Below are 57,671 nucleotides of genomic sequence, written 5' to 3' on the forward strand. Positions count from 1 at the left end.
CCGGCCCGCCGGTGTTCAGGCTCACGACCTCCTTCATCGTCCCCGGCTCGTTGCCGTGGCACGCCTTGAAGCATGCCCCCACCGTGACGATCTTCGCGCCGCCCATCTTGGTGCGCACCGGGGCGTCCTTCACCCCTTCGGTGGAGTTCGCCACCACCGGATAGGGCACCGGGATGGGGCTCGGGGCCGCCGGCGTGGTGCATACGCTGACGGCACATGGGGTCATCGTGTGACCAGACTTCTCCGTGATGCAATCCATCATGACCGCAGTGACACTCATCGCCTCGCCTCCCGGTCCGTCATTGCTTCCCCAGCACCACCGCGACCCGTTCTCCACCGTCGTTCCCGACCATCGTCAGCGCGATCGGCGAGGGCGCGTACCCGTGCTTCCATGCCGTCGCGGCCATCGCCACGAAGAGCGGCGTCGCAGCCGCCCCGAGATAGCCGATCCGCTGCGCAGGAGACTCGATGAGGTACGGCTTCCCGAGCACCTTCTGCGCGCGCACGAACACGCTCTGCCATTCGCACTGTCGCCGCATCTCGCCGGTCAGATCCGTTAAGATCCAGCCGGCAGTGCGCCCATCCGCCATGAGCGGCTCTGTCGCCTGTCGGACCGCGGCCGTCAACCCGAGCGCCTCGTACGCCGGTTCGTCATTGTCTGGCCGCGCGCGCTCGCGACCCGTTCCCACGCCGATGACATGCGCAAGAGGTGTGAGCTTCAGACGGGCTACATCCGCCGTGCGCATCAGCACGAAGAACGCGGCCGCCTCGCCAGGGATGCGGGCGTCGAGGTTGTCGCGCGAGAACAGTCGTCCGCTCGCGTCCAGCGCGGTGATGGATTGAGGGGAGTAGTCGCTGTGGACGCCCCCGATGACGACGGCGTTCGCACGGCGCGTCTCCAGCGCCCGGATCGCCGGCGGCAGGAACGCTCCTGGGCCGGCCTCTCCACGTGCCTGGACCGTCACGTGCGCCGCCGGCATGACACGCTTCACCAGCGCCTCGAGCAGCGCGATGGCCAGCGGGCCCTCGGGGCATTCTTCGTCGAGCGCGACGTGGACCTCCGCCGCAACGTCGCGGATCGGCGCCACGGCCTCCTCGAGAGGCGCCCGCGCCAGCGCGGCGAGCCGCTCGGCGCCAACGAGCCGCCCGTCCAGGGTCGGCACGAACGCCATCGTGATCGCCTCGCCCGCCGCGTTGACGAGGGGCGCCTCCGCCATGGCCGGGAAGCCCGCTCGGAGGAGGAACCCCGTCTGTCGGGCGTTCAGACCCACCGCGGTCTTCGCGCCGACCCTCGCCACCGTGATGGCGCTCACGCGACCTCCTCCTCGGTCACGACGATCTTCGCGTCCTTCATCCGGCGCGGCGGTCGGAACGCGGCGCGCCAAACGAGCTCCACCACGACGTCGGCGCTCTCGGGCACACCCAGCGTGTCGAGCACGACGGTATCGAGGTAGGCCGTCAGCGTCTGCGGCTCTCGCCCCGCGGCGAGCAGGCTCGCGACGATCCGGATTTTCGGCAAGCGAAAGGCCAGCGTGCCGCCGCCGGGGGTGAGGTTCAGGAGCGCCACGTCCTCCCCTCCGGCGAGGGGCGGGACCGCGGTGAGCCCCGGCGATGCACAGAGATTCGCCCGGTCGTCGTGATCGAGGGGCAGGAGCGGCGCGCGCTCCTCGAGCCAGCGTGCGTCATGCGTCCCGAGGAAGCGGCGCCTCGGCTCCCAGTGCCGCCCGATCGCCCCGAGCCCGGCCGGAGGCGGTCGCGTCAGCGCCGAGCCGATCGGGTGCAGCGGATCCTCGATGAGCGGGGCGGGCCTGTGCGTCACCGAGGACGGGTCCCGTGCGATCCCCATTCCAACCGGATTTCGTGGCTCCTCGACGGGCCGTGCGGGATCGCTCACGTCGATCCCTCCCCAGGCGTAGTCGTACCGCACCTCGACGCCCGTCGTGGGGCGAGGCGCGGACAGCCCCGCTCCGTTGGCCTCCCAGACACGGAGGCCGAACACCCTTATCGTCTTCTCCAGCCGCCCGACGCGCACCCCGGCATCGAACGACGGCACCGCCTTCCCGCCCGGAGCGTGGGCTGTAGCGACCACGATCACGTCGGTTCCGGGCTTGGTGATGCAGAGGTCCGATGGGAACTTGATGCTGCTCTTCTCGGGCTCGCCCCACGGCACGTCCGCTCCGCGAATCCCACGCCGCTTGGCCCGCGGCGAGCGCTCGAGCTCACTCTCCCCGCGTACCCCGGTGAACGTCGCCTTGACGATCAGGACCAGGCGCTCGCCGTCCTTTGCCAGGAGCAGAACCGGCCTGGCGACGAACTCGGTCTTGTTACTGAGATTGGGAGCGTCCATGGCCGACTCTACGCCTCGGAGACCGATTTCGTCAGCGTGACGGTCGGCGCGGTGATGGTGACCGCCGCCGCCTTGATGGCGATGCCGCCGCCGTCGATGACCACCTCGCTCTCTCCGCACTTGAGCACGATGGCGCTCGAGGCCTCCACCTTGTGGAACGCGCCGACGAACATGGCCTTGCCGGTTGCCAGCACGGTGCTCGATCCGCCGATCTTCTCGAGGATCGCTCCGCCCACCATCGTCGACCGGCTGCCTCCGACGTTCTCCGTCTCCGGACCCTTGCTGAGCACGACGAGGCCCACGGCCTTCTCGGTCTTGTCGGCGAGGCACGACTCGGCCCGGGTCCCGCCGACCAGCTCGACGCGCGCCGCGCCGATCTCCTGGGTGCGGGCTCCCTTGATGGTGGTGTGGATCCCCGCCGCGGCGATGGTCGCCTTGAGGCTCCCGATCTCCTCGCCGTGAGTGGATGAGCAGACATTGATGGCGTGGCCGGGCCCGGTGGCGCTATCGCTTGCAGAGTTGCCGGCCACGGCCCCGTCGGGGCCTGCCGTGTTCGCCTGGGATGTCCCGCCGCCGCCGGCGCCCTCGAGCCCCAGCGCCTCGCCCAGCTCGGCTTTGCCCCGGTCGAGGGCGCCGCGGACCAGCGAGTTGAGCCCGACCTGGAGGTTCGCCGTCTGGCCCGCCGACAGCCCGCCGCCTGCGCCGGCGAGCGACGCCCCGAACGCGGCCGGGGTCGGCAACCGCGACGCCGCGCTGAGCGCGCCCGACGCGGCGCCGAGGTTGCCCCTGCTGACCGCATCCATGGATGCGCCGATCTGGCCGGCCGTGCCCTGCAGGCCGCCGACGGTGCCCATCAGCTGGCTGACCTTCGATGAGACGGCCTGATCCAGCTGCTGGAGCGCTCTCGCCGCCTCGGCCTTGGCCGCCGCGACGACGGCCTGCTCGGCGAGCGAGAGCAGCGCCTGGATGGGGTCACCGTCCATCTCCATCTGGTTGCCGCCGACGGACGTCTCGCTCGCGCCCGCCGACGTGAGCCCGTACACGGCGTTGACCTCGACCGTGCGGTTGCCGCCGACCGACACGTCCTGCGCGGTGACCACGGTGTTCTTGTAGCCGTTCGTGACCTTGATGGTCTGGTCGCCGCCGACCGTGAGCTCCGCGTTGACCTTGACGTTCTTGGTCTCATGGGCGCCCGTCGACTTCGTCTTGTTGTTCCCGGTCGCGATCGTCGTGTCCTTCTGCGCCTGGATCTTGATCTCCTCGCTCCCGGCCTTGTCCTCCATGCGGATCTCGCTCGCGCCGCGGCCGCCCGGCGACGAGGCCGTCTTGATCGCCGTTCGTGTCTTGCCCTCGGGCAGAGCATACGGCGGCATGAAGCGCCCGTTGAACACGCGACCCGTCACGATGGGCCGGTCGGGGTTGCCCTCGAGGAACTCCACGATGACCTCCCAGTCGACGCGCGGCAGCACCATCGATCCGCTCGTCTGCGGCTGTGCGACGCGGATCCAGCACGACGCGCTGTCATCCTGCTTGCCGTACCGATCCCAGTGGAACCGGACCTTGCAGCGACCGTGCGCGTCGGTGTGGATCTCCTCGGCGGGCGAGCCTGGCGGGGCGACGACCTGCGCGGTCTGCGGGCCGTCGATGCGCGGCGTCGGGGTGCGCTGTGGGGTGCGGTACTTCACCGCCTTCGGGATCACCGTGGCGAGCACCCGGTACGCGCCCAGGGTGAGCTCGTGCACGGTGCCGGTGATGAAGTAGGCGCCGTCGAGACCGTTCGGCGTCTCGCTCAGCTCGATCCAGCGGCCCGGGGCGAGGCGCAGGCAGCCGGCCTCGAGCTCGATCGACACCCGCCCGGCCTGCAGGGCTTGGAGGCGGACCTCGGCGAGCCGCGTCCCCTCGCTCGCCTTCGTGTACAGGCCGGGGTAATCATAGCTCTCGAGATCGGCGTCCCTGTCGGCGGTCGCCGTGACGGTGAGATCGACGTTGGGCTTTTTGAAGTCGTAGTCGCGGAGCGTGACCTTTCCCGTTGCCGTGCGGTGCCGCTGGGTGATGACGCCGACCGCGTCCTCGCTCCCCTCCAGGCCTGCGCCGTAGCGGTAGGAGAGCCGCCGGTCGCCCTGGAGCGGATCGCTCATGGTGCTGTCGTCCTCGAACACGATGAGCTCGCCGTCGTTGTTCGTGTCCGAGAAGAAGTAGATGCCCTCTCCCTCGAGGAGCCGCGAGACGAAGGCGAGCGCGCACTCGTTGTACTGGACGCAATACTCCCGCTTCGGGTAGCTCGCCACGAGATGCCACGACTGGCGCTCGTTGCCGATGCCGTGGTCCCGCAGGACGGCGGAGACGATCTCCTTCACGTCCATGCTCTGGAAGATGCGGCAGTCTACCTGCCGCTCCAGGAGCCCGAGCATCGACGTCACGCGCAGGCGATAGACGAGCTCGGAGCGGACCCCGTCCTCGGGTGACGCGACCATCACGACGCTCATCACCACCCCCGAGAAATCGTGCTCGACCTCGTCGCGGCCGAACACGAGGCGCGCCGGCGACCCGAGGAGATCGTCCGGCTCCGCATAGACGGCCGAGCGCACCTCGATCTCGGCCACGGTGATCTGCCCGAGGTGGCGCTCGAGGCGGAAGCCGACCACGTGCGGCGACGCGAGCGGGCCGGCCTGAAAGAGGACGCTGAGCGACCGGTTCTCCATGGTCAGTTGTCCGTCACGAGGAGGGCCATCTCGTCGCACTCGCCGTCGAGCGTGATCTTGGCGCCCGCGATCGACACGGACGCCGGCGTCAGCGTGATCGTCGAGGCGCCCATGACGACGCTGAGGAGCTGGTCCGCATGAAAAACGACGTTGGTCGCCTTGATGAGCTGCGCTCCGCCCGCCACTTCGAGGAAGTCGCCCTCGGCGGTGTCGGCGCGGTCGCCGCCGATCTTGGTGAGCACCGCGCCCGCGACCTTCTGCTTGAGGCCGGTCCCGACCTCCACCGCCCGCCCGCCTCCGCTGAGGATCACCTTCGCCGCGCCCACCGTCTCCGTCCTGCTCTCCTTCACCGTGACCGTGCGGCCCGACGCCGTGAGCTCGATCAGCGCCGCGCCGACCTTGTCGTCCATCGTCGCCAGGCCGTTCTCGTCGGCCGATCCGGCGACGAGATCCACCTGCATGCCCCCGATGGTGAGCGTCGACGCTCCGGTGACCGTGCGCTTGTGGTCGCCGCCCGCCTTGAGATCACGGTTGCCGCCGATCGAGAGCGAGTGGCTGCCCACGTCGTCGGCCATGAAGGTCGAGACATGGATCGTCTGGTCCGCGCCGACCGAGATCGCCTGATCCGCGCCGATGCTGGCCGACATGCTGTCGGTCACAGACAGCGCATGGTTTGCGCCGATTGATCGGGTCTCGTTGTTGCCGACGGTCTCCGTCGCGTTGTTCCCCGCGGAGACGGCGGCGTCCTTCGAGGCGTTGATGAACATCTCCTCCGAACCCGCCTTGTCGTCCATCCGGATCTCGTTGCTCGACCCGCCTCCCGGCGTGGTCGCCGTCTGGAATGCCGTGCGCGTCTTGTTTTGCGGGAGCGGGTAGGGGGGCGGCGTCTTGCCGTTGTACAAGCGTCCGAAGACGAACGGCAGATCGGGATCGCCGTCGGTGAAGTTGAGGTAGACCTCCCAGCCGACGCGCGGCGTCAGCATGCCTCCCCCGAGCGGGATCTGGCAGGTGCGGATCCAGAGGCTCGACGAATCGTCGGGCTTGCCGAGGCGGTCCCACGGGAAGAGCACCTTCACGCGGCCATGCGCGTCGGTGTGGATCTCCTTGCCCGCCGGCCCCGTCGTCACCGCGATCTGGGCTCCGGGCGCGGCCACCGCGCGCGGCACGCGCGGCGGCCGGTACCTCGTGGCGGCGGGGATTGCGGAGAAGGAGAGGCGCACCCTCTCGCCGACCTCGCCCTGTCGCTGGTGCGCATTGCTCCGCAGGTCCAAGGCCATGTCCACGCCGAGCACCGTGTACTCACGGTTGAGCGGCGCGTAGGGGTGGTCCTCCAGCTCGAACTTGCGGCCGGGGTGGAGCCGCAGGGTGTTCGTCGACGCGGAGACGGTCTCCCGGCGGGCGCGGAGCGATTGGAGGAGTACCTCGGCGAGGTGGTCGCCCGCGGCAGGGGCCTTGAAGCGTCCGGGGTAATGATAGACCTCCAGCGCCCGCTCGGCGTCGTTTTCGCCATCCGTGCTGGCGTCGAGCTTGACGCGAGGATGCTCGAAATCGTAGTCGCGCAGGTGCACCTTGCCCGGCGCGGCCGACGTCTCGCAGGAAATGGCACCGATCGCATCCTCCGGCGCATTTAGGCCATCGCCGGGGCGATGGGGAATCGCCTTGCCGCCGTCGATGTCGCCGAGATCCGTGTCGAAGAGCACGACCACATCGGCCCCGGAGATCGAGTCGACCGCGAACGCGATCCCCTCCTCGGACAGGAGGCGTCGAATGAACTCGAAGTCGGTCTCGCGGTACTGCGCCGTATAGGTGCGCGCCGGGTAGCTGCCCGCGAGCTGCCACCGCTGGGCGTCCTCGGGGATGCCGGCGCCCTCAAGGACCTTCTTCACGATCTCCGGCGCCGGCATGTCCTGGAATATGCGGCAGTCCGTGCGCTGGGTGAGGCGGAAGATCCGTGGCCGCGCGATGACGCGTACCCCGGTCTCCTCGTCGCCTCGGGACGTGGTGCTCTCGGCCTCGACCACGTAGCCGACCAGCTTCCGCTCTTGCTCCCCGCCCGGGCGGGACAGCGTGAGCACCAGCGTGTTTCCCACGAGCGCCGCCGGATCCGGCCCACCCGCGTGGTCGGTGATCTCGCAGTGCACCACGCCGACGTCGTCGAGCGGCTCGTGCGCCTCGATCCACAGGACGTGGTACCCCGCGCCGTCGACGGTGAGCTCGTGCTCGAGATCGATCAGACTTGCCATCGCCCCGCTCCGCTCAACCGATCTTGAGGTTCGATGCCAGCTTGACGATCGCGCCCGCCTCGATCGCGATCTTCGAGCCTTTGAGGACCACCGGACCGCCGTTGAGGCTCACCGAGCTGCCGCCGGCGTTGAATTTGCCGACGCCGCCGCCGAGGACGATCCTCGGCGCTTGCACCACGAAATCTCCGCCGATTTTCCGCAGGTGCACGCCGCCGATGAGCTGCTTCACCCCCTTCGCGGACGTCGACAGCGCGGGCACGACGTGGAGCTCGGCCGCGGTCGAGGTCTGGTCCTTGGTCGTGGCGACGCTCTCGACGGCGACGCCCCTCACGAGCTGTACGGTCACCGCCCCGACCTTCTCGTCGTATGTCGCCAGCATGTTGTCATCGATCGACGCGAGCGAGATGTTGACCTGCACCGCGCCGACGTCGCGCTTGAAGGCTCCAGTGATGTTCTGGCGGACGCCGCACGAGATGGTGATCTGGTTGCCGCCAACGCTGTAGTCCCGGGTGCCGCCGACCTTTTCGACGTAATCGCACTTTGCGTGCGTCTGCTCGTCGCCCCCGACCGTGACGCTCTGCGCGCCCGTCACCTTGACCTGGAGCGCATTGCCGACGTCGATCGACTGGTTCGCCGACACCGAGGTCGTTTCGTTCGCGCCGACGGTCACATTGTAGTTGCCGCCGACGCTGTGATCTTCATTCACAGCGACGGTCTCGTTCTTGTCGTTGCCGGACGAGATATTGAGGTCCTTTTGCGACGAGATCGACACACCTTGCTTGCCGGCGGTGTCGCTCATCTTGAGCTCGTTGTGTCCGGCGCCGCCCGGTGTCGCCATGCTCTTCAGCGAGGAATCGGCCGCGGCGCCGGGCTGGGCGTAGGGCGGGGGGGTCTCGGCGTTGTAGGCACGGCCGAGGACGATCGGGCGATCGGGGTCGCCGTCGAGGAACGCGACCGAGACCTCCCAGCCCACGCGCGGCAGCACCATCGAGCCGCCGAGACCGAGCTGCGAGACGCGCAACCAGCAACTCGACGTGTCGTCCTGTTTGCCGGAGCGATCCCAGAGGAAGCGCACCTTGACGCGCCCGTACTTGTCGACGTGGATCGACTGGGGCTCGTTCGAGGGGCCCGTCACGACGGCCGTCTGGATGCCGCGGATCCTGGGCTTCTTCGCCCGCTGGGGCGCCGCGAAGGGCGCGCCCTTGGGGATGGCGGCGAACTCGTTCTCGCACGCGTCCTCGCCGCTGCGACCTCGTGATCGCAGCTCCACCGCGACGAACTCGCCGTTCAGGAACGGCTCGTTGGCCCCCTCGACCGTCATCGGCGCGCCGCAGAGGAGGCCGGCCGCACGGCTCCTCCCGCGGCAGACGTCCACGTCACCGCGCAGCGAGCTGATGCGTCCCCGCGACCGGCGCGACCCCTCGGCACTCGAGGTGAAGCCGCCCGGGTACTGGAAGTGGCGGATGGGCCACGTACCTGGTGCGGGGGTTGTCGCCGTGGGGGGGAAGGCGGGCTTCTCGAAGTCGTAGTCGCGCAGCTCCACCTCGGTAGCGCGCAGCGTCTTCTCGCGGCGGAATTCGAGGAGGGGCTGCGTCCCCGCGACGCCGCCCTGGCGCGGCGCGAGCACGACGGGCGGGGCGCTCTCTTCCTTCGCGAAGGCTCCCGGGTCGTCGCAGAAGACGAGCTTGTGGCCGTCGGGCGAGTGGAGAAAGAAGTAGAAGATGCCTTCGTCCTCAAGAATCCGATGGACGAAGTTCATCTCCGTCTCGCAGTACTGGCAGAGAAACTCGCGCGGGGCGTAGGTCTGCTGGAGCCGCCATTCCACGTCCGTGTCGACGCCGGCCTCGGCCAGGATGGTCTTGACGACGTCGACCGGGGTCTTGTCCTGGAAGATGCGCGAGCCCTCGCGGTGCTCGAGCGCGGCCAAGGTGGGGCGAAGTCGCATGTGGAAGAAGAACTCGCCGCCTCGGTACGCGAGGAAGCCGACGCGATCCGGGAGGCCGTCGTAATATCGGACGCCACCGTGTCCGTCCCCGACCTCGAGCACCATCCGGCGCTGGAGGCACTCGTCGATGCGGAACGACGCGTCGCTGGTCGCGAGCTCAACGTGGACCGCGTACGGCAGCGACACCGCCTCGTGCGCCTCGTAGGACTGAACCCGGACGTCGCCGGGCAGGCCTCTGCCCGCAAGGAGCACGTGGCTGAGCGTGCCATCGACCATGCAACCCCTCCACGCGTTGTAAGCGTCTGTATGTACCCCTACTCGTAAGCGCTGGCAATACTGCTCGCGCACGTTCTTGGTGCCGGTACCCGCGCATGTCCTCGCGAGGCGTCCGTGGATGACGGGCCGTTGTCACTGGCGCGACGCCGGTTGCCACCTCGGCGCCCATGGCTGTTGCCGCCGCCGAAGCGACCGGCAGCCTGGACGTAACCCGACTCAGGTGAGGCGAACCGTACGTAAGATGGCGGCCGCATCCGGCTTTCGGTCGAGCGGCAGGGGCGGACACCGCCATCGGGATCGCCGTTGAGCAGCTCCCGGGCCTCCTCCAGATGTCCTCCCAGGCGTCCCGGGCGCTCGAGCGATCATACGACGGCCTCGGGATCGGGCTTTCGCTTGTCCCAGGCTGGTCGAACTGCACGGCGGGCGTGTCACGGCGAGGCGCGACGGCCCAGGCAGGGGAGCAAGTCCTCGGTCCGGCTGCAGGGGCGGAGGAGCAGATGGTCTCGTCGCACTGACCGGCTGGGGCAGCAGGAGGACAAGCAACGGGCGACGGAGGCGGGCTTCAACGTCCACCGGACGAAGCCCGTGAACCCGGGGGCCCTCAGGACGTTGCTGGCCGGTCTGGATGAGCAGCGTCGGGGGTCAGGGCACGCCGACCCGCGGGGCGAGCAGCGACGACGATGACGTGGCGCCCGCCGGCCACGAGGACATGATGCCAATCGGCGGGGGCGCACCGGCGGGGGCGACGTTCACTGGCGGTCGCGCGAGGTCAGACGGATGTGCTACGCGCCTTCTGTTAGTCCTCCAGCGCTGGCGCCAAACCTAGCTCGTTCAGCAGCTGGAGGGCGCGCGCTCGGTCCGGCCACGCGTCCGCCTCGAGCAGCCGTTGACACGCCCCGGCCATGCGGCGCCGCAGCTCTCGGTGCATCCGCCGGTCGCGGAGCGCTCGCGCAACCAGGACCCGAGCTCTTCGCTCCAGCGCTGGTGCTCTGCTCCGCGCAGCCTCCACGAGTAGCGCCGGCAGGGCCCGGCAGGCATCCTCGAAGCCCTCGCCTTCCACGGACGAGGCCAAAGTATCCACGAGCGACTCGACAAAGTGCCGGCCTTCAGTTGCCCCGCTCTCCTCGGGTGAAGCTGGGCTGAAGACGAGGCGCAACAGCTGCTGGCCCTCCGGGGTGTCGACGTGTTCCCCGAGCCATCGCAGCGCCGCCAGGAAGACAGTGCGGAAGTCTTCGTCATGCAGATCGCGGCCAAGCAGTGTCAAGCGACAGTAACTTCGGCTCTCCCGCGATCTTGCTGAAGGAGAGGACCAGACTCGTCCGGTGCCGCTGCTTGCAAAGCGCGGGCAGGACGCACGCTCGCTGAGCTCGCCGTGGTCTTCCCCCGTTGGATGTCGGCCCGGTAGCGCGCGCGATCCGTCCTACGCCGCGAGGAGCAAGCGCTGGCGGAGGAGAGCCACGCTGGCGCGGCCGTACATCTGGCGTTTGAGCATCTTCAGCTTCGTGACCTGGCCTTCGGTCTGCCCGTTGCTCCACGCCTCGGTCAGGGCGGCCTTCACCGCGCGCTCGTCGCGGCGAAGACCGGCGGCGAAATCGCGAAACTCCGCCAACGAGCTCGCCGCGGCCTGCTCCAACCAGGGCACGAGCGCGCCGGCGTCCCGAGTGCGAACGACCCGGGCGAAGTCTTGCGCGAGGCGTTGGCCTGCGGCGATCGCGGGACAGTGCTCGCGCAGATGATGGAGGTACCGACGTTGGTCAGGGGTCGGCGCGTCGGTGCGCTCGGCGGCATCTCCCCTCGCTTCGACCGAGTCCTTCAGCAGCCACCAGCGCAGCTCGCGGGGTGATGGTGGCCGCATTGCCTTCGAGGCCGCGACGCCACCGGACGGCCGGCGCGCCCGATCGCGCGGATCGTCACCACGGCGCCACGAAGCGACGTGACGCTGGACGGTCCGCAAGGTGCCACGGAAGCCCCGCGTTGCGAGCTCGTGAAAGAGCATGACCGCGTCTCGAAAGCCCTCGTTCCACCTCGTGCGCAGGAAGCTATCGTGTTCGGTCCAGGTGCCGATCTTGGTCCGCCGTTTTGCGCGCTCCGGACACCGATCCGCGCGGAGGTACTTGCGCACGGTCTGCCGCGAAAGCCCAATCCGCTGGCTCGTCGCGTTGATCGAGAAGCCTTGAGCATGGAGAGCATGCACCTGTTCATAGAGCCTCTGCCGCTTCGTCCGCGATGTCGCGGCGCGCGGTGGCGCTGCGGGAGAGCTCGACGCGCCCGTATCATCGGCCAGTTCGTGAACGACGGCCGCCCCGTCCGCGTGCGGCGGTGGTGCCGATGCGGAGGCCGAGGCCGACATCGGCGCGGAGGCAAGCGTCGCGGCCCGCTCGAGGGCGCCGCGATGGCGCTGGAGCAGCCGCTCGAGGACCTCGCCGAGGTTCTTGAGCAGGTGCCAACGATCCGCCACCTGCACGGCGCGCGGCGCGCCCTCATGGATGCCTTGCGCGTACGTCTCGGCGCGGTCCCGCGCGACGAGCGCGATTCCGCGGCGCTCCTTCAGCCAGCACGCCAGCGTATTCGCCGTCCGATCGGGCAACAGGTCGATGGGCGCCCGCCGTTCGAGATCGACGAGGATCGTACCGTAGGTGTGCCCGCGCCGGATCGCCCAATCGTCGACCCCCACGACGCGCGGGGGCGGGGCCGGGTCGACCTCGGCATGGTGAACCAGCCGGAGGAGCGTGTCGGCGCTGCTCTTGAAGCCGAGCGTGGGTAAAAGCCGCGCGGCTGCCTCGCCGCCGAGCGCGGCGCCAACCCGCGTCAGCGCCGCGGAGAGTCGCCGCGTACGACGCGCGTGCGGCGGAGCCAACGCGGGGAGCCGCTCGGTGAAGATCGCACGCTGGCATGCAGGCTGCTCGCACCGGAACCGTCGGACCTGTACCTGCAGGCGGACGGGGACCCCCTGATGGGGCAGATCGGCCAGGGTGCGCCGATAACGGCTCTGGACGCGCTTCGCTCCGTATCCGCAATCCGGACAGCAGGCTTCGGCGTCGAGTCTGCGCAGGGTCAGCACGAGCGTGCCCGACTCGTGCTGCACGCGCTCGAGCGTCAGATCAGGAACAGGGAGAAAGAGGAGGGATTCCACCACGGTGACGCCGCCACGGCGCGCCGGCCGGTCGCGCTCGATCGCCTGCGACCTCCAGCCGGCTCGACGAGCTCGGAAGCTGGGGCGAGAGCGAGGTGCGCGCCAGCGCGAGCGAGCTCAGCAACCTCTTTCAGCAAAAGTGCGGGAGAGCCATTATTACTGTCGCTCTACATTCCTCGAAATGATTGGAAAATTGGTTCAATCCCGCAGCGGCGCGGATCGCCTCGAAGCGGTTTCCTAAACCGAAGGTCGCAAGTTCAATTCTTGCCGGGGATGCTCGAAACCCCGAGGGATTTTGGCTCCGCACCAGATGGCCGAGCAGGCTGCGGGCAGGTGGCTCCGCGGCCTCGATCGCCTGGTGCGTGTCGCGGACCGCAGCGAGCAGCGCCGACTCGGCGAGGTGGCGGTCAGCGTGGGTAGCAGGAGCTTCGTGGACTGCCGGAAGGACCGCGAACGGACGCGCCAGCCGGCCGCGAGCGAGGATGCGCGCGGGGTTGGCAGCCGGCGCCAGCGTGCTCGTGGTTGACCGGACGTGTACCGTCCTCTCGCGGTGCGTGACCTCGGCGACCTCCAGGGCACGGGCGCCGCGTCGCCGCCTCTCGTCACCTCGCCATCCTCGCTGCCTCCTCGGCCACCGCCTTGCGGAGCGGCGCGGTGTCGGGCGCGAAGCGAATCCTCGCGCCCCCGGGGATCAGCTCCACCTTTGTTACTGGGCACGCCAGACAACAAAAAGCCCTACACGGACAGTCATGGCCGCCATCGCCGCCCTCGGGTCGAGCATGCAGACTTGCCATCTCCTGGGCCCGCCGGTGGATCTCCACCACGCGCTCGCTCAAGGCCGCTCCCGGGAGCAGCTCCGCGTCTCGGCGCAGGGTGAACTCGAGCGCAGCGCCGTCAGACGTCTCCACATAGGTCACCTGTGTGCCCGCGACACGCAGCGGAGATACCTCGTCGAGCCTTCGTTCTATTCTCGCGCGATCCACCTCCGCCCTGAGGGATCCCCTCATTTTCGTGGCGGAAATTAGTGGTCGCAGAGCTGAGGGATCCCCTCATTTTCGTGGCGGAAATTAGTGGTCGCAGAGAGCTGCTCCACGGTCGGCATGCGTAGGTCCATTGGTGACATGAGTCATCGAAATCTTGAGCTTCATGGACCTCGAAACGAATAATTGTGCCGTGCGAGTGAGAAATCGTCGTCGCTGACCGGAATATATATTGGTAGGAGGCGACCAGCGAGCCTAGCGCATGCGCCGTTGGTCCGAGCGACATCATGACGACTTTCGCGAAGAACGCGCATCAGCCTGCCACACATGACTCCGCACCTGCGCCATCTACGCAGACCAATCGCCCGAAAGTCGACCCGAAGTACATCCAGACCTTCGTCGAGAATTTGTTCGGCGATGACCTGCACGCGATGCGCGTCCTGTCGCTCGCGAACGGCGTCGTTGGCGTCCTGCACGCGGCGGTGCTGGCCATCCATGCCATCGGCCAAGCGTATGCGAAGGTCGCAAACGTCAAGCCGAAGAGTGGGGTCAAGCAGGTCGACCGGCTGCTGAGCAATACCGGCATCGACGTGTTCCATTCCCTGAAGTCGTGGGTAGAGTTCGTGATCGGGGTCCGCAAAGAGATCGTTATCGCGTTGGACTGGACGGACTTCGAGAAGGACGATCACACGACGCTCTGCGCCTACCTTGTGACGCGGCATGGTCGTGCCACGCCGCTGGCATGGAAGACGGTGAAGAAGTCCGCGTTGAAAGGCACTCAGAAGGACCACGAATACGAGCTCATCGAGTGGCTCCACGGGGCCATCGACGAGACGGTCGAGGTCATTCTGCTCGCCGACCGGGGCTTCGGCGATCGCAAGCTCTACGACTTTTTGGAGTTCATGGGCTGGGACTTCGTAATCCGCTTCCGCGGGGGTATCGTCGTCGAGAACGCGGCCGGGGAAGCGAGGTCCGCCAGCGCGTGGGTGCCGACGAGCCGCCGCGCCACGATGCTGCGCGAGGTGCGCGTCACCGCCGACCGCGCGAAGGTCCCGGCCGTCGTCCTTGTCCACGCGCCGAAGATGAAGGAGCCGTGGTGTTTGGCCACAACGCTTTCGGGCCGCAAGGCGGGCGATATCGTCAAGCTCTACGGCAAGAGGTTCACGATCGAGGAGACGTTTCGAGACATCAAGGACAACCACTTCGGGATGGGCCTCTCCGCCACGCACATCCACAACGCCGACCGGCGCGATCGCCTGCTGCTGCTCGCGGCCATCGCCCATGCACTCTTGACGCTGCTCGGCGCTGCGAGCGAGGAGGCCGGCCTCGATCGGTATCTGAAGGTCAACACCGTCAAGCGCCGCACACATTCGCTCTACCGCCAGGGGCTCTACTGGTACGACTGCATTCCCACCCTGCGCGAGGACTGGCTTCGGCCTCTCATGACGGCCTTCGATCGCATCGTCCGGGAGCACGCCGTCTTCCGCGAGATTTTCGGCATTATTTGAGGGGATTCCCCAGACCTCCGCCCGCTCCGGCGTCGCGGGATCCGCCGTCCGGCCGCCTTGGCACCCGACGAGGACCACGGCAGCCAGGCAGCCGAGCCACGCGAGCGCCTGTCCCTGTGTGACCCGTCGATTCATGATCTCATCCTCCGTGACGCGCTGCCGCGTGGTGCCCGTTGCCCCTGGAGCTCAGGCGGAAGAGCCGCCCGGGGGAGGCGCTCTGCTCAAGCAAACTCGGAGCCGGCCGGGACCGTCTGCGAGGTGCGCAGGTAGTTCAGCGGCGAGTGATCGCCCCAGGAGTATCGCGTGGGCAACCACTGGAGGAGCGGCAGCCCGGACAGCTGCGTCTGAACCCACGCCAGAACACCGACTATCGTGCTGCCCAGAAACGTGCGCACCTGGCTCGCAGACGTGCTCCGGTACACCCAGCCCCCTTCATCCGACTCGAATTCCCTGCCGAAGTGCACGAACTTCCCCGTCGTGCGCGGTGGCAGGCACGGCACGATGTCCTTGCCATAGACGTGCCGAAAGAGCTTCTTTCCGAATTCTTCGTCGAATCGCGCGGCGAAGTCGCTGAAGCCGACCATCGGTTGCCCGTACGTGTAGATGCCGCGCACCTTTTGCCTGATAGCGTCCAGCTCGGGATCGATGTGGATGAGCGCCGCGGCGACGACGGCGAGCGCGCCGCCGAGGCTGTGACCGGTGATGTAGAGCGCGTCCAACCCGCTCCGCTCTTCCTGTGAGGACCGCGGGCCGACGCCGCGCAGCGCCTCCGGCCCCTCCCCGCCGGGGGCGCCAGGCTGGCCGGCCTCGCCGCAAGCGTGAGGCGCCCCGCGGCAGTCCTGCACCTTCGCTCTTTCTTGCATGGCAGCCTCGCAGATCGAGTCGCCGTTCAAGGCGGATTGCAGCAGCGACCGGATCGTCGGCCACAGGAGCAGGGCGGCGCGGTAAAAGCCGCCGTGGACGCGTCCCGCGCTGAGGAACGTGTCCGGTCTGGCGCTCACGTCCGTCAACCAGTTGACGGTATTCTGCAGCCCGGTCCCGCGGAACGTGAGGATCGCGATTTTCCTGCTGGCGCTCTGGACCAGGTACGCCGTCGTATCCACGAAGAGCGCAGGGTTGGTGTTGGTGAGGCCGACGGTCTCGTTGTACGTCGCGATCCCGCGGCGGTGCATCAGCCTGGCGAAGGTGTCGATGTCGGCGTACGACCACGACGACGCGATACCGAGGAAATTGGCGATGTTGCGGTCGTGTACTCCCTCCCGCACATTCAGCATATATTCGGAGACGGCACCTTCGGCGGAGGACGAGGCGCCCTCGAGGCGCTGGGATCTCTGGGAGAACTCAGCCTCGTGCGCGCTCCGCTGTGGCCTCGCAATACGGACACCCTGGATGATCATGCTCCACCTCGGCTCTCACGGTTCACCTAGCACCCGCGATGCCGCGGCTGTCGTGCAGCAGCGGAGCAGCGGCTGTGCCGGGCGCTCCAGCCGGGCGTGGTTCGCCAGGGGGCCCGGTCGCTTCGCGCCTGACGGCCGCTCGTCCACGTGGCCGCGCCGCGGCTGCCGACGCTCGCCGCGCTGCGCGTCCGCCGCCCGCAGCCGCTGGCCGCCCCGTGGACAGGGCCCCGGAGCAGGACCTGCGCGCGGTGACGCGGTGACGAAGGCGGCGGCCGCGCTCTCCGACCTGGAGCTCGGCGAGATCCTTGACACCCACCGCCCGGCGACGCACCGTCCGTGGCTCGCGGAGATCGGAGCGAAGCTCGTGCTCACACGGCCAGGATCACAGCGAGTCGCATCGGGAGACGGTATCCTCGGCGCCATCGGCAATACGCCGCTCGTGCAGCTCAAGCGGCTGTTCCCCGGCGCGTCGCGCGAGATCTTCGCCAAGCTGGAGTACGTCAATCCCTCCGGCAGCATGAAGGACCGCTCCGCCCTCCGGATGCTGCAGGACGCCCTCGACGCGCGCCTGATCGATGAACACTCGGTGATCGTCGAGTCGAGCAGCGGCAACATGGGTATCGCGCTGGCGCAGGCGTGCGCGTATTTCGGGCTGCGCTTCATCTGCGTGGTCGACCCGAAGGTGACCAGGCACAACCTCGCCATCCTGCGCGCCTACGGCGCCGAGGTCGAGATGGTGGAGGAGCCGGATCCCGAGACAGGCGAGCTCTTGCCGGCCCGCAAGCGCCGCGTCGCCGAGCTGTCGCGCCGCGTCCCGGGCGCCCACTGGCTGAACCAGTATGCGAATCCGGGAAATGTGATGTCGCACTGCGACGGCACGATGCGCGAGATCGCCGAGGCTCTGGGCGGCGAGGTCGACTTCGTCCTCTGCCCGACGAGCACCTGCGGCACCATCGCCGGCTGCCGCCGCTACATCGTCGAGCACGAGCTCAAGACAAGGCTCGTGGCCGTCGACGCCGTGGGGAGCGCGCTCTTCGGGGCGCGACGAGCGCCGCGCCGCCTGCCGGGGCTCGGCAGCTCCGAGCGTGGGTCCCTGTTCGACCCGGCCTGGGCCGACGTGGTGGTCCACGTCAGCGACGCCGAGTGCGTCGCGGGGTGCCGCCGGCTGCTGGCCCGCGAGGCGATCCTGGCCGGCGGCTCGTCGGGCGGCGGGGTCGCGGCGCTGGCAAAGCTGCGCGAGCGGATCCCGCCGGAAGCGCGCTGCGTGCTCATCCTCCCCGACCGGGGCGACCGGTACCTCGATACGATCTACGCCGACGACTGGGTCCGGCGCGAGCTCGGATCCGTACCGGACCTCGCCTCATGACCGCTCCGCACCCTCCGCGCTCCGGCGACCTTCGCCTGCTCTCGGCCGCCGACGTCGGCGGCCTCCTGGCCGACAGCGAGCCGCAGGTGCTCGAGGCCGTGAAGCGCGCGTACCTGGCCCACTCGGCCGGCGAGACCACCGTCCCCCACTCGCTCTTTCTGCCGCTGCCCGGCGATCCGCGCAATCGCATCATCGCGCTGCCGGCGTTCGTCGGGGGCGGGGTCGAGGCCGCCGGCCTCAAATGGATCGCGTCGGTCCCGGCCAACCTCGAGGCGGGGCGGCCGCGCGCGTCCGCGGTGCTCCTGCTCAACGAGGTGGCGACCGGGCGCCTGCGGGCGGTGCTCGAGTCGTCGACGATCAGCGCGTGGCGGACCGCGGCGAGCGCGGCGCTGGCCGCCGCGCACCTCGTGCCCGCCGGCCGCGCGGCGCAGGTCGGTCTGGTGGGCTGCGGGCCCATCAACGCGGCGATCCTGCGCTTCCTCCGCAAGGCGCTGCCGATCGGCGGAGAGCTCCTCGTGCACGACATCGACGCGGCGCGAGCGAGGGGCTTCGCGGCGAGCTTCCCGGCGGAGACCGAGGCGCTCGCCGTGCGCGCGGTCGGCGCCGTCAGGGAGGTGCTGGCCGGCAGCTCGCTCGTGTCGTTCGCGACCACCGCCGCGGCGCCGCACGTCGCCGATCTGTCGCCGTGCGCCCCCGGGACCACGATCCTCCACGTGTCGCTGCGCGACCTCGCGCCGGAGATCCTCCGCGACGCCGACAACGTGGTCGACGACATCGACCACGTGTGCCGCGCCAGCACGTCGCTGCACCTGTGCGAGGCGCTCGTCGGCCATCGCGGCTTCATCCGGTGCACGCTCGGGGACGTCCTGCGAGGCGCGCAGATCGGCCGCCGATCGCCCGGCGGCGTGTCGATCTTCAGCCCGTTCGGGCTGGGGGCGCTCGACGTCGCGCTGGGGGCCCTCGTCCTCGAGCGCGCGGAGCGCGAGCGTCGCGGGCTGGTGGTAGAAGGGTTCCTCGGCGGATAGGATCCCGCCGCCGTCCGACGGCGGCGACGCGAGGAAGACGGATGACGCGCATGCAACTGGACGACCCGGCGCCGGTCCGCCGGAGGACCTCCGCCGCGCAGGGCAGCTCCGCCGCGCGCCCGAGGCGGGAGGCGCGGCGTTGAGCGGGGCGCCGGTCTCGTCCGCGCAGCTCCGTCTGCTGGTCGACCACGACCTCGATCCGACGTCGGCCGTCTACAGGTATCCGTACGCGCTGTGGTGCAGCGGCCCCCTCGACGTCGGCGCGCTGGAGCGCGCGCTCGAGGGCCTGCTGGAGCGCCACGAGCCCCTGCGGACCACGTTCGCCGGTCCGATCGAGTCCGCGGTGCAGGTCGTGCAGGACGCGCCGAGGATCGCGCTGCAGGTCCACGAGCACGGCGACGCGCCGCCCGGCGCGCGCGACGAGATCGTGAGGAAGGTGGCGCGCGCGCTGGCCAGGCTCCCGATGGACCTGCGCAGGGATCTGCCGCTCCGGTTCGAGCTCGTGTCCTTCGCCCCCGATCTGCACGTGGTCGTGCTCGTGCTCCACCACGTCGCCGTCGACACGTGGTCGCTGGGCGGAGGCGGCCACCCGGGCCGGGGCGCGCTCGTGCGCGATCTGGCCGAGCTGTACGCCGCGCGCTCGGCCGGACGCGCCCCGCGCCTCGAGCCCCCGGCGCTCCCCTACCGCGCCCACGCCGCGTGGCAGCGCGAGCGCGCGGCCAGCCCGGCGGTGGACGCGGCCCTGCGCGAATCGACGGCGCTGCTCGCCGGTCCGCCGCCCCTCGTCGATCTGAGCGGGGACAGGCCGCGCGATCGGTCGCAGAGGTCGCCCGCGGACGCCGTCTGCCAGGTGCTGTCCGCGGCGTCGGTCGCGGCGCTCCGGGCTCGGTGCCGGCGCGAAGGCGTGACGATGTTCATGGCCTTCCTCGCCGCGCTCGCCGTCGAGCTCGGGCGGGCGACGCGGCTCGATGACATCACCCTGCTGACGTCGTTCGCGGGCCGCGATCAGCGGGGCACCGAGGCGCTGGTCGGCAACTTCATCAACCTGCTCCCTGTCCGTCTCGACCTGTCCGGAGCCCCGAGCTTCCGCGCGCTCCTGGCCCGGGCGCGCGAGGTCGTCGGCGGCGCGCTGCGGCGGCGCGAGGTCCCCTACGAGCGGATCGTGGGGGCGCTCGACCTGCCGCGCCACGCAGGGCGCGCGGTGCTCTCGCCGATCCTGTTCGAGCTGCTGCCCGAGCTGATGCCCCATCCCGTCGACGCGGCGGGCGTCTCGATGCAGCTCCGCGAGCTGCCGCGCGTGGAGCTCGACGTCGATCTGAACCTGGTCGTCACGGTCGGCCCGCACGACATCACCCTCGTGGCGCACTGCGCGGCGGACGCGCTGGCAGGCGACGCGGCCTCGCGCCTGCTCGCGCGGGTGGCGTCGACGCTCGAGCGGGGCATGGAGGAGCCCGAGCGGCGCCCGGCGTCGTTCCCGCTGCCCCGCGCCGAGCAGGCGCTCATCGACGCGTGGGGGCAGGGCGCGCCGGCGGTGGCCTCGGAGCCGGGCCTGCTGCCGGAGCTCGCGCGGATCGCGCGGGAGGACGAGGCGCGGACGGCGATCGTCGCCGGCGACACGCGCGTGACCTACGGCGCGATGCTCGACGCGGCGTCCTCCGTCGCCGCGCGGCTGCGCGCGGCCGGCGCGACGCTCGAGACCCTCGTCGCGATCCACGCGGCGCGGGGTCCGGGGTTCGTGGCCGCCGTGCTCGGCGCGTTCCTCGCGGGGGCAGCCTACGTCCCGCTCGACCCGAGGGACCCGCCGGATCGCCGCGCGCAGCTCCTCGCCGCCTCCGGAGCGCCGATCCTCGTGACGGACCGGGAGCTCTGCTTCGCGCCGCCCGCGGCGGTCGGGATCCTCGACGTGCGGGAGGCGCTCGACGCGCCCGCCGGATCCCGGGCCGAGCCGGACGCGCGACCGCCAGGGACGCTCGCGTACGTGATCTACACGTCGGGCTCCACGGGCGCGCCCAAAGGGGCCATGGTCGAGCACCGGGGGATGGTCAATCACCTCCGCGCCAAGGTCGTCGACCTGGGGCTCTCGGCCGAGGATCGCGTCGCGCAGACAGCGCCCATCGGCTTCGACATCTCGGTGTGGCAGCTCCTCGCGCCGCTCCTCGTCGGGGGTCGGGTCCACGTGTACGACGACGACACGGTGCGCGATCCGGAGCGGCTCTTCGCCGCGATCGCGCGCGACGAGATCACCGTGCTCGAGCTCGTCCCGTCGCTGCTCGCGGCCGCGCTGGAGCTGCCTGGCCTGCCCGAGCGCCTCGCCCTTCGCTGGCTGGTCGTCACCGGCGAGGCCTTCCCTCCCGAGCTCGCGCGCCGCTGGCTCGCGCGCTACCCGTCGATCCCGCTGGTCAACGCGTACGGCCCGACCGAGTGCTCCGACGACGTGACGCACCACCTCCTGGGCGAGCCGCCGCCGGCGGGCGCGGCGCGCGTGCCGATCGGTCGTCCGGTGCTCGGCACGCGCCTCCACGTGCTGGACGAGACGCTCGCGCCGGTCCCCGCGGGGTCGATCGGCGAGCTGTACGTCGGCGGCGTCGGCGTGGGGCGCGGGTACCTCGGCGATCCGGCGCGCACCGCGGCCGCGTTCACCCCCGATCCGACCTCGATCGAGGCGGGGGCACGCCTGTATCGGACCGGCGATCTCGCGCGCTTCCTGCCCGACGGCGCCCTCGATTTCCTCGGGCGCGTCGATCGGCAGGTCAAGGTCCGCGGCCACCGGATCGAGCCGGGGGAGGTCGAGGCCGTGCTCGCCGTGCACCCCGATGTCCGGCAGGTCGCCGTGTCGTGCCGCGCGCGCGGCGGCGAGCACCTGGTCGCGTTCGTCGTGCCCCGCAGCGGTGACGCCGAGCGGGGCGCCCTCGCGGCGCAGCTGCGGGCCCGAGCGCGCTCCGCGCTGCCCGCGGCGATGGTGCCGGCGGCGATCTTCGTCCTCGACGAGCTCCCGCTGACGCCGAACGGGAAGATCGATTCAAAGGCGCTCGCCGCGTACGAGGCCGCGCCGGAGCCCGCCGCCGCCGAGCCCGCGGCCATGTCGGCGGTGGAGCGAACGCTCGCCGCCAGCTGGTCGGAGGTCCTCGGCGTGCCGCGCATCGGCAAGCGCGAGGACTTCTTCGCGCTCGGCGGCGACAGCATCCGCGTGCTCCATCTGGTCGCGCGCGCGGCGCGCGCCGGCCTCGCGATCCTCCCGTCGCAGGTGTTCACGCACCCCACGATCGAGGAGCTCGCGGCGGTCGCGGCCCCGGCCGGCGCGCCCGGAGGGCGCGGCCCGGCGAGCGGCGACGCGCCGCTGACCCCGTTCCAGCGCTGGAGCCTCACCCAGGCGAGGGTCGATCCGTCGCAGTGGGCCTTCCTCGTCGAGCTGGAGCTCACGCGGCCCCTCCCGGTCGCGCTGATCGACGCGGCGCTCGACGCGGTGGTCGCGCATCACGACGCGCTGCGCCTGCGCGTGCTGCCCGAGCGAGGCGGCCGGCGGCAGACGTACGGCGCGGCCGCGCCTCGATCGCCGATCGCGCGCCACGACCTCGCGGGCCTCGAGCCCGGCGCGCGAGCCGGCGCGCAGGCGGACATCGCTCGCGGTCTGCGGGCGTCGCTGTCGCTCGACAGCGGGCCGCTCGTCGGCGCCGCCCTGGTCGACACGGGGGGGGCGTGCGTCCTGCTGCTCGCCGTGTGCCACCTGATCGCGGACGGCGCGTCGCTCTCCATCTTGATCGGCGACCTGGAGACGGCCTGGTCAGCCCTCGAAAGAGGCGCCTGCCCGGCCCTCCCTCCCCGAACGGACTCCTTTCGCGCATGCGGCGAGCGCCTCCTGGCCCGGACGGCCGCGGCGGAGGACACGCTCCCCCGCTGGCGCGCGATCGTCGAGCGGAGCGAGCCGTTGCCGCTCGACCGTCCGGACAGGCTCGGCGGGGACGTCGAGGACAGCGTCCTCGTGGTCCAGCGCGCGCTGTCCGAGCGCGAGACAGCGATCCTGTCCGCGGGCGCCCGGACGCGGTTCCACGCCTCCGTGGAGCAGCTCGTGCTCTCGGCGTTCGGCCGCGCGTTGACGCGCTGGACGGGGCGGGCGGTGCTCGTCGATCTCGAGCGGCACGGCCGCGACGTGTTCGAGGGCGAGCTCGACGTGACGCGCACGGTGGGCGCGCTCGCGACGATTCATCCGGTCCTGATCGACGCCGCCCCCGACGGAGGTCCCGCGGCGGCCGTCCAGGCGGTCAAGCTCGGCCTGGCCGCCGTGCCGGAGGACACGGTCAGCTACGGCGTCCTCCTCCACCTCGCGGAGCATCCCGCGCTGGCGCGGCTGCCGCGCGCGGAGGTGCTGTTCGACTACCTCGGCGATCTCGACCGGATGGTGTCCGCGGGCGGGCCGTTCCGCGTCGGTCGCCTCACGTCGGAGGGCGAGCGCGCGCCGCGCGCGCCGCGGCCGTATCGCCTCGAGCTCCGAGGCGTCGTGCGCCGGCGCAGGCTCTGCCTCGAGCTGCGGTACGGGCCGGCGGTGCTCGACCGGGAGACGGTGGACCGGCTCGCGGACGACCTCGAGGGCGCGCTCCGCGCGCTCGCCGCGACCGAGGACGTCGCGACGATCGAGGACGTGGTCCCGCTGACGCCGGCGCAGGAAGGGATCTTGTTCCACGCGCTGGCCGACCCGGCGAGCGACGCCTACGTCACGCAGGCGACGTGGGCGGTCGGCGCCGCGGAGGTGGCCGCGTGGATCGACGCGTGGCCGCGCGTGGCCGCGCGCCACGCCGCGCTGCGCGCCTCGGCGCTCTGGAGCTCGGTGCCGGAGCCGTTGCTCGTGATCCACCGGGACGCGGCCACCCCGATCGAGCGCCTCGACCTCACCGCGCGCGACGGCTCGCCGGATGCGCGGCTCACGGCCTTCCTCGACGAGGACCGGCGCCGCGGGTTCAGGCTCGCCTCTCCTCCGCTCCAGCGGCTCACGGCGGTGCGGGTCGCGGACGACGACTGGCGGATGGCGTGGACGCATCACCACCTGATCCTCGACGGCTGGTCGATCCAGATCGTGCTCTCCGAGCTGGCGGCGATCGTCGTCGGACGCGAGGGCGAGCGCGCGGCCGCGCCGCCGTCCCGCGAGGTCGCGCGACGGGCGCGCGCGCGGCCGGACGCCGCGGCGCAGGCGTTCTGGCGCGCGCACATGGAGGGCGCGCGCCCCGCCTCGATGCCGGCGGACGCGCCCGACGCGCCGCTCGACCCCGCCGGCGGCGGGCCGCGGTGGGGCGAGGTCCACGCCGCGCTCACGATGGACGAGACCCGAGCGATGGTCGCGGCGGCGAAGGAGCTCCGGATCACGCTGAATACGGTCGTGCGCGCCGCGTGGGCCCTCTCGCTCGCCCGCGTCGCCGGCGCGCCGATCGTCGTGTTCGGCGTGACGGTGTCGGGACGCCGCGCCGATCTGCCAGGCTCCGACGCGATGGTCGGCATGCTGATGAACACGCTCCCCCTGGCGGCCCCGGTGCCGCTCGACAAGGAGGTCGGCGAGTGGCTGCGCGCCCTCCACCACCGCCAGGCCGGGCTCCTCGAGCACGAGCAGTCCGCGCTCGTGGACATCAAGCGGTGGTGCGGCTGGCCGGTCGACGCCCCCTTGTTCGAGACGCTCGTCGCGTTCCAGAGCTACCCGTCGCGGAGCGCGTCGCTCCGCGACCTTCGCCTGGCGGTCGCCAACCACTACCCGCTCACGCTCCGGGCCACGCCGGGGGACGCGCTCGCGCTGACCCTGCTGCACGATCTCCGGCGGTACGGCGCCGCGGCGGCGACGTCGCTGCTGTCCGACGTCGTCGAGGATCTGCGCGCCGTCGCCGCGGACCCCGCGCGGCGAGCGGGCGACCTGGTCCACCGGCGCTCGCGCTCGGCCCGGCAGCGCGAGCTTTCGCTGCTTCAGGCGGCCCGCCGCCGGCCCCTGAAGGTGGGGAGCGCGGCGCGATGACGCCGGACGCGCGGATCCCGCGGCGCCCGGACGGCGCGCCGCCCCCGCTCATGCCGGTCCAGGAGGGCATGTGGCAGCTGGCCGCGCTGCTGCCCGAGGTGCCGGCCTTCACGATGCCCGCCGCGTTCCGCGTGCTGGGCGCGCTCGACGCCGACGCGCTCCGCGAGGCGCTGCGCGAGGTGGTCGCGCGCCACGAGGTGCTGCGGACGGCGCTCCGCTCGACGGCGGACGGGTGCGCGTCGAGCGTCACGCCCCCGTCCGCCTACGACCTGCCGCTCGTCGACCTCACGCGCGAGCCCAGGAACAAGGGCCTCCGCCGCGCCCTCGCGCGCGCGCAGCAGGTGGCCGTCGCGCCGTTCGATCTGGGGGCCGCGCCGCTGCTGCGCGCGACGCTCTTCCGGCTCGCGCAGGACGATCACGTCTTGCTCCTCGTCACGCACCACCTCGTGTCCGACGGCTGGTCGGTCGGGCTCATGTTGCGCGAGATCAGCGTCCTGTACGGCGCGCTCCGCGAGCGCCGGCCGTCGCCGCTCCGGCCGCTCGCCGCGCGCTACGGAGACGTCGCCGCCTGGATGCGCGCGCGCCTCGACGGGGGGCTGCGGGCCCAGCAGCTCGCGTACTGGACCGATCAGCTCTGCGGCCCGCTGCCGGCGGCGCGCCTGCCTCCCGATCGGCCCGGCGCGCCCGGGACGGCGCTGGGGAGGGCGCGCGTCCCCTTTCATCTCGCGACGGAGCTGTCGCTGGCGATCCGCGATCTGGCGCAGCAGGAGGGCGCGACCGAGTTCATGGTGCTGCTCGCGGCGCTCCATGTCCTGCTCGCCGCCGTCCTTCAGCAGCCCGACGTCCGCGTCGGCGCGCACTTCGCGAACCGCGCGCGCCCCGAGACGCACGATCTCCTCGGGCTGTTCGCCGGCACGGTGGTCCACAGGGCGTACGCGGACCCGATGCTGAGGTTCCGCCGCTTCCTGCGCCAGGTGCGGGCCACGGCGCTCGCGGCCTACGAGCACGCGGACGTGCCGATCGAGGAGGTCGCCGCGGCCGTCGCCGCGCGCGAGGACGCGTCGGCCGGCGAGCCGCTCTTCTCTGTCATGCTGCAGCTCCAGACCGCGAGCCCGGCCGAGCTGGAGCTCGGAGGCGCGATCGCCGCTCCGTTCCCGCCGCGCGGGCTCGTCGACGACCGCCTCCGCCTGATGACCCCGGATCTCATCCTGGATCTGACGCCGTCGGCGGCGGGCGTCTCGGGCACCTGCTTCTACCGCCCGGATCGGTTCGACGGCGGGACGGTCCGCGCGTGGCTCGCGGGCTACCAGGCCGTTCTGCGCGAAGCGACAGCGAGCCCCGACGCCCGGTTGCAGGCGCTGCTCTGAGGGTCAATCGTCCCAGGCGACGTGGAGAGAGCCCATCCGCCGCCAGAGCGGGTGCGGGAGCCACGTGACCGGGGCGGGCCCCGCGTGACGCAGGTTCGGCAGGCGGGTGAACAGCGCCTCCAGGGCGACGCGCGCCTCCAGCCGGGCCAGCGGCGCTCCCAGGCAGAAGTGGATCCCGTATCCCAGCGACAGGTGCGAGGCGGCGTCGGGTCGCGCCGGATCGAAGCGGTCGGGGTCCGCGAACCGGCGGGGATCGCGGTTCGCCGAGCCGTAGAGCAAGAGGAGCGAGCTCTCCGCCGGGATCTCCGCGTCTCCGACGCGCACGTCGCGGCGCGCGCGCCGGGCGAGGCACTGCACCGGCGCGTCGTACCGCAGCGCCTCCTCGAAGGCGCCGGCGACCAGCGCCGGTCGGTCCCGCAGCTCCTCCGCGAGCCCCGGGGTCTGAAGCACGCAATGGACCGCGATGCCGATCGCGTTCTTCACGGTCTCGGTCCCGGCGACGAGGATCTGTTGCAGGAGACTGACCAGCTCGGCGTCCGTCATGGGCTCATGCCCCGGCGCGCGGGCCGCGGCCATCGCGCTGATCGCGTCGTCCGTCGGGGCCGCGCGGCGCGCGGCGACCAGGCCCGTGAGGTAATCGCGCAGCGACCGGCGGGCGTCGCCGACGAGCGCCTGGTCGCTGTCATCGAGGACGCCGCCGAGCGATCGCGCGTCGATCTCCACCCAGGCGAGCACCCGTCCGAGATCGGCCCCGGGGATCCCGAGCACGGCGCCGAGCACCCGATCGGCCATGGGCGATGCGAACCGCGCGATCAAGTCAGCGTGTCCGGCCGGCCGCAGCTCGTCGACGAGCGCCGCGATCACGTCGCGCACGAGGGGCCCGTAGACCAGGTGCGTGCGGCGGGCGGACCATGCTTCTTGCACGAGGCGTCGCTGCCGCGTGTGCTCGGGCGGGTCCAGCCCCGCGAGCGACTCCACCTCGTCCTCGGCCGGCCCGGCGGTGGGCTGGCAGAGCGCGTCGTCGCTCAGCGTCGCGACGACCTCGTGATAGCGGGTGACGACCCACGCGCCCTCGCTCAGCTCGATAGCGCCGCCTTCGTCGCGCATAAGCCGATAGATCTCGTAGGGATCGCCGCTATCCATCATCTGTCTGTGCCCGGGTTGAGGGTGATTGTTCGGTTGACCTGTCAAGAAGGATCGGCGTAGCCTCGTCGCGAGCCGCTACCATTCACGAGGAGCTACCCCATGATACTCTCCGATCCCTCGAACGACGCGATCGCACTCGGCCTGATCGTGCTCGCCCATGCTCCCGCCATCCTCGGGAGCCGCAAGGAAATCATCAAGATTCGCGACCAGTTCCGTGAATGGGTCTTCGCGCGCGCGGCCGGCAAGAAGGACCTCGAGGCCCCCGAGATCAACCCGGCCTTCGCCGAGGAGCCGGTCGCGACGATCGGCGTGATCAGCGGTCCCGACGTGCTCCTCGCCTCGAGCATTCTCGCCACCGCGATCGAGCAGGCGGTCAAGATGAACAAGGACGCGGCGCTCGCCGAGCAGCAGGGCAAGGTCCTGCGCGAGGCGCTGCGGGAGGCGATGGAGCTCATCAGCTGCGAGGGCACCACCATCGATCCCTCCGAGCGGCTGTACCAGGCCGCGATCGAGCGCCTCTCGAAAGCCGAGAAATGACCTCCTCGGCCGCGCCGCTCCCGCCGTGATCGGCGATGGAGAGGCGGCAGGTAGCGAGATGATCGATTGCCTGCTCATCGGCTTCCACGAGCCGAGCTTCGCGTCCTACGTGGAGCTGGTCGGGAAGATGGGTACGAGCGACGGCGCGTACCGGGATCTCGATCTCGCGTTCGTGCGGCACCGGAAGACACCTCGACGGCTCCTCGATCTGTTGTCGGATGTCGCGCTGCCGGACCCATGTGGGTCCGCCCGCCCCTATCACAACGCCGATTTTCTCTGGCCCGTCCTCCTCGCGCTCGGGAGCTACCTGGCGCGCAGGGGGCTCACGTTCGACTACGTGAACCTGCCGCACCTCGAGGAGGGCTCGTTGAGGGCAAAGCTCGCGGCCGGCCCGCGGACCGTGGCGATCACGACCACGGTCTACGTCTCGCCGCTGCCCGTGCTGGAGCTCGTCCGCGCCGTCCGGGAGCACGCGCCCCACAGCCGGATCGTCGTCGGCGGACCGTACATCGCGAACCAGGCGCGCGTGCTCGAGCGCGAGGAGCTGGAGCGCCTGCTGCGGTACCTGGGCGCCGACGTCTACGTGATCGCGCAGGAGGGCGAGCGGACGCTGGCGGAGCTCCTCGGCGCGCTGCGCGCGGGCGCGCCGCTCGACGCGATCCCGAACCTGGCCTACGAGGAGCGCGGGGCCTACCGCACCACGCCGGCCGCCCCCGAGAACAACCCCATCGAGGAGAACCTCGTTGATTACGCGCTCTTCTCACCCGAGAGCCTGGGCGAGATGGTGTCGGTGCGGACGGCGCGCTCGTGCCCGTTCGCCTGCGCGTTCTGCGGGTTCCCGACGCGCGCCGGCAAATACACGTACGCGGGGGTCGACTTGGTCGAGCGCGAGCTGGACGCGCTGCACGCGCGCGGCGTGACGACGATAAGCTTCCTCGACGACACGTTCAATGTCCCCAAGCGGAGGTACAAGGATCTCCTGCGGCTGATGATCCGCAAGCGTTACGGCTTCCGCTGGAACTCGTTCTACCGCGCGGACGAGGGCGACGAGGAGGCCATCGAGCTGATGCGGGAGAGCGGCTGCGAGGGGGTGTTCCTCGGCGTGGAGTCCGGCAGCGACCGGATGCTCGCGCTGATGAACAAGACCGCGCGGCGCGCCGACTACCTCGCCGCGATTCCGCAGCTCAAGGCGGCGGGCATCGTGACGCACGCGAACCTCATCGTCGGATTTCCGGGCGAGACGCCGGGCTCGGTCCGCGAGACAGAGGACTTGCTCGCGCGCGCGCAGCCCGATTTCTATCGCGCTCAGCTCTGGTACGCCGATCCGTCGACGCCGATCTGGAAGCGGCGGCTCGAGCTGGGGATCCGCGGCTCCGGCTTCTCGTGGCGACACGCCACGATGACGAGCGATGAGGCGGCCGGCTGGGTCGATCGGATGCTGCTGTCGGTGCCGGGCTCGACGTGGCTGCCGCAGAGCGGCTTCGAGATGTGGAGCCTCTTTTACCTGCAGCGGCGCGGATTTTCGCTCGAGGCGGTGCGGCGCCTCGTGCGGTGCTTCAACGCCGCGATCGCCGAGAAGCTGCTCGGGGACGCCGACGCCGACATCGATCCCGCGCTGCTGGCCACGTTCACGGAGGCGGCCCGCGCAGGGCACGCCGACCCGGAGGGGCCCGACGCAGACGCCGTGCGCGCGCTCTCGAGCGCCGCGTACCTCGAGGCCGAGCGCTGGTGGTACGGCTCGCTCGGCGCGCCGTCTCCGGCGGAGGGGGGAGGGGCCATCACCGACGCCGGTCGCGGCGGCGCGCGGCGATGGATCACCACGTCTTCCGTGATCGACGGCGCGCTCCTCGACGGCGCGGCGCGCGCCTTCGGGGTGAGCCGCAGCGCAGCCGCCCTCGCGGCGTTCGGGATCGCGGTCCGCCGCGCGACCGGCGCGGCGCCGCTCCGCGCCCTCGCCGGACAGGGCTCCGCCGACGGGGACGCCTGGGGGCCCGTGCGGCTCGACGACCTCCCGCCCGGTGAGCTCGGACGCCGCGTCGAGCAACATTTCGCCGCGGCGGCGCGCCACGCGCGGTTCGCGCGGCGCCTCCTCTGCGGCTGGTGCGATCGCGTGGCCGGACGGCAAGGCGCCGTCGGGTGCGGGGCGTGGTTCGCGTGGCGCGAGCCGGGCGCGGGCGACGGCTGGGCAGCGCCGCTGCGCGACGCGATCGACGCGTCCGAGGGGGTCGGCCTGGGGCTCGAGGTCGTCGCCGGACCGACCGTCGAGCTGCGCGTATCCGGCGCCGGCGAGCGCGGGGAGCGCGTGATGTACCGGGTGGCCGCGGAGCTGCTCGCGACGATCGCGGGGTGCAACGACGCGGACCCGCCGCGCGAGCCCGCCCGCGAGGCGGTCGGCACGTTTCGGTTCTGAGCGCGATGGAGCTTCCAGCGCGCGTTCGCGAGGGAAAAAAGCGGTGTCGCGCGCCGCAGGCGCAAAGTAGACTCGCCACCTCTTCCGAGCTGAAGTGATGCTCACAGCGGAAATCCCCACAGCCAAGGACGGTTCATCGAGCGCCCTGCGATCCCTGCCGGAGGTCGTGGGCGCCGAGCACAGGGTCGAGATCCCGGGTCGAGGGCTGCGCCGGGTGGTGCGGCTCAACGCCGCGGCGACCACCCCGCCGCTGCGCGCCACGCTCGACGCGGTCACGCGGTTCCTCGGCCATTACGGCGCGCTCCACCGCGGCTCCGGTCCGCTCGCGCGGGCGGCGTGCGAGGACCTCGAGGCGGCCATCGCGTCGATCCGCAGCTTCCTGGGCTGCGGTCCGGAGCATCACCTCCTGTTCTGCGACAACACGAGCGGCGCGATCAGCCAGCTCGCGCGCATGCTCGCGCTGAAGCCCGACGACGCGGTCGTGATCTCCGAGGGCGAGCACACGTCGAACAACCTGCCCTGGCGCTTCACGACCCGCGCGCGCGTCGTCGATGTGCGCTCGTTCGACGACGGCTCGATCGACGAGCAGCACCTGGGAGAGGTGCTCGGCGACGAGCGCCTGCAGATCCGGGTCGTCGCCGTGTCGGGCGCCTCGAACCAGACCGGGTACATCCCCGATCTCCGGCGCCTCTCGGAGCTGGCCCGCTCGAGGGGCGCGCTGCTGTTCGTCGACGCCGCGCAGCTCGCGCCGCACCGGCCGATCGACATGGTCGCCTCGGGGATCGACGCGCTGGCGCTCTCGGCGCACAAGCTCTACGCGCCGTTCGGGGTCGGCCTCCTGGTGGTCCCCAAGCGGCTGCTCGATACAGCGCCGCTGGAGCCGGGCGGCGGCTCGATCGACATGCTCAGCGACGTCCGGGGGGACGCGACCGTTGTCTGGGCGCCGCCCACGCTCCGCCACCAGCCCGGCACCTGGAACGGCACCGGGATCGTGGCGCTCGGCGCGAGCTGCGAGGCGCTGGCGAAGGCCGGCTGGGACGTCGTGATCGAGCACGAGCGGCAGATCGTGGAGCGGATGGCCGCTCGGCTGTCGGGGATCGAGGGGCTGCGGCTCCACGTGCCTGCGGCCGCGTACGGCGAGCACCGGATCGGGGCGTTCCCGTTCAGCATCGCCGGGATGCACCACGCCCTCCTCGCGGCCGTGCTCGATCACGAGCACGCGATCGAGGTGCGCGCGGGGACGATCTGCAACCACCGCCTCGTCCGCCGATGGTTCGGCGTGAGCGACGAGGAGCAGCAGGCCGTCGAGGCGCGGATCCGGGCCGGCGATCGGCTGGCGTCGTACGGGATCGTGCGCGCGAGCGTCGGCATCCACACCACCCTCGACGACGTCGACGCGCTCGGCGCCGCGCTCGAGGAGATCCTGGCCGGAGGGCCGCGCCTTACCTACGAGCCGATCCAGTCGGAAGAGGCGTATCGGCCGGCCGGATGACGACGCGAGGCGCTGATCGATCCGCGCTCGACCGCGCGCGGCGGCGACCGGTCACCCTGGACCAGATCGTCGAGCTGATCGACGGGGCCGACGGCGCGTGGTCCCCGGCGCTGGCGCGGCCGGCGGCGGCCGGCGTGGACCTCGCGTGGTGGCTGTCGAGCCATCGGGACGAGGTCGATCGGCGCCTCGATCGAGCGGGCGCCGTGCTGTTCCGCGGGTTCGCGATCCCGTCGGCGGACCAGTTCCGGCGCGTGGTCGAGGCGGGCTCGCGCGGGCCGCTCGTGCCGTACACGTACGCATCCACCGACCGGAGGCACCTCGGTCACCACGTCTACACCTCGACCGAATACCCGCGGGCCTACGCGATCCCGCTCCACAACGAGCTGTCCTACGCCGCCGACTGGCCGATGAGGCTCTGGTTCTGGTGCGAGCAGCCGCCGGAGGCGGGCGGCGCCACGCCCCTCGCCGACGCGCGCCGCGTCCACGCGCGCTTGCCGAGAGAGCTCGTGGACCGGTTCGAGCGCCGGGGCGTCCAGTACGTCCGCCGCTACAGGCGCGATCTCGACCTCCCGTGGCAGCAGGTGTTCGCGACCGAAGACAGGGACGAGGTCGCGCGCTTCTGCGCGCGCGCCGGCATCGAGCACGCGTGGATGCCGGACGGCTCGCTGCGCACGTCCCAGGCGCGGCCCGCCGTCGCGAGCCACCCGCGCACCGGCGAGGCGGTGTGGTTCAACCAGGCGCACCTCTTCCACCCCTTCGCGCTGCCCAGCCAGGAGCGGCTCGCGCTCGCGTCGTGCGCGGATGAGGCGCCCAGGACCGCGACGCACGCCGGCGGAGCTCCGATCGACGTGTCCGATCTGGAGGCGATCGCCGACGCCTATGCGCGGGAGGCGGCCCGCATCCCCTGGCGAGCCGGCGACGTGCTGCTGCTCGACAACATGCTCGTCGCGCACGGGCGCGATCCGTTCGAGGGGCCGCGCCGGATCCTCGTCGCGATGACCGAGATGCGCCACGGCCGCGCCATGATCGAGGCGCCGGGTGGGTGAGCCGGCGGTCGAGGGGTTCCGGCTGACGCCGCAGCAGCAGCGGCTCCTGGCGTCGGGGGCTGGCGGCCTGAGGGCGACCTGCGTGGTCGCGCTGGAGGCCGAGCCGGACATCGCGGCGCTCGAGCGGCGCCTCCAGACGATCGTCGAGCGGCACGAGATCCTGCGCACGGCGTTCCGCGCGGCGCCGGGGCTCGCGTACCCGCTGCAGGTCGTCGGGCCGGCGGCCGGCGCGCTCGCCGACGGCACGGCGCCGGCGCTGCGGGCGCTGCCGGGAGCGCGCGTCGAGCTCGAGGTGTCCGCGCTGCAAGCCGACGCCCCCTCGATGCTGGGGCTCGTCCGCGAGCTGTTCGGAGCGGAGGGGGAGCCGCCGCTTCAGTACCCCGACCTCGGCGAGTGGCAGTGGGAGATGCTCGAGGCCGAGAGCACCGCGCCGGCGCGCGAGCGCTACGCCGCGCGGCGACGCGCCCAGCCGCGCCCATCGGTCCTCCTGGGCGCGCCTCCGGAGCCGGACCCCGGGGGGGCGTGGGCGACCGAGGAGACCGAGGTTCACCTCGATCCGGGGGCGGCCTCGCAGGGCGCGGCGGTCCTCCTCGCCGCCTGGTGGGCGCTGCTCGCGCGCGTCACCGGGGCCGGCGGCGTGATGACGGCCGTGGTCGCCGGCGGCCGATCCTTGCCGGAGGTGGCGTCCGCGCTCGGCCCGCTCGCGAAGCACGTGCCGGTGTCGGCGCAGGACGTCGCCGCGCTCGGCATGGAGGCGCTGATCGAGCGAGCGCGGGCCGAGCTGGACGCCGCTGCCGAGTGGCACTCCTACCACGATCCCGGCGCCCCTCCGGCGCCGACCTGCTTCGAGCGCTGGGACGCCGACGTCGCGCCCAGCGTCCGCGTCGAGCGCCTCGCCGTCCACGCCGATCGCTTCGATCTCAAGCTGTCCGTTCTTGTCGGCCGCGCGCCGCGCGCGACGCTGTACGCCGATCGGAGGCGCGTCGGACGGGCGGTCGCCGAGCACCTCGCCCGCCTGTACGAAGATCTCCTCGCCGCGGGCCTGGCCGCGCCGCGCCGGCCGATCGGCGAGCTGCCTTTCCGGGCGCGTCCCTGGGCGCCGGCGCCCCCGCAGGCCGTGGCCGCGCCTCCGGACGCGGCGTCGATCGACCCGCGGATCTGGGCGCATTCTGTCGCGCACGGGGACGCGATCGCCGTCGCCTGCGGCGCCGAGCGGCTCTCGTACGGGGCCCTGGTCGCGCGCGCCGAGCGCCTCGCGCGCCGCCTCGTCGAGATCGGGCTGCCGCCCGAGGCGCGGATCGGGCTCTCGCTCTCGCGATCGCCTGCCTGGGTGACCGCGATGCTGGCCGTCCTCCGCGCGGGGGCCGCCTTCGTGCCGCTCGATCCGACCCTGCCGGCGGCGCGCCTCGAGCGGATGCGGCAGATCGCGGGCGTCTCGCTCGTGATCGACGAGGCCTGGCTCGACGCCCACGCCGGCGCCGATCGCGACGTCGCGCTGCCGGCGCCGCGCCCCGACCGCCTCGCCTACGTGCTGTTCACGTCGGGCTCGACCGGCCAGCCGAAGGCCGTCGCGGTGGAGCACCGGCAGGTGAGCGCCTACGTGCGCGGGCTGGAGGCGCACGTGGGCCGCGGTCTCCGCTGGGCCTGGGTGTCGAGCGCGGCGGCCGATCTCGGCTACACGGCGGTCTTCGGCGCGCTCGCGCTCGGCGGCGCCCTGGAGATCGTCCCGCAGGAGGGCGCCCGCGCGCTCGCGGACCGGCTGCGCGCGTCGCCGGTGGACGCCATGAAGATCACGCCGTCGCACCTCGCGGCGCTGCTCGAGGACGGCGCCGGCGTGCTCCCGCGCTCGCACCTCGTCCTGGGGGGCGAGCGCCTGTCGCGCGACCTCGTCGCGCGGATCCGCGCGCTCGCGCCTGGCTGCGCCGTGTGGAACCACTACGGGCCGACCGAGACCACGATCGGCTGCACCATGGCGCGCGCGGACGCCTCGCGCCCGGGGGCGTACCTGTCGCTCGGTCGCCCGCTCGCGCACGCCACGGTCGAGGTGATCGACGCGAACGGGCGCTCGCTGCCGCCGCTCGTGGTGGGCGAGCTGTGCGTCGGCGGCGAGGGGGTGGCGCGTGGCTACCTCGGCGAGCCGCGTGGGACATCGGAGCGCTTCCTCCCGGATCCCGGCTCGGCCCGTCCGGGAGCGCAGCGCTACCGCACCGGGGATCTGGGCTGGATGGACCTCGACGGGACCCTCGAGCTCGTCGGCCGCGCGGACCGGCAGCTCAAGGTGCGCGGGTTCCGCGTGGAGCTGGAGGAGATCGAGGCCGTGCTCGCGCGGGCGCCGGGGGTCAGGGGAGCCGCGGTGATCGCGCGCGACGTCCGGCAATCTGACGCGCGCGACGATGTCCTCTCCGCGTTCGTGGTCCCATCCGCGGCCGCCGTCGCGGCCCCGACCGACGCCGAGCTGCGCGCCCACCTCGCGCTCTTCTTGCCGGAATACATGCTGCCGGCGTCGATCTCGATCGTGCCGTCGTTCCCGCGCACGCCGAGCGGCAAGATCGACCGCGAGGCCCTCGCCGGGCTCGTCGCCCGGGCCCAGGCGCCTCGTCGCCCGGGTCCGCGGCCCGCGGCCGGGCTCGAAGCGGAGCTGGCCGCGCTGTGGGAGGAGCTCCTCTCGACGAGCGACGTCGGCGCCGAGGACGACTTCTTCGAGCTGGGCGGTCATTCGCTCGCGGCCATGCGGCTCGTCGGCCAGCTCCACCGGCGCTACCGCGTCGACGTGCCGCTGATGACCGTCTTCGAGGCGCGCACCGTCCGCAGGCTGGCGCGCGCGCTCGACGCCCTGCGAGGAAGCGCTGGATGAGCCGCCTGGAGGCGGCCTCCGCTGCGCAGCAGCGGATCTGGCTCTCGCACATGTTGAACGAGGGCGACTCGTCGCACACGGTGAGCAACGCCCTTTGCTTCTCGGGGCCGCTCGACGTGGGCCGGCTGCGCGCGGCGGTGCGCGCCGTGGTCCGCCGCCACGAGGCGCTGCGGACGACGTACCGGCTGGAGGGAGCCAGGCTCGTGCAGCGCATCGAGGACGACGCCGACGTGCTCCAGCCCGACGTGGATCTCCGCGCGATCCCGCGCGTCGAGCGCGCCGCTGCGGCCGCGGCGGTCGCGACGGCCGACGCGCGCCGCAGGTTCGACCTCGAGCGCGGCCCCGTCATGCGCGCGACGCTCGTCTCGATCGGCCCGCTCGAGCACCGCTTGCTCCTGACCGTCCATCACATCGCGATCGATCGCTGGTCACGGCACGTCCTCGTGCGCGAGCTCACCCACCTGTACGGCGCGCTCGCGGCGGACCGGCCGGCGCCGCTCCCCGAGCCTCTCCAGTACGCGACGTACGCAGCCCGCGAGCGCATGGCCGCCTCGACGCCTGGCTACGCGGAGAGCCTCGAGCACTGGAAGCGCCGGCTCGCGCAGGCGAGCCCCGTGCGGCTGTCGCCGCGCCCGCGTGGCGCGGGCAGCCGCCCCGCGGGATACCGCTCGTTCGTGCTGGCCGCCGGGGCGCTGGCGCCGCTCCGCGCGCTCGCACGCGAGGCGCGCGTGACGTTCTTCGTCGCGATGCTCGCGGTGATCGACGTGCTCCTCTTCCGGCTGACCGCCGCGGAGGACATCGTCGTGGCGGTGCCCCACGCCAACCGCGGCAAGCCGGGGACGGAGACCCTCGTGGGCTGCGTGGTCGAGATGCAGCTCCTGCGCGTGGATCTCTCGGGGGATCCGAGCTTCCGGGAGGTCCTGCGCCGGGCGCGCGACGTCGTCCTGGACGCCCATCGCCACGGCGGCGTCCCCTTCGACGCGCTCCTCCAGGAGCTCGGGCTCGCGAACGACGCGGGGCGGCCGCCCCTGTGCAACGTCGTCCTCGCGTTCGCGAATGATCCCGATCCCGTCCCCGAGCTCGCCGGTCTGGCGGTCCGGGTGGAGGAGAGCCTCGCGGACACCGCGAAGTTCGATCTCACGCTGTCGTTCATCGACCGCGGCGACGCCATCGACGGCTGCATCGAATACGACGCTGGCCTGTTCACCGGGGCGCAGCTCGACGCGCTCGTCTCGCACCTCGCTGCGCTCGCCGCCGGCGCCGCCCTGCTGCCGGACCGCCCCGTTCTCGACCTGCCGCTGACGGTGACCGAAGAAGGAGCCTGACCCATGACGTTCTCGTTAGATCGACTGCTCCGGCAGAGCGCTGAGCGAACCCCCGACAGGCCGGCGCTCCGGTCGGCGGCCGGCGAGCGGACCTACAGAGAGCTCGACGAGGCCGCCTCGGCCGTCGCCGGCTTCCTCGTCGAGCGCGGCGTCCGCCGCCAGGATCGCGTCGGCGTCTACCTCCACCGGGGGTTCGACTCGATGGCGGCGATCTACGGGATCCTGCGGGCGGGCGCGGCGTACGCGCCGTTCGACTCGGCTGCGTCGGAGAGTCACCTCGCCGCCGTCGCCCGCGACGCGGACATCCGCGTGGTGCTCTCGGAGCCGGCGAAGGCGCCTAGGTTGCGGAAGCTGCTCGCGCTCGGGACGCCGATCGAGACGGTGGTCGGAGGCGACGACGGCGGCGGCCTCCCCGTCTCGGCCCCGAGCTGGTCCGAGGTGGCAGCGGCTCGCCCGCGCTCGGACATCGGGGTGATCGAGGGCGATCTGTCGGTGCTGTTCTACACCTCCGGGACCACCGGCACGCCGAAGGGCGTCGCGCACTCGCACCGCAGCATGCTCTCGAACGTCGCGTGGGCCCTCGACAGGTTCGGCGTCCGCGAGACGGATCGGGTCAGCAACGTGACCTCGCACCACTTCGATCTCTCGTGGTTCGAGCTGTTCGTCACGATCGCCGCCGGCGCGCTCCTGGTGCAATTCCCCGAGGACACCGTGAAGTTCCCGGCGAGCCTCGCCGGCGCGCTGGAGCGCGAGCGCCTCACGGTCTGGTGCTCCGTCCCGTCGCTGCTGGTCGGGCTGGTCCAGCGGGGCGACCTCCAGGCGCGCTCGCTCGACACGCTGCGCTGGGTGCTGTTCGCCGGCGAGCGGTTCCCGGTCCCGCACCTGCGCCGGCTCATGGAGCTCGTGCCGTCGCCGCGCTTCTGCAACATGTACGGTACGACCGAGACGCACATCGCGGCGCACTACGAGATCCCGCCGCTGCCGGCCGGACCGCCGGACGTGTTGCCGATCGGGCGCGCCTGCGCCCACGTCAACCTCGAGGTCGTCGATCCGGAGGGCGTCCCGGTCCCGCGCGGGCAGGAGGGGGAGCTGGTGGTGCGCGGGCCGAGCGTGATGGAGGGGTACTGGCAGCTCCCCGAGCGCTCGGAGCGGGCGCTGCGGCCGGTGGCGTTCACCCCGTTCGGGCCGCAGCGCTGCTACCACACAGGCGATCTCGTCGCCGAGCAGCCGGACGGCGACCTCGAGATCCTCGGCCGCGCCGATCGCCGCGTGAAGGTGCGCGGCCACCTGCTCGATCTCGACGAGGTCGAGCGCGCGCTCCTGGCCCACGAGACCGTGCAGGAGGCGGCCGCCTTCGTGCTCGGGGAAGAGGGCGCGGACGCGGATGTCGTCGCCGTCGTCGCGCCGAAGCCCGACGCCGCGATCGAGCCGCCCGCGCTGCGCGCGCACGCCGCGTCGCGGCTGCCCGCGTTCGCGGTCCCCTCGACGTTCGCCGTCGAGCCGATGCTGCCGAAGACAGGGTCCGGCAAGCTCGATCGCCGGGCGGTGCAGGAAGGCCATCGCGCGCGGGTCGGCGTCGCCGCGGCGGCCACAGCGGCGCCGGCGGCCGCGCGGGAGGAGGGCGACGACGCCGATCCGATCCGCGCGTTCCTCCGCCGCGAGGCCGCCGCCGACGGGATCGAGCTGGACGACGACACCGACCTCCTCGCGGGGGGCGTGGTGGACTCGCTGTGCGCGCTCCGGATGGTCGCGTTCCTCGAGGGGCACCACGGCATCCACATCCCGAACGACAGGCTCGCGCAGGAGAACTTCCAGACCATCCGGGCGATCCGGGCGATGGTGGAGCGGCTCCGATGAGCGACGAGGCGCTCCTCGTCTTCGACCGAGCGCTGATCGAGGAGCGCGCCTGGTGGGTGCGGCGGCTCGCCGACGTCGACGCGCGCACGGAGCTCCGCCCCGACGCGGCCGGGCCGGCGAACCGGCGCCCGGCGCGCTTCACGGAGCCGATCCCGGCGCCGCTCGCGGCCGGGATCGCCGACCTCACCGGGAGCGCGCCGCTCCTCGTCTACACCACGCTCCTCTGCGGCGTGGCCGCGTGCCTCGCGCGCACGCACGATCGGCGCACGGTCGTCGTCGGCGCGCCTGCGTGGACGACGGCGCCCGCCGGCGGCACCGACGCGGTCGCGATCCTCGTGGAGATCCCGGCCGAGGCGAGCTTTCGCGAGCTGCTGGTGGCGCAGCGCGAGCAGCTCCTCCTCGTCGCGCAGCGCCAGCGTTATCCGCTGAAGCGGCTGCTCGCGGACCTGGGCCTGACGACCCGGGGCGCATCCCCGCTGTTCGGCGTCATGGTCGCGTCGGCGTCCCTCCATCGCCCCGCGCCCTCCGCCGGCCAGGACATCACGATCACGCTCGACGCCTCCGGCGCGCCGGCCCTGGAGATCGAGCTCTTCCCCGAGCGACACGCGGTGTCCACGGTGAGGCGCTTCGCCGGCTACGTGCTCCACCTGCTCTCGGCGGCGCTCCTCGATCCCGACCGGCCCGTGGCCGATCTCCCGATGATCGGCCCGGAGGAAGAGCGGCGCCTCGTCGATGGCTGGGAGGCGCCTCCGCCGGCGGTCCGCAGCCGCGCCCACGCGCTCGCCGCTGGCGCGAACCTGACGCGCAACCAGCTCCTCGTGTGGACCGGGCAGAAGCTCCAGCCCGGCGTCCCGCTCTACAACATGGCCACGCTCTCGCTCGTCGAGGGCTCACTGGACCCGGCGGCGTTCGCGGCCGCGTGGCGCGAGGTCGTGGCCGGCACCGACGCCCTGCGCACCGTGGTCCGCGAAGAGGCGGGCGAGCCCCGCGCTGTCGTCGTCGACGGCTTCGCCGAGGTCGTCGAGCACCTCGACTGGACCGGCGATCCCGCGCCGGTCGATCGCCTCGACGCCTGGGCGCGCGAGCGGCAAGCGCGGCCGCTCGACCTCGCGCGCTGCCCGTTCGACTGCGCCGTCATCACGCTCGGCCCCTCGCGGTGGGCGCTCTACCTGTGCGCGCACCACCTGATCACCGACGGGGTCACGAGCGCGCTGCTCTATCAGCGCGCAGCCGAGCTGTACGAGCGGGCGCGCGCCGGCGAGCCCTTGACGCACCCGCCCTGGCCTCCGTTCGCGCGCCTCGTCGCGGCCGATCATGCGTACCGCGAGGCGCCCGCCTCCAGCGACGCGGAGGCGTACTGGTCGCGCCTGCTGCGGCCGCTGCCCGAGCCGCTGCGCTGGTTCGGGCGGTCGCCGCGCCGGTGCGACGCGCGGACCGAGCGCGTCTCCCGCGGGCTCGGGCGACCTCTGACCGACCGGCTGAAGGCCGCCGCCGCGAAGCCGCCGCTCTTCCTGTTCAACGAGGAGCTGTCGCTGCTGATCAGCCTGTGCTGCGTGGTCGATGCCCTCGTCCATCACCTCGCGGGCGCCTCCGACGTGTCGGTCGGCGTCGTCTTCCACAACCGCGGTGGAGCGGCGGGGCGCGACGTCGCCGGCCTCGTCATGGAGGTCGCTCCGGTGCGCGTCGCTGTCGAGCCCGACAGCACGTTCGCGGAGCTCGGGCGCCGCACCGGCGAGCGCATCCGGTCGCTGCTGCCGCACCTGCGTTACTCGGTCGGAAACCCGGGCGGCAAGGACCACTACGACGTGCTCCTGAACCTCCAGACCGGGAGCTTCGGCCCGTTCGGCGGCGCTCCGGCGCGGACGAGGCGCCTCTCGGCCGGTCACGGTCACGAGAGCCTCTCGATCGAGGCGCACGTCGAGGAGGGCGAGCTGTGGCTCGATCTCGACCTCCGCGCCGAGCAGCTCCGCGCCGAGGAGCGCGAGGCGGTCGCCGACCACCTGGTGCGGCTCGTCGAGGCGCTCGTCGAGGATCCGGAGCGCCGGCTCGACGCGGTGTCGATCCACGTCTCTGGCCACGTCTCTGGCCACGTCTCTGGCCACGTCTCTGGCCACGTCTCTGGCCACGTCTCTGGCCACGTCTCTGGCCACATCTCCGGCGAGGTCTCCGGCGCGCCTCGGCTCCCGGTCGTCGAGCCGATCCCCGAGGGGCGGAGCGTGCTCGATCTCTTCGCGGTCCAGGTCGCGCGGCGACCCGACGCGGTGGCCGTGGACGGGGAGGACGGTCGGCTCACGTTCGCCGAGCTCGACCGCCGGGCGACGGCGATCGCGGAGCACCTGCGCGCCACGGCGGTCGCGCGCGAGGCGACGGTCGCCGTGTCGATGCCGCGCGGTCCCGCGCTCGTCGCCGCGGTCCTCGGCGCGCTCCGCGCCGGCGCCGCCTGCGTGCCGATCGACACAGGCCTCCCGCTCGCGCGGCGCCGGCGGATGGCCGAGATCGCGGGCGTCGTCGTGACGCTCCACGAGAGCGACGTCGGGGCGCTCGGCGCCGCCTCTTCGAGCGCCACGTTCGCGCCGCCGCACGGCGAGCAGGTCGCGTTCGTCTACTTCACGTCGGGGACGACGGGCCAGCCCAAGGCCGTCGAGCTGCTCCACGGCCCGCTCGCCCGCTACGCGCGCTTCGCCGCGCGCACCTTCGCGCTGAGGGCCGGCGATCGTGTCCTTCAGTTCGCCTCGCCGTCCGCCGACACGTTTTGCGAGGAGGTGTTCGCGACGCTGGCCGCCGGCGCGACGCTGGTGCCGCGCCCCTTCGACGCCGTCGTCGCGCCGGAAGAGCTCCTGCGCGTCTGTCACGAGCGGCGCATCACCGTGCTCGACCTGCCCACCGCCTACTGGCACGAGCTCGCGTTCGGCTGCTCGGCGGACGCGGCGGAGCGGCTCGAGCACGTGCGCCTGATCGTGCTCGGGGGAGAGCGGCTCGCCGCCGATCGGCTGCGGGCGTGGCGCAAGGTCGCCGGGACCGCGCACCGCATCCTCAACACCTACGGCCCCACCGAGGCGACGATCGTGACCCTGACGCACCCGGTGGACCCCCGCGACGGCGTGTCGAGCGAGGTGCCCATCGGCCGCCCGATCCCCGGGACCCGCGCGTACCTCCTCGATCATCGCTTGCGACCCGTGCCCATCGGCGTCCCCGGCGAGCTCTACCTCGGCGGAGACTGCCTCGCGCGCGGCTACAGGTCGGCCCCCGATCTGACCGCCGCGCGCTTCCTGCCCGATCCTTTCGCGACCGAGCCGGGGATGCGCATGTACCGGACCGGCGATCGTTGCGCGTGGCTCGCCGACGGCTCCGTCGAGTACCTCGGGCGCATCGACGATCAGGTCAAGGTGCGCGGTCACCGCGTCGAGCCGCGCGAGGTCGAGGCGGCGCTCGTGCGCGCTGCCGGCGTTCGGGACGCCGCGGTGGTGGCCAGCGGCTCCCCGGTCCGGCTCGTCGGCTATGTCGTCGGCGAGGAGGGGGCGCCTGCGGACTGGGCCACCGCCCTGCGGCGCGCCCTCGCCGAGGAGCTGCCGGAGTACCTCGTGCCGTCCGTGCTCGTCGCCGTCGACCGGATCCCGAGGACGCCCGGCGGCGAGCTCGAGCGGCGGAGGCTGCCCCCTGTCCCCGCCGACCGCGCCGCGGGCAGCGCGTTCGTCGCGCCGCGCGGCCCTGTCGAGGAGGCCGTCGCGTCGATCTGGCGCGACGTGCTCGAGGTGGAGCGAATCGGCGTCCACGACAATTTCTTCGATCTCGGCGGGCACTCGCTGCTCGCCGTCCGCGTGATGGCCCGCATGCTCGAGACCTTCGGCGTCGAGCTGCCCATGCGCGTCCTGTTCGAGCGCCCGTGCATCGCCGAGCTCGCCGAGGCGCTCGGCCCCGCGGCGCTCAAGTGACCCGCGTCAGCTTCTCGTCCCCCAGCAGCACGACCGTCTCCTCCGCGCGCCGCCGCACGAACACGGCGTTGTGCCCCTTGCCTTCGGACACGACGACCATGTCCGGGCCGAGCGGCGTGAGCCGCCGCCGCCGCTCGCCCTGCACGAGATAGACGTCCTCCCCTTCGACCTCGACGACGGTGGCGCTGCGCTCGCCCTTGAACGTGCCCACGAAGCCCGGGAGGGCCGCCGGATCCGGCAGCATCGAGGGAGGCTCGGCGCCGAGCGCGACGTCGAGCGCGGCGTGGACGAGCTGCAGCATGGCCGACCAGTGGAAGTTGCTCATGACGACCGCTCCCACCCCCACGTCGGGGAGCAGCGTCATCCCACAGCGGAACCCGACGTCCCACCCTCCGTGCCCCAGCGCGCGGTGACCCCGGTGCTCGTACACGCGGAACACGTGGCCCTGCGAGATGCTCGCGTCCTGCTCCCACGGGACGAGCGGCTTTCCCATGCCCTCGAGCGTCTCGGCCGCGAGGACCCTCACGCCGTCGAGCGCGCCGCGGCCGAGGAGCATGCGGACCCAGCGCGCCATGTCGAGCGCGTTCGAGAACAGCGTGCCGCTGGCGGCGTGCGAGCGCGACCAGGGATAGACGGGCGCCGTCGCCACCTCGCCGGCGTCGCCGAGCACGTGCCCCGCGGCGCGGACGCGCGGATCGGCTGGAGGCGCGGACATGCGGGAGGCGCTCATCCCGAGCGGCGCGAGGAGGGTGCGCTCCACGCGACGCTCGAACACCTCGCCCGTGACCTGCGCCACGAGCGCGCCGAGCACCTCGAAGCCGTCGTTGCTGTACACGCGGCGCTCGCCGGGCGCGGCGAGGAGCTCCTTGTAGGGGAGCTCGCGCACGTAGCGCTCGAGCGCGCGGTCGTCGAGCTGGGGATCGTCCCAGAGCGCCAGCTGATCGCAGTCGGGGAGCCCGCTCGTGTGGGTCAAGAGGTGCCGCACCGTGATGTCCTGGGCGCGCGGATCGTCGAGCCGGAAGAAGGGGACGTGGCGGCTGACCGGATCGTCGAGCGAGATCAGGCCCTGTTCGGCGAGCTGCATGACCGCGACGCCCGTGAACGTCTTCGTGATCGACGACATGGGGAACAGGGTCTCGGGCGTGACGGGCGCGCCGGACGTCAGGTCGGCGACGCCGTACCCTTCCGCGAGGACGACGCTGCCGTCCCGCACGATGGCCACGGCGACGCCCGGGGCGCGCTGGCGGCGCATCGCCTCGACCACGAGCGGGCGGAGCCGCGCGTCCAGATCCGGGTTTGACGAGACGACAGTCGCGAGGGTCATGGCGCCGGACTTCGTATAGTGTCGAGCCGGCGCGTGTCAAAACGCGCTGCGGATCGCCGTCGACGGCGCACCGCAGGACGGATTACCCTCCTACCGCACCAGCCGCTCGGACGGCCGCCGGGAAGATGAGCCCCTCGCGTCTCGATTCTTGCTTCGATGAAAGCGCGGCGCGGTATCCCGATCGACCGGCCGTGCACGCGGCAGGGGCGTGGGTCACCTACGCCGCGCTGCGGGACCGAAAGCGGGAGATCGCGGGTCGCCTGCGCGCCCGTGGGCTCGGAGGCGCCGGCGTCACCGTCGGGCTCCTCGCGGAGAAGGGCGCGGAGGCGTATGCAGGGCTCCTCGGGATCATGGAGAGCGGGAACATCTATGTTCCGCTCAGCCCGAGGAGCCCGCGCGCGCGCCTCGCGACGATCGTCGAGGAGGCGCGCCTCACCGCCCTGATCGTCGACGGCGCCTCGGCCGGCGCGGCGGTGGATCTGCTCGCGACGAGCGCGCGGCCCCCGCTCGTGATCCCGGCCGAGCCCGGCGCGCCGGCGATCGCTGGCCCCGGCGGCGCGCTTCCGGGGCCGCCCGACGACGTCCCGCGCCGGCCCGGCGACCCCTACGCGTATCTGCTCTTCACCTCCGGGAGCACCGGCAGGCCGAAGGGGGTGGGCATCACGCACGCGAACGGCCGTGCGCTCATCGACGCGCTCGCCGCGGAGATCCAGACCACCCCGGACGATCGCTTCACCCAGTTCGCGGAGCTCAGCTTCGACTTCTCGATCGGAGAGCTCTTCCTGTGCTGGCAGGCCGGCGGCTGCGTCTTCGTCCCCTCGTTCCACGAGGCGCTGATGCCGCGATCGTTCATCCAGCGGCACCGGATCACCGTGTGGAGCTCTGTCCCGACGCTCGCGAACAACCTCAAGGTCCTGCGCGCGCTCCGGCCGGGTGTCTTCGATTCTCTCCGCTGGTCGCTCTTCTGCGGCGAGGCGCTCCCCTCGCAGCTCGCCGAGGCGTGGCAGGCCGCCGCGCCCTCGTGTCGGATCGTCAATCTCTACGGGCCCACCGAGGTCACCGTGTTCGCGACGCTCTATTTCTATGACCCGAGCGCGCCCCCTGCGGCGGAGATCGTCCCGCTCGGCCGCCCGCTCGCGCCGGTCCGCACCTTCATCGAGCCGGGGAGCGGCGAGCTCCTCCTCGCGGGGGCGCAGGTCGCGCCCGGTTACTGGCGCGACTCCGCGGCGACGGCGCGCTCGTTCGTCACGCTGGCCGGCGATCCCGGGGGGCTCGTCTGGTATCGCACCGGCGATCGCGCCGGCACGGACGAGCGGTCGGACCTCGTCTTTCTGGGTCGGTGCGACGACCAGGTGAAGGTCCGTGGCCGCCGCGTGGAGCTGCGCGAGATCGAGGGCGTGCTGCGCCGGGTGACGGCGGTCGATCTCGTGGCCGTCGTCCCGATCCGCGCCGTGAGCGGCCTCTGCGAGGACGTTGTCGCGTATGTGAACCGCCTCGACGGCACGGACGACGAGGTGAGGGCGAGGTGCCGGAGCTACCTCCCCGAGTACATGGTCCCGCGGCGGATCTTCGTCCTCGCGGAGTTCCCGCTCAACGAGAGCGGGAAGATCGACCACCGCGCCCTCGCGGAGCGCGCCGCGGAGGAGGTCAAGAGGTGATGGCCGGAGTCGACGCGAACAGCCCAGAGGCGGTGACGGCTTATCTCACGCAGCTCTGGCAGGACGTGCTGCGCGTGAGCGAGGTGCGCCCGGAGGACGACTTCTTCGCGCTCGGCGGCGACTCGATGCAGCTCGTCCGCATGCTCGTGACCGTCTCGTCCGAGCTCGGGCGCGAGCTCGACTCCGACCTCTTCTTCCAGCGTCCGAGCATCGCCACGCTCGTCCGGATCGTCACCGAGGGCTGACGAGGCGGGGCGCCGTCACGCGCCTCGCCCGTCCTTCGAGACCAGCAGCAGGGCTGCATTCGCGGCGATCAGCCGGTCGTTGCTGATCATCAGCGGCGCCGCGAGCGCGTCGCGGACGTGGCGCGCGACGCTGTGATCGCCGTCGTTCATGTACCCCTCGATGCCGCAGATCTGGAGGCATTCCAGGCAGATCCGCGCCGTGAGCTCGGACGCTTCGATCTTGAGGTGGTTGATCCGGAGCGCCTGGCCGACGAAGGACGGCGCCCGCGCGCCTTCCTCGTCGGTCCTCGCCCGATCGAGCTCGCGGGCGGCCTCGCGGGCGAGGCTCCGCATCGCCTCCAGGTCCGCGCCGATGCGCGAGAGGCGCGTCGCGCCGGGCGGCGTGATGCCCGGCTTCGCCCGGGCGTCGCGCGCGACCCGCGCTCGAGCGACGGCCCATGCGTCCTCGGCCAGCCCCAGCCAGCCGAACGACCAGAGGACGTGCGAGGTGGGTACCAGCGTATCGGCCGCGATCGTGCGGAAGGGCTCGGCGAAGATCTGCTCGACCGGAGCGGCGGCCGTGAGGACGTACGGCGGGCTGCACGTCCCGCGCATTCCGAGCGCGTCCCAGCGGCCTGTGCGCTCGAGGGTGTAGTCCTGCTTCTGGAGCAGCACGAGCGCTTGCTGGCTCGGGCTGCTCTCCGGTGCGCTGCGCGCGGTCGTCAGGAGCGCGTCGGCGTGCTCGCCGTAGGAGACGACGGTGCATCGCTTTCTCAGCGTGAACCGCTCGCCGTCCCGCTCGACCGGAGCGATGCTCGACCGGAGATCGCCGCCGGTGCCCATCTCGGAGGCGGCGGACGCGATCAGGAGCCGCTCGCGCGCGATCCTCCGGAGGTAGTCGTGGAAGAACGGACTTTGTCCGTGTCGCGCGAGGCACGCCACCTGGCTCGTGTGCATCGCGAAGATCGCCGCCGTCGAGGCGCAGGCGCGCCCCAGCAGCGCGCACGCTTCACCGAGCTCTGCCGTCGAGGCGCCCAGCCCCCCGAGCTCGCGAGGGACGGCGGCCGCGAGGGCGCCGGCCTCCCCGAGCGCCGACATGGCCTCGTGCGGGAAGCGGGCCTCGCGGTCGACGATGGCCGCCAGCGGGCGCGCGACCTCCGTCGCGATGCGACCGACCCTTGTGTGCCACGCGTCGCCCGAGCTCAAGCCACGTGACTTTAGAGCAACGCGTGGGGCCGTTTCCAGCGCCTTGATGCGGCGCCGGCCGAGGGGATGCGCTCCAGGATCGAGGTGGCCGCCCCGCGCCTTCGAGCCGGGGCGTTCTTTCGGATGCCTCGGGGAGCGGAGCCGGCGCGCACGGAGCGAGCCTGCCCACGCGGTGACCGCAATCTCGGAGGCCAACGCCTCTTCGTCTACGGCCGGGTGGGTATCTCGAGCGTACGCAAGAGCAGTAAGAGGGCCGGTGCTCCGCGCCCCTGCGCGCGCTGGAGCGCATTGCGAACATGAGACGCATATTGCCAATATTTTTTGCTCTCTCCCTCCCGAGCATTGCTGCCGTCGCGCTTGACTTCCCACAGGGCGGTTGGGCATGCTCCCACCCAGCTGCGGCACCGACGCCGAACCCCGACGGATCCTCCCCCGCAGGATCCCTCGAGTGGGGCAAAGGGGAGATGACTCCTCCGGCGGGCCGGTCGTGTGTCTTCCGATCGCGCAGCTCAACGGGCGGGGGCCGGGGCGGCGCGGTCCAGGAGAACGTCCCATGACCACGCACCGAGATGTGAAGAACATCATCCGTGAGCGACAGGCGAGGACCGGTGAATCGTATACAGCCGCCCGCGCCCACGTGATGCGCGCCCGAGCGAAGCGCCTCGGGCTCCCGCCCGACGCGCCGAGCCCCATAGGAGCCTTCGGCGCCTCACGGCCTCCGGGGCGCCCGATGGAGACGCATCGCGCAGTCTTCCAGCACACGCGGCGAGGCTCGCCTCGTCGAGAGACGCATTTACCAGCGAGGTGAGCGATGTTGGACGAGGTCACGGCGGCGCTCGCGGCCGTCGAAGCAGAAGGTGAGTTCGCGACCGAGCTCGGATGCGGCTCGGACGATCTCCACATCGAGATCGAGGGGGTCGGTCCCATCCGTTTCCCGATCTCGATCGCCGCGGCGCGAAAGCTGTGCGCCGTCGCCGATCCGGCGCCGTACGGGCGGCGCGACAGGACCGTGCACGACGTGCGCGTGCGCGACACGTGGGAGATCGACAGGCGTCGGATCTCGATCGACACGCGAAGATGGCGGCGCACCCTCGAGCCCAGGCTCGCGATCCTCCGGCAGCGCCTCGGGTTGCCGGAGGAAGGCAAGCTCGAGGCCGCTCTCGACAAGATGCTCGTGTACGGCCCCGGCCAGTTCTTCGCGCCACACCAGGACTCCGAGAGGGACGACGACATGGTAGGATCCCTCGTGGTGGAGCTGCCGTCCAGGCACGAAGGCGGAGCCATCGTCGTCCAGCACCATCGGGAGACGAAGGTCTTTCCTTCGGCCACGCGGGGGCCGAAGGACCTGTCGCTCATCGCCTTCTACGCGGATTGCCACCACGAGGTGAAGCCCGTCGACGCAGGCTACCGGATCACCCTCACGTATCATCTCCTCTTCCGCGGGGCAGCGGAAGCTCGCGTGCCGCTCCGCCCCCCCGCCGTCGAACGCCTCTGCGCGAGCGTCAAGGCATACTTCTCGACGCCGGTCGCGATCCCGTACTCGAAGGCTCCCCCGCAGCGGCCGGACCGCTTGATCTACCTCCTGGACCACGAATACACGCAGAAGAGCCTGGGGTGGGGCCGCCTCAAGAACGCGGATCGGCTGCGCGCCGCTGCGCTGCGGCAGGTGGCCGAGCGCCTCGATTGCGAGGTGTACCTCGCCCTCGCCGACGTGCACGAGAGCTGGTCGTGCGAGGGGGACGATTGGGACGACGGATACGGCCGGCGCGCCTTCGGACGCCGCGACGACGCGTCCGATGACGCTCGCGACGCGGAGGACCATGAGCTCATCGAGCTCATCATGACGGACGTCGAGCTCCGCCACTGGGTGGGACCGGACGGGCGGCTCGCGCCGGGCCTCTCGGCGCACCCGGCGAGCCACGAGATCTGCTTCACCAGGGGGTCGGTGGAGATGGAGCCGTTCCGGTCCGAGCACGAAGGCTACATGGGCAATTACGGCAACACCGTGGACCGCTGGTACCATCGGGCCGCTCTCGTGATGTGGCCGCGAGATCGCGATTTCGTGGTTCGAGCGAAGATTGACCCGTCCTGGGCCGTGGACGAGCTCGCCGCGCGCATCGACGCGGGCGCCACGGACGAAGCGCGCGAGAGGGCGAACGAGCTCCTGCCCTTCTGGAGCCAATCTGCTCCAAAGGACACCGACGAGAGGTTCTTCCTGAAGCTGCTCGAGGTGTCGGCGGCGCTCGGCGATGCCAATCTCGCGCTCGGGCTGCTCTCGCCGTTGGGACCGCACTGGCTCGGCCCCCGCACGACGCCCGCCTTCGTCGCCCTCGTCCAGCGCTACGGCCTCGAGGCTTCGCAACGGGTCTTTTCCGCATGGGCCGAGGACGCACGCTACGATACGCCGCCGTGGCGCTCGTTCCTCCCTCGTCTCTGCGAGGCGCTCTGTGCCGGCGGAGACCACGGCAAGGCGCTCGCCGCATGGGTCCTGTCGCGCGAGGTGGCCTCGTTCAAACAAAGCTACACCGGCGCGCTCCGGCTGCCCGGGGCCCTCCGGGAAGAGGGCGTCGAGCGTCACCTCGACGACACGCTTGCGCTGCTGGAGACCGCCGCCGTGATCCAGGCGCCGTCCATCCGCGACGACCTCATCGCCTCCCTCACCGCGCCAGAGACGGCGCTGCCGGTCATGACGGCCGGCGCGCTGCTCCGGAGGTGCCGGGAAGGACGCACGCCGGCCGCAGTGAGGGCCCTCGGGCTGCAAGCGCTGTATCGCCGTGTCGTGGGTTCGCTCGAACGAATCCTCGCGGCGAAGGCGCGCAGCTCGGATGACTGGTCGATCGAGCCTCCGTCCGGATGCACGTGCGTGCTATGCAAAGGGCTCTCGGTGTTCCTGCGCGATCGAGGCCGGATCGAGCATGCGTGGCCTCTTGCGAAGGAGCGGCGGAGGCACATCCATGACGTCATCGAGCTCCACCGCTTGCCCTTGACCCACACGACGATCCGCAGCGGGAGCCCCCAGACGCTCGTCCTGACGAAGCAGAAGGCCCTCTTCGAGCGCGACGCCGAGCTGCGAGCGCGACAGAAGGCCCTCCTGGCCTGGCTCAAGAAAGAACGGAGGGCGTTCTCGGAGACACACCCGAGCGCCGCCTCCTCGTAGCCCGAAATCCGCTGCTGAGGCGCGAGCGCGCGCGCCTCGTCCACGCCCATCTCGTCCCGCTGCGTCCGTCAGAACCCGCCCTCCAGGCCGAAGTTCGGGATCGTGACCGGCCCGAACTCGGTCGGCTCGCACGACGAGAACGCATCGCACATCCCCGGCATGGTCTCCTTCGACAGCGTGGAGTTGAGCACGTCGAGGACGAGCGACAGCCAGCCTGACTTCCCGATGGGCCAGCGCTTCTCCAGGCGGACATCGAGGCGGAAGAACGGCGGCAGGCGCTCCCACCGCGGCGCTCCGCCGGCGAGGGGTCCGGATCCTCCAGGGACGCCGCCGAGCGGCGGAAGCGTCGCGCCGCCGATCTTCTGGGGAAGCCCGGAGTAGAACACGAAGCGCCCGCCAGCCCTGTATCCGCGGCCGAGGTCGTAGGTCAGCGCGACGTTCGCCACGTGGGCCCGATCGAACGAGCTCACCTGCCGGGTGCGGCCGATGCTGCGGGTGGAGCGGGACAGCGTGTACGACGCGAATCCACCGACGCGCCGCGTGAGCTTCCGGTGGGCCGACAGCTCCACGCCGGTCGCGGCGCCGAGCGCGCGGAGCGTGAAGGCGTCCTCGATCGAATCCAGGCCCAGAGAGCCGAGCGCGTCGGTCATGTTGAAGAACGCGTTGTGGAACACCGAGACCGTCGCGGTGATGTCCTCCGGCAGCGCGACCTCGAGGCCGGCGCTCGACTGGAAGCTCCGCTGGAGGCCGCCGTCGAGGCCCGGGCGGAAGCCGGGGATCGGGACGACGAAGCTCGGCAGCTGGGACGCGAGGCCGTGCGCCTGCACGAACGTCACGCCGCGCCCCAGGGAGAGCCGCGCAGATAACCGCGGATCGACGGCGAGCGCGACCGTATCGTCCGAGCGGTAGAGATCGAGCCGGAGCCCCGGGGTGATGCGCAGGCGCGAGGTGACCGCGATGTCGGATTCGATGTAGCCGCCCACCGTGAGGTCGACACGGCTCGAGAGGAAGTCGTCGTCCGGGGGGCCGCCGGCGTCGGTGTCGAGATCGATCTCGTTGTCGTCGACCACGGCGTCGATGCCGGCGCGGATCGTTGTCTCGTCGGGGAGCCGATGAGCGAGCGTGAGGCGCGCGCCGAGGCTCCGCGTCAGCGCTTTCTGGTCTCCCCCGATCCCCGTCTCGTCGTGGCCGAGCGTCAGCGCGCCGCGCAGCGCGCTGCCCCGGCCATACGCATGATCGTACCGGAGATCGATCCGGTGAAATGTCGTGTCGAAGAGGGTCGTCTTCTCGCCGTCTTCGTCGGTCGCCAGGAAGTCGTGGGCGCCGAACGCGAAGAGGCTCACCCGGCCTTCCGGGACGATCTCGTAGGACAGCCGGGCCTGGTAATCCCAGTAATCGAGCGCGACCTCGGGGGCGGCGAGCGAGAGGAGCAACGCCGTGTAGGAGTAGCGGCCGCCCACGAGCGCGACCCCGCGGCCGCCGGCGAAGGGGCCCTCGACGAGCCCGCCCACGTCGACGAGCCGGAGCATGCCCTCACCGTGCCAGTACGGGAGCGGCGGCGTCGTCTCGCCGGAGACGATCCCGCCCGCGTACCGCCCGTGACGCGCGGGGTAGCCGCCAGGATAGAGGTCGACGCGATCGACGATCCCGGGATGGACAACGGAAGGCCCGAGCCCGAGGTGATAGAGGTAGGGGACGCGGACGCCATCGAGGAAGTAACCGACGTTGCCCGGCGGCGAGCCGCGGACATAGAAGAACGGTAGCCCCGAGACGATGGGGGTCACCCCGGGGAGCATCTCGATGGCGCGGAAGGGGTCGCCGAACGCGCCGGGGACGATCCGGACCTCGCCGCGGCTCAAGCTGGAGACGCCGGGCGCCGGCAGCTCGCCGCGCACGGTGACCTCGAGCGACCGCGGCGCCTCCGGCGGCAGCCCGGGCGCCCTGGTCGGGCGCTCCGGCGCGGGCGCAGGTGCAGGCGCGGAGGCGCCGGGCGGCGCGGGCGGCGCGGCCTCGATGAAGCGGACCTCGACGCGGATCTTGGCTGCGACCGGCGCGCCGTCCCGGGTGGCCGGCGCAAAGCGGAACGACGTCGCGGCGGCCATGGCGGCCGATGCGAACGGCTCGGGCCCCTCCTCGGCGATCGCGGAGCGGACGGTCCCGTCCGCGTTGACCGTGAGAACGAGGCGAACTGTCGCGTCGCCGTGCGCCCCGTCAGGGTAGTCGGCGCCGAGCGCCGTGAGCGGCGCTGGTGGGACGAGCGCGGCGGGCGGCGTATCGCGGGGCGGCGCGGCGGGCGGCGCATCGTGGGACGGTGCGGCGGGCGGCGTATCGTGGGACGGCGCGGCGGGCGGCGCATCGTGGGACGGCTCCGCCGGCGGCTTGGCATGGGGCAGCGGCGTGTCGGGCGCGGCGGCGGCGGGGCGCGGCGCGAGCGTGCTTGCGAGCAGCGCTGCGGCTGTCGTGGAGCTCCGGAGGAAGCGCATCGCCGCGCCGTGGAGAGGCGACCGAGCGAGGACCAGAGCGGAGCGCTGCGCCGTGGAGCTCGGAGGCCAAGGAAGCGAGATCATAGGGGATTTATCGTGAGCGGCTCTCGAGCCGACGTCCTGATTGGCTTGCAGCGAACCGGTCGCGTCTGGCTCGCTCTCGTCAGCATCCTGCCGGGGCCGGCCGCCTTTCGTCCGTATCGTGTGCTGTCCGGCAGGATGGCAGGGGTGTCGACCCGACCCTCCGCGAAAAAAAAGCGCCGCGAGCCGGGGCTGTCCCGGAGCACGGCCACCCTCTTCCATCACGATCTACGCCGAACGACGCGCTCACTTCCTCCTCACCGGCCAGAATGCTCACTTCCTCCTCACCGGCCAGAATACAACGTCGGAGAACGCCCGGGTGAGCTCCTACGAGCAACGAGCACCGCGTAGACGCCGCTCTCCGGTCACACGAACGACGCCCGCGGGCAGTAACCGCACGCGCCCTCTCCCGAGGCGCTTTCTCTCGAGGTGAGTGTCTACTTGACAGTTTTAGTGTCACGATCCAGGATGCTCCCCGTGATGACGTACAAGCTCGACGAGCTCGCGGGCGAGGCGGGCGTGGCGCCGCGCACGGTGCGGTATTACGTGCAGCGCGGCCTCCTGCCGGCCCCCGAGTTCCGCGGGAAGGACACCTCCTACGGGCGAGAGCACCTCGCTCGGCTCCGTGCCATCAAGGTCCTCCAGCAGGCGCACCTGCCGCTCGAGGAGATCCAGGCGCGCCTCGCTGGCGCCGGCCTGGACGAGATCGAGCGCCTCGCCGCGGGGGCGCCGCCCGCCGCGCAGGCGGCTCGCTGCGCCGGTCCGGAGGCGGCGGCCGCGGCAGAGCCCCCCGCCGCCGGAGCGCCGCGCGGCGGGCGCTGGGAGCGGGTCGAGATCGCCGACGGGGTGGAGCTCCACGTGCGGAGCGACGCGCCCGAGCGCTCGCGGCGCATCGCCCTCGATATCGAGTCTCGCTACACACCCCTTGCCCCGAAAGGCTCGCGATGATTCCGACCACCGATCCCTTGCGCCCGGCGACGACGCCGATGTCGTGTCTATGCACCTCGGAGGGCCACCCGGTCCCGCTGCTCGGCGTCTCCCTCTCGGGGGAGGTCTTCGGCGGGGTGGCGCGGCTCGTGGTGCGGCAGCGCTACCGGAACGAGGAGCGCCGGCCGATCGAGGCGATCTACACCTTCCCGCTGCCGAGCGAGGCGAGCATCGCGGGCTTCGCCATGGAGTGCGCCGGCCGCAGGCTCGAGGGGGAGGTCAAGGAGCGGGAAGAGGCGTTCCGGGACTACGACGAGGCGATCGCCACGGGGCACGGCGCGGCGCTGCTCGACGAGGAGCGGCGCAACGTGTTCACGGCCAGCGTCGGCAACCTCCTGCCCGGGGAGGAGACGGTCGTCGAGGTCGCGTTCGTGCAGCCGCTGAAGGCCGACGAGGGGGCGCTGCGGCTCATGATCCCGACTCTCGTCGCGCCCCGCTACATCCCCGGCGCGCCCGGGGGCGAGCGGACCGCGCACGGCGTCCACGAGCCCACGGACGAGGTGCCCGACGCCGACCGCATCTCCCCCGAGATCGCGCGGGTCGACTACGGCATCACCGTGGACATCGTCTTCGACGTCGGGCGCGACGTCGCGATCGAGAGCCCCTCGCACGCGCTCGCCGTGCGCCGCGAGGAGGGGGGGCGACAGCGCGTGTCGCTCCGGAGCGACAAGGCCGCGCTCGATCGGGACATCGTGCTGATCGCCGCGGGCGCGCCGGGCGTGCAGGCGGGCCTGGTCTGCGACAGGGCCGCCGGCCGGGAGGGGACCTTCGCCCTCACCGTGGTGCCGGACCTGTTCGACGCGAAGCGGTCGTCCGCCCGGCGCGACGTCGTGTTCGTGGTCGACGTGTCGGGCTCGATGCAGGGCGCGTCGATCGACCAGGCGAAGCGCGCGCTCCGCCTGTGCCTCCGCCACCTCGCCGAGGGAGACCGGTTCGGGGTGATCGCTTTCTCCAACGATTTCCGGCTGATGCAGCCGTCGCTCGCCCCGTTCACGCAGCGGACCCTCGAGGCCGCCGACGCGTTCGTCGAGGGCCTCGTCGCGTCCGGCGGGACGGAGATGCTGAAGCCGCTGCTCGCCGCCGTGGGCATGCTCGGCGACACGGATCGGGACCGCGTGGTCGTGCTGTTGACGGACGGTCAGGTGGGCAATGAAGCCGAGATCGTCGATCGGGTCGCCGCGGTGGGCAAGGGGGTGCGGGTCTACACGTTCGGGATCGGGGCCAACGTGAGCGATCTGCTCGTGAACGACCTCGCGCGCCGGACGCAGGGCGCCGCGGAGCTCATCCACCCGGGCGAGCGCATCGACGAGAAGGTGACGGCGCAGTTCGCGCGGGCGACGGCGATCCGGGTCACCGGGATCGAGGCGCGCTTCGAGGGCGTCGACGTCGGCGAGCTCGCGCCGGCCGAGCTCCCGGCGCTCGTCGACGGCGAGCCGTGGGTGCTCCACGGCCGCTACGGGCAGCCGGGGATGGGGCGCGTGGAGCTGCGCGGGAGCCTGCGCGGAGAGCGCTTCCACCTCGAGGTGCCGGTCGAGCTCGCGGCGGAGGCGTCGCGGCCCGGGCTCGAGGCGCTGTGGGCGGGTGCGCGGGTGCGCGAGCTCGAGGCGTCGGAGCGAGGGCTGTCCGGCAAGCGCGCCGAGGCGATGCGCAAGCGCATCGTGGACCTCGCGATCCGGCACCGGGTCGCCTCGAAGCACGCGTCGTTCGTGGTGATCGAGCGGCGGACGGGCGACCGGCGGGCCCACGGGCAGCCCGAGGCGAGGCCGGTGCCGGTGAGCGCTCCGGCGGGGTGGGGGATGTCCAGCCGCCGCGGCCCCGCGGGTCCGGCCGCCGTGTTCGCCGCGATGCCGAGGAGCAGCGGCGGTCCCAGGTTGGGCGGTCCTGCCGTCATGAGGGCCAGGGCCGTCGCGCCCGCTCCGATGGCGGTCCAAGACGGCCGGTCGATCGACGCCCTCGAGTCGGCGCCGGCCGCCCGCGGCGGCCTGCTGTCGCGCGCCAAGCAGCTCTTCCAGCCGAGCGCCGTGGCCGGACCGGCGGGCGCCGCGGCCCCCGCGGGCGCCGTCGCGGGGGGTCGACCCGGAGGAGCGCAGCACGGGTCCGGGCCGGCAGCGCCCCCGGCGCCGGCGCCGAGCGCCGCTCCCGGAGGGGCCGAGCCGCAGGGAGCCGGCCCGGGGCGCGTCTTCGAGGAGCAGCTCGCGTCCGGGCTCTGGGAGCGCGGCGAGTCGACAGATCTCGGCCGGCTCACCAGCACGGCGCTGTGCCTCGCGGCGTGCCACGAGCAGGGCATCGACTCGGCGCACTCCATCTACGGCGCCCAGGTGGCCAAGGCGGTCGAGGCGCTCTGCGGGCTGGCCGAGTCGCTCCTCCAGCGCGGCGGCGCCGACAGGGAGGTGGCCGCGGCGCTCGCGGCGGCCTACCTGGTGGCGAGCGGCCGGCGGCTACGGGCGCGGGTCCACGACACCGTGGCGGCCGCCGCGCCGGACGCGGTGCGCGCGGTGCTGGGCGAGCTCGGGGACGCGGGGGCGCTCAGGAGAAGGGTCGAGGCGCTGCGGGGCGCGTGACGGGCTCGCCGCGGACGACCGTCCGCGGCCGCGCGCGGCTCACTTTCAGGGATACGTCTCGTCCGCGCTCTTCACGCCGGCTCCCGGGCGGGCCTCTCCGGCGGGGCGGGCCTCTCCGGCCGGACGAGCCTCTCCGGCGGGGCGGGCCTCTCCGGCCGGGCTCTCCGAGATCTGCGCCGTCCCCTCCACCACGATCTCCAGGCGCGCATCCTGCGGCTGCGCGGGGGCACCGCCGCCCGCGTCGGCCGGCGGAAGGTCGGCGAAGCTCGCCAGGCTCAAGCGGGCGACGGGCAGGCCGGCCTCCTTGGGCTGCGCGAGGAAGAGCAGCACGGCGCGCGCTTGCGCGACCGTGACATCCCAGCCGTTGCGCCACGCCACGCCCGGCGTGCCGCTCGCGGTGTGGCCGACGACCTGGTAATCTAGGCCCTTGAGCGGCTCGTTGCTGCGGATGATCGCGGCGATGTCCCGCAGGATCTTCTCGCCCGCCGGGGAGAACGCGTCGCGGTTCCCCTTGAACAGGACCCGCGTCGGGATCGAGATGACCACGCGGCCGTCGCGCGGCGCGACCGTGACCTCCCCGGCGGCGACCGGGAGGAACGCCCTCAGGACACCGCTGTCGCGCTCGGACGGCGGGCGAGCCCCGGCCGGCTCTCCGCGCTGCGCGCCCGGCGCGGCGCCGAGCTCGAGGCCCTCCGCGCCCAGCGGATCTTCCGCCGACACCCCCGCAGCGCCCCCGCGCGCGGCGTCGTCTTCCAGCCGGCGAACGCGCTGCTGGGTGGTCTGCAGCTCGCGCTGAAGGCGCTCGGACCGGTCCAGCTGGGCCTGCATCTCGAACTCGGTGTAACCGCACCCGACGAGGAGCGCGGGCGCGAGCAGCGCGGCAAGGCGGCGCGCAACACGAGCGGTCCGGACGGGGAGGGAAGGGGAGACCCCGGCGCTTTCCTTCACGCTCACCTCTGCGACACCCAAAGCAGGCAATTGCACTTGGCAGGCTCCTTCTCGCCGGATCATCCGGATCCATCCTCCACGCGCCGGGGCGCTGAGCGGCGGGAGCCTATCCGAGCGGTCCTGGTCCCACAAGGCGCCCGCCGGGCCCCGCCGGAGCGCGCGGAC

At 72.2% G+C, this 57,671-nt stretch carries 34 protein-coding genes and 1 tRNA gene (2 of these 35 only partly in view); 19 read left to right on the forward strand and 16 right to left on the reverse strand.

Annotated features, from left to right (window positions below; all coding sequences use genetic code 11):
- The 8 genes from WMF28_RS10180 to WMF28_RS10215 form a co-directional block, all read right to left on the reverse strand.
- Positions 1 to 226, reverse strand: the 5' portion of a protein-coding gene (locus WMF28_RS10180) for a PAAR-like domain-containing protein (protein ID WP_437601960.1). It extends 95 nt beyond the left edge of the window; the window shows 226 of its 321 coding nt (coding positions 1-226); the start codon lies at positions 224 to 226; its stop codon lies beyond the left edge, outside the window.
- 73 nt (positions 227 to 299) lie between these two features.
- Entirely contained in the window at positions 300 to 1,313 is a 1,014-nt protein-coding gene (locus tag WMF28_RS10185) for a beta-ketoacyl synthase N-terminal-like domain-containing protein (protein WP_437601962.1), read from the reverse strand.
- Positions 1,310 to 2,347 carry a DUF2169 family type VI secretion system accessory protein gene (locus WMF28_RS10190; RefSeq protein ID WP_437601964.1) on the reverse strand — a complete coding sequence of 346 codons (1,038 nt, stop codon included), beginning with the start codon at positions 2,345 to 2,347 and terminating at the stop codon, positions 1,310 to 1,312. The genes WMF28_RS10185 and WMF28_RS10190 overlap by 4 nt, the downstream gene beginning before the upstream one ends.
- An 8-nt stretch (positions 2,348 to 2,355) precedes the next feature.
- On the reverse strand, positions 2,356 to 5,049 hold the full coding sequence (locus WMF28_RS10195) for a type VI secretion system Vgr family protein (protein ID WP_437601966.1): 2,694 nt from the start codon (positions 5,047 to 5,049) through the stop codon (positions 2,356 to 2,358).
- A 2-nt stretch (positions 5,050 to 5,051) separates the two neighbouring features.
- A complete protein-coding gene (locus WMF28_RS10200) occupies positions 5,052 to 7,292 on the reverse strand; it encodes a type VI secretion system Vgr family protein (protein WP_437601967.1) in 2,241 nt (746 codons plus the stop codon).
- 13 nt (positions 7,293 to 7,305) lie between these two features.
- On the reverse strand, positions 7,306 to 9,513 hold the full coding sequence (locus tag WMF28_RS10205; RefSeq protein WP_437601968.1) for a type VI secretion system Vgr family protein: 2,208 nt from the start codon (positions 9,511 to 9,513) through the stop codon (positions 7,306 to 7,308).
- Between the two features lie 796 nt (positions 9,514 to 10,309).
- Positions 10,310 to 10,777, reverse strand: a complete 468-nt coding sequence (locus WMF28_RS10210) for a hypothetical protein (protein WP_437601969.1) — start codon at positions 10,775 to 10,777, stop codon at positions 10,310 to 10,312.
- Between the two features lie 156 nt (positions 10,778 to 10,933).
- Positions 10,934 to 12,646, reverse strand: a complete 1,713-nt coding sequence (locus WMF28_RS10215; RefSeq protein ID WP_437601970.1) for an ISL3 family transposase — start codon at positions 12,644 to 12,646, stop codon at positions 10,934 to 10,936.
- 200 nt (positions 12,647 to 12,846) lie between these two features.
- On the opposite strand from WMF28_RS10215, the gene WMF28_RS10220 reads away from it, so the two are divergent.
- Positions 12,847 to 12,919: transfer RNA gene (locus tag WMF28_RS10220), tRNA-Arg, on the forward strand.
- A gap of 329 nt (positions 12,920 to 13,248) precedes the next feature.
- Here the strand turns inward: WMF28_RS10220 and WMF28_RS10225 are convergent.
- Positions 13,249 to 13,653, reverse strand: a complete 405-nt coding sequence (locus tag WMF28_RS10225) for a hypothetical protein (protein WP_437601971.1) — start codon at positions 13,651 to 13,653, stop codon at positions 13,249 to 13,251.
- Positions 13,654 to 13,913: 260 nt separating this feature from the next.
- Here WMF28_RS10225 and WMF28_RS10230 point away from each other — a divergent pair, with 260 nt between their 5' ends.
- The gene (locus WMF28_RS10230; RefSeq protein ID WP_437600079.1) at positions 13,914 to 15,134 is read left to right on the forward strand and encodes an IS4 family transposase; all 1,221 of its coding nucleotides are present in this window, start codon (positions 13,914 to 13,916) and stop codon (positions 15,132 to 15,134) included.
- Positions 15,135 to 15,355: 221 nt separating this feature from the next.
- On the opposite strand, the gene WMF28_RS10235 is transcribed toward WMF28_RS10230, so the two are convergent.
- Positions 15,356 to 16,399, reverse strand: coding sequence for a lipase family protein (locus WMF28_RS10235; RefSeq protein WP_437601973.1), 1,044 nt, complete (start codon positions 16,397 to 16,399; stop codon positions 15,356 to 15,358).
- 496 nt (positions 16,400 to 16,895) lie between these two features.
- Here WMF28_RS10235 and sbnA point away from each other — a divergent pair, with 496 nt between their 5' ends.
- From sbnA to WMF28_RS10255, 4 genes are all read left to right on the forward strand, one after another.
- Positions 16,896 to 17,897, forward strand: a complete 1,002-nt coding sequence (gene sbnA / locus WMF28_RS10240; protein ID WP_437604237.1) for a 2,3-diaminopropionate biosynthesis protein SbnA — start codon at positions 16,896 to 16,898, stop codon at positions 17,895 to 17,897.
- Positions 17,894 to 18,922 (forward strand): 2,3-diaminopropionate biosynthesis protein SbnB, encoded by a 1,029-nt coding sequence (sbnB, locus tag WMF28_RS10245; protein ID WP_437601974.1) that lies wholly within the window; start codon positions 17,894 to 17,896, stop codon positions 18,920 to 18,922. The genes sbnA and sbnB overlap by 4 nt, the downstream gene beginning before the upstream one ends.
- A 139-nt stretch (positions 18,923 to 19,061) precedes the next feature.
- On the forward strand, positions 19,062 to 24,911 hold the full coding sequence (locus WMF28_RS10250; protein ID WP_437601975.1) for an amino acid adenylation domain-containing protein: 5,850 nt from the start codon (positions 19,062 to 19,064) through the stop codon (positions 24,909 to 24,911).
- Complete coding sequence (locus tag WMF28_RS10255) at positions 24,908 to 26,278, forward strand: condensation domain-containing protein (RefSeq protein WP_437601976.1); 1,371 nt, start codon at positions 24,908 to 24,910, stop codon at positions 26,276 to 26,278. Before WMF28_RS10250 ends, WMF28_RS10255 begins: the two co-directional genes overlap by 4 nt.
- A 3-nt stretch (positions 26,279 to 26,281) precedes the next feature.
- Here WMF28_RS10255 and WMF28_RS10260 read toward each other — a convergent pair whose 3' ends face one another.
- Positions 26,282 to 27,424 carry a cytochrome P450 gene (locus tag WMF28_RS10260; RefSeq protein WP_437601977.1) on the reverse strand — a complete coding sequence of 381 codons (1,143 nt, stop codon included), beginning with the start codon at positions 27,422 to 27,424 and terminating at the stop codon, positions 26,282 to 26,284.
- A gap of 99 nt (positions 27,425 to 27,523) precedes the next feature.
- On the opposite strand from WMF28_RS10260, the gene WMF28_RS10265 reads away from it, so the two are divergent.
- The 8 genes from WMF28_RS10265 (at position 27,524) to WMF28_RS10300 (ending at position 42,877) form a co-directional block, all read left to right on the forward strand.
- On the forward strand, positions 27,524 to 27,961 hold the full coding sequence (locus WMF28_RS10265; protein WP_437601978.1) for a hypothetical protein: 438 nt from the start codon (positions 27,524 to 27,526) through the stop codon (positions 27,959 to 27,961).
- Between the two features lie 58 nt (positions 27,962 to 28,019).
- Positions 28,020 to 30,371: a PhpK family radical SAM P-methyltransferase gene (locus WMF28_RS10270; protein WP_437601980.1), complete on the forward strand. Its 2,352-nt coding sequence runs from the start codon at positions 28,020 to 28,022 to the stop codon at positions 30,369 to 30,371.
- Between the two features lie 97 nt (positions 30,372 to 30,468).
- The gene (locus tag WMF28_RS10275) at positions 30,469 to 31,863 is read left to right on the forward strand and encodes an aminotransferase class V-fold PLP-dependent enzyme (protein WP_437601981.1); all 1,395 of its coding nucleotides are present in this window, start codon (positions 30,469 to 30,471) and stop codon (positions 31,861 to 31,863) included.
- Positions 31,860 to 32,909, forward strand: a complete 1,050-nt coding sequence (locus WMF28_RS10280; protein WP_437601982.1) for a TauD/TfdA family dioxygenase — start codon at positions 31,860 to 31,862, stop codon at positions 32,907 to 32,909. Before WMF28_RS10275 ends, WMF28_RS10280 begins: the two co-directional genes overlap by 4 nt.
- Positions 32,902 to 35,763: an amino acid adenylation domain-containing protein gene (locus WMF28_RS10285; protein ID WP_437601983.1), complete on the forward strand. Its 2,862-nt coding sequence runs from the start codon at positions 32,902 to 32,904 to the stop codon at positions 35,761 to 35,763. The genes WMF28_RS10280 and WMF28_RS10285 overlap by 8 nt, the downstream gene beginning before the upstream one ends.
- Positions 35,760 to 37,088: a condensation domain-containing protein gene (locus WMF28_RS10290; RefSeq protein ID WP_437601985.1), complete on the forward strand. Its 1,329-nt coding sequence runs from the start codon at positions 35,760 to 35,762 to the stop codon at positions 37,086 to 37,088. The genes WMF28_RS10285 and WMF28_RS10290 overlap by 4 nt, the downstream gene beginning before the upstream one ends.
- A gap of 3 nt (positions 37,089 to 37,091) precedes the next feature.
- On the forward strand, positions 37,092 to 38,945 hold the full coding sequence (locus WMF28_RS10295) for a non-ribosomal peptide synthetase (RefSeq protein ID WP_437601987.1): 1,854 nt from the start codon (positions 37,092 to 37,094) through the stop codon (positions 38,943 to 38,945).
- The gene (locus WMF28_RS10300) at positions 38,942 to 42,877 is read left to right on the forward strand and encodes an amino acid adenylation domain-containing protein (RefSeq protein WP_437601988.1); all 3,936 of its coding nucleotides are present in this window, start codon (positions 38,942 to 38,944) and stop codon (positions 42,875 to 42,877) included. Before WMF28_RS10295 ends, WMF28_RS10300 begins: the two co-directional genes overlap by 4 nt.
- Here the strand turns inward: WMF28_RS10300 and WMF28_RS10305 are convergent.
- Entirely contained in the window at positions 42,870 to 44,201 is a 1,332-nt protein-coding gene (locus tag WMF28_RS10305; protein WP_437601989.1) for a serine hydrolase domain-containing protein, read from the reverse strand. The two genes, WMF28_RS10300 and WMF28_RS10305, sit on opposite strands and share 8 nt — an antisense overlap.
- A gap of 125 nt (positions 44,202 to 44,326) precedes the next feature.
- On the opposite strand from WMF28_RS10305, the gene WMF28_RS10310 reads away from it, so the two are divergent.
- Both WMF28_RS10310 and WMF28_RS10315 read left to right on the forward strand, forming a co-directional pair.
- The gene (locus WMF28_RS10310; protein WP_437601991.1) at positions 44,327 to 45,859 is read left to right on the forward strand and encodes an amino acid adenylation domain-containing protein; all 1,533 of its coding nucleotides are present in this window, start codon (positions 44,327 to 44,329) and stop codon (positions 45,857 to 45,859) included.
- A complete protein-coding gene (locus WMF28_RS10315; protein WP_437604238.1) occupies positions 45,859 to 46,104 on the forward strand; it encodes an acyl carrier protein in 246 nt (81 codons plus the stop codon). Before WMF28_RS10310 ends, WMF28_RS10315 begins: the two co-directional genes overlap by 1 nt.
- Positions 46,105 to 46,119: 15 nt before the next feature.
- Here WMF28_RS10315 and WMF28_RS10320 read toward each other — a convergent pair whose 3' ends face one another.
- Complete coding sequence (locus tag WMF28_RS10320) at positions 46,120 to 47,289, reverse strand: acyl-CoA dehydrogenase family protein (RefSeq protein ID WP_437601992.1); 1,170 nt, start codon at positions 47,287 to 47,289, stop codon at positions 46,120 to 46,122.
- A gap of 811 nt (positions 47,290 to 48,100) precedes the next feature.
- On the opposite strand from WMF28_RS10320, the gene WMF28_RS10325 reads away from it, so the two are divergent.
- Entirely contained in the window at positions 48,101 to 50,446 is a 2,346-nt protein-coding gene (locus WMF28_RS10325) for a 2OG-Fe(II) oxygenase (RefSeq protein WP_437601993.1), read from the forward strand.
- A 68-nt stretch (positions 50,447 to 50,514) separates the two neighbouring features.
- Here WMF28_RS10325 and WMF28_RS10330 read toward each other — a convergent pair whose 3' ends face one another.
- Positions 50,515 to 53,013, reverse strand: coding sequence for a TonB-dependent receptor domain-containing protein (locus WMF28_RS10330; protein WP_437601994.1), 2,499 nt, complete (start codon positions 53,011 to 53,013; stop codon positions 50,515 to 50,517).
- A 477-nt stretch (positions 53,014 to 53,490) separates the two neighbouring features.
- On the opposite strand from WMF28_RS10330, the gene WMF28_RS10335 reads away from it, so the two are divergent.
- On the forward strand, positions 53,491 to 53,958 hold the full coding sequence (locus WMF28_RS10335) for a helix-turn-helix domain-containing protein (protein ID WP_437604239.1): 468 nt from the start codon (positions 53,491 to 53,493) through the stop codon (positions 53,956 to 53,958).
- Complete coding sequence (locus WMF28_RS10340; RefSeq protein WP_437601996.1) at positions 53,955 to 56,558, forward strand: VIT domain-containing protein; 2,604 nt, start codon at positions 53,955 to 53,957, stop codon at positions 56,556 to 56,558. Before WMF28_RS10335 ends, WMF28_RS10340 begins: the two co-directional genes overlap by 4 nt.
- Positions 56,559 to 56,603: 45 nt before the next feature.
- On the opposite strand, the gene WMF28_RS10345 is transcribed toward WMF28_RS10340, so the two are convergent.
- Together WMF28_RS10345 and WMF28_RS10350 are read right to left on the reverse strand one after the other, a co-directional pair.
- Positions 56,604 to 57,506 (reverse strand): OmpA/MotB family protein, encoded by a 903-nt coding sequence (locus WMF28_RS10345; protein WP_437601997.1) that lies wholly within the window; start codon positions 57,504 to 57,506, stop codon positions 56,604 to 56,606.
- 106 nt (positions 57,507 to 57,612) lie between these two features.
- Positions 57,613 to 57,671 carry the 3' end of an NAD(P)/FAD-dependent oxidoreductase gene (locus WMF28_RS10350; protein ID WP_437601999.1) on the reverse strand. 1,093 nt of this gene lie beyond the right edge of the window, so only the last 59 of its 1,152 coding nucleotides appear in the window; its start codon lies off the right edge, out of view; the stop codon is at positions 57,613 to 57,615.

Origin of the sequence: Sorangium sp. So ce590, assembly GCF_051521365.1 — a bacterium.
Lineage (GTDB): Bacteria > Myxococcota_A > Polyangia > Polyangiales > Polyangiaceae > Sorangium.

Bases quoted from the DNA above. Each gene is read 5' to 3' on its own strand.
- WMF28_RS10270 (WP_437601980.1), top strand. From the start codon at position 28,020: ATGATCGATTGCCTGCTCATCGGCTTCCACGAGCCGAGCTTCGCGTCC.
- WMF28_RS10340 (WP_437601996.1), top strand. From the start codon at position 53,955: ATGATTCCGACCACCGATCCCTTGCGCCCGGCGACGACGCCGATGTCG.
- WMF28_RS10225 (WP_437601971.1), bottom strand. From the start codon at position 13,653: ATGAGGGGATCCCTCAGGGCGGAGGTGGATCGCGCGAGAATAGAACGA.
- WMF28_RS10290 (WP_437601985.1), top strand. From the start codon at position 35,760: ATGAGCCGCCTGGAGGCGGCCTCCGCTGCGCAGCAGCGGATCTGGCTC.
- WMF28_RS10280 (WP_437601982.1), top strand. From the start codon at position 31,860: ATGACGACGCGAGGCGCTGATCGATCCGCGCTCGACCGCGCGCGGCGG.
- WMF28_RS10260 (WP_437601977.1), bottom strand. From the start codon at position 27,424: ATGATGGATAGCGGCGATCCCTACGAGATCTATCGGCTTATGCGCGAC.
- WMF28_RS10295 (WP_437601987.1), top strand. From the start codon at position 37,092: ATGACGTTCTCGTTAGATCGACTGCTCCGGCAGAGCGCTGAGCGAACC.
- WMF28_RS10300 (WP_437601988.1), top strand. From the start codon at position 38,942: ATGAGCGACGAGGCGCTCCTCGTCTTCGACCGAGCGCTGATCGAGGAG.
- sbnB (WP_437601974.1), top strand. From the start codon at position 17,894: ATGACCGCTCCGCACCCTCCGCGCTCCGGCGACCTTCGCCTGCTCTCG.
- WMF28_RS10190 (WP_437601964.1), bottom strand. From the start codon at position 2,347: ATGGACGCTCCCAATCTCAGTAACAAGACCGAGTTCGTCGCCAGGCCG.
- WMF28_RS10205 (WP_437601968.1), bottom strand. From the start codon at position 9,513: ATGGTCGATGGCACGCTCAGCCACGTGCTCCTTGCGGGCAGAGGCCTG.
- WMF28_RS10195 (WP_437601966.1), bottom strand. From the start codon at position 5,049: ATGGAGAACCGGTCGCTCAGCGTCCTCTTTCAGGCCGGCCCGCTCGCG.
- WMF28_RS10265 (WP_437601978.1), top strand. From the start codon at position 27,524: ATGATACTCTCCGATCCCTCGAACGACGCGATCGCACTCGGCCTGATC.
- WMF28_RS10305 (WP_437601989.1), bottom strand. From the start codon at position 44,201: ATGACCCTCGCGACTGTCGTCTCGTCAAACCCGGATCTGGACGCGCGG.
- WMF28_RS10255 (WP_437601976.1), top strand. From the start codon at position 24,908: ATGACGCCGGACGCGCGGATCCCGCGGCGCCCGGACGGCGCGCCGCCC.
- WMF28_RS10230 (WP_437600079.1), top strand. From the start codon at position 13,914: ATGACGACTTTCGCGAAGAACGCGCATCAGCCTGCCACACATGACTCC.
- WMF28_RS10315 (WP_437604238.1), top strand. From the start codon at position 45,859: ATGGCCGGAGTCGACGCGAACAGCCCAGAGGCGGTGACGGCTTATCTC.
- WMF28_RS10275 (WP_437601981.1), top strand. From the start codon at position 30,469: ATGCTCACAGCGGAAATCCCCACAGCCAAGGACGGTTCATCGAGCGCC.
- WMF28_RS10310 (WP_437601991.1), top strand. From the start codon at position 44,327: ATGAGCCCCTCGCGTCTCGATTCTTGCTTCGATGAAAGCGCGGCGCGG.
- WMF28_RS10330 (WP_437601994.1), bottom strand. From the start codon at position 53,013: ATGATCTCGCTTCCTTGGCCTCCGAGCTCCACGGCGCAGCGCTCCGCT.
- WMF28_RS10200 (WP_437601967.1), bottom strand. From the start codon at position 7,292: ATGGCAAGTCTGATCGATCTCGAGCACGAGCTCACCGTCGACGGCGCG.
- WMF28_RS10325 (WP_437601993.1), top strand. From the start codon at position 48,101: ATGTTGGACGAGGTCACGGCGGCGCTCGCGGCCGTCGAAGCAGAAGGT.
- WMF28_RS10335 (WP_437604239.1), top strand. From the start codon at position 53,491: ATGACGTACAAGCTCGACGAGCTCGCGGGCGAGGCGGGCGTGGCGCCG.